This window comes from Sphingobium sp. Leaf26 (assembly GCF_001421665.1).
GTDB lineage: Bacteria > Pseudomonadota > Alphaproteobacteria > Sphingomonadales > Sphingomonadaceae > Sphingobium.
The window spans coordinates 162,590-217,518 of record NZ_LMKV01000029.1 but is presented as its reverse complement, the minus strand read 5'-3'; the positions used below and the strand labels follow the sequence as shown (position 1 = coordinate 217,518).

The 54,929-nt window shown below is 64.3% G+C and carries 55 protein-coding genes and 1 riboswitch (2 of these 56 running past the window's edge); of the genes, 28 read left to right on the top strand and 27 right to left on the bottom strand.

The features are described from left to right. Nucleotides 1-785 carry the 5' portion of a DUF1852 domain-containing protein gene (locus tag ASE85_RS18555; protein WP_082462917.1) on the bottom strand. 307 nt of this gene lie to the left of the window's left edge, so 785 of the gene's 1,092 nt are visible here — the first part of the coding sequence; it begins with the start codon at nt 783-785; the stop codon falls past the left edge of the window. 287 nt (nt 786-1,072) lie between these two features. Continuing rightward, nucleotides 1,073-1,294: riboswitch (cobalamin riboswitch) on the bottom strand. Nucleotides 1,295-1,557: 263 nt separating this feature from the next. Between ASE85_RS18555 and ASE85_RS23425 the strand changes: the two genes are divergently transcribed. Further along, a complete protein-coding gene (locus ASE85_RS23425; RefSeq protein ID WP_162237483.1) occupies nt 1,558-1,707 on the top strand; it encodes a hypothetical protein in 150 nt (49 codons plus the stop codon). A 126-nt stretch (nt 1,708-1,833) separates the two neighbouring features. Here the strand turns inward: ASE85_RS23425 and ASE85_RS18550 are convergent, their stop codons facing one another. Then, nucleotides 1,834-2,019: a PspC domain-containing protein gene (locus ASE85_RS18550; RefSeq protein ID WP_056692012.1), complete on the bottom strand. Its 186-nt coding sequence runs from the start codon at nt 2,017-2,019 to the stop codon at nt 1,834-1,836. Nucleotides 2,020-2,336: 317 nt separating this feature from the next. On the opposite strand from ASE85_RS18550, the gene ASE85_RS18545 reads away from it, so the two are divergent. Both ASE85_RS18545 and ASE85_RS18540 read left to right on the top strand, forming a co-directional pair. After that, a complete protein-coding gene (locus tag ASE85_RS18545) occupies nt 2,337-2,759 on the top strand; it encodes a gamma-glutamylcyclotransferase family protein (RefSeq protein WP_056692010.1) in 423 nt (140 codons plus the stop codon). Between the two features lie 37 nt (nt 2,760-2,796). Then, a complete protein-coding gene (locus ASE85_RS18540) occupies nt 2,797-3,699 on the top strand; it encodes a dienelactone hydrolase family protein (protein WP_056692006.1) in 903 nt (300 codons plus the stop codon). Nucleotides 3,700-3,755: 56 nt separating this feature from the next. Here ASE85_RS18540 and ASE85_RS18535 read toward each other — a convergent pair whose 3' ends face one another. After that, nucleotides 3,756-4,286, bottom strand: a complete 531-nt coding sequence (locus ASE85_RS18535; RefSeq protein ID WP_056692001.1) for a peroxiredoxin — start codon at nt 4,284-4,286, stop codon at nt 3,756-3,758. Next, complete coding sequence (locus ASE85_RS18530) at nt 4,283-4,696, bottom strand: VOC family protein (RefSeq protein WP_056691998.1); 414 nt, start codon at nt 4,694-4,696, stop codon at nt 4,283-4,285. Before ASE85_RS18530 ends, ASE85_RS18535 begins: the two co-directional genes overlap by 4 nt. A gap of 111 nt (nt 4,697-4,807) precedes the next feature. Between ASE85_RS18530 and ASE85_RS18525 the strand changes: the two genes are divergently transcribed. Beyond that, nucleotides 4,808-5,314, top strand: coding sequence for a hypothetical protein (locus ASE85_RS18525; RefSeq protein ID WP_056691996.1), 507 nt, complete (start codon nt 4,808-4,810; stop codon nt 5,312-5,314). A gap of 142 nt (nt 5,315-5,456) precedes the next feature. Here the strand turns inward: ASE85_RS18525 and ASE85_RS18520 are convergent, their stop codons facing one another. The 4 genes from ASE85_RS18520 to dnaN all read right to left on the bottom strand — a co-directional run bounded on the left by ASE85_RS18520 (nt 5,457) and on the right by dnaN (nt 10,662). Further along, nucleotides 5,457-5,777, bottom strand: a complete 321-nt coding sequence (locus ASE85_RS18520; RefSeq protein ID WP_056691994.1) for a hypothetical protein — start codon at nt 5,775-5,777, stop codon at nt 5,457-5,459. A 79-nt stretch (nt 5,778-5,856) separates the two neighbouring features. Continuing rightward, the gene (locus ASE85_RS18515; RefSeq protein WP_056691991.1) at nt 5,857-6,687 is read right to left on the bottom strand and encodes a 23S rRNA (adenine(2030)-N(6))-methyltransferase RlmJ; all 831 of its coding nucleotides are present in this window, start codon (nt 6,685-6,687) and stop codon (nt 5,857-5,859) included. A gap of 161 nt (nt 6,688-6,848) precedes the next feature. Further along, on the bottom strand, nt 6,849-9,464 hold the full coding sequence (locus ASE85_RS18510; protein WP_056691989.1) for an EAL domain-containing protein: 2,616 nt from the start codon (nt 9,462-9,464) through the stop codon (nt 6,849-6,851). Nucleotides 9,465-9,549: 85 nt separating this feature from the next. Further along, the gene (gene dnaN, locus ASE85_RS18505) at nt 9,550-10,662 is read right to left on the bottom strand and encodes a DNA polymerase III subunit beta (protein ID WP_056691987.1); all 1,113 of its coding nucleotides are present in this window, start codon (nt 10,660-10,662) and stop codon (nt 9,550-9,552) included. Between the two features lie 181 nt (nt 10,663-10,843). Between dnaN and ASE85_RS18500 the strand changes: the two genes are divergently transcribed. The 3 genes from ASE85_RS18500 (at nt 10,844) to ASE85_RS18490 (ending at nt 13,187) form a co-directional block, all read left to right on the top strand. Next, complete coding sequence (locus tag ASE85_RS18500; RefSeq protein WP_056691985.1) at nt 10,844-11,344, top strand: hypothetical protein; 501 nt, start codon at nt 10,844-10,846, stop codon at nt 11,342-11,344. 47 nt (nt 11,345-11,391) lie between these two features. Further along, the gene (gene rlmN, locus ASE85_RS18495) at nt 11,392-12,666 is read left to right on the top strand and encodes a 23S rRNA (adenine(2503)-C(2))-methyltransferase RlmN (RefSeq protein ID WP_056692095.1); all 1,275 of its coding nucleotides are present in this window, start codon (nt 11,392-11,394) and stop codon (nt 12,664-12,666) included. Nucleotides 12,667-12,749: 83 nt separating this feature from the next. Beyond that, entirely contained in the window at nt 12,750-13,187 is a 438-nt protein-coding gene (locus ASE85_RS18490) for a hypothetical protein (RefSeq protein ID WP_056691984.1), read from the top strand. A 59-nt stretch (nt 13,188-13,246) separates the two neighbouring features. Here ASE85_RS18490 and ASE85_RS18485 read toward each other — a convergent pair whose 3' ends face one another. Continuing rightward, complete coding sequence (locus ASE85_RS18485) at nt 13,247-13,759, bottom strand: porin family protein (RefSeq protein ID WP_056691978.1); 513 nt, start codon at nt 13,757-13,759, stop codon at nt 13,247-13,249. A gap of 314 nt (nt 13,760-14,073) precedes the next feature. Between ASE85_RS18485 and ASE85_RS18480 the strand changes: the two genes are divergently transcribed. From ASE85_RS18480 to ASE85_RS18450, 7 genes are all read left to right on the top strand, one after another. Then, on the top strand, nt 14,074-14,793 hold the full coding sequence (locus ASE85_RS18480) for a cytochrome b/b6 domain-containing protein (protein ID WP_082462916.1): 720 nt from the start codon (nt 14,074-14,076) through the stop codon (nt 14,791-14,793). Further along, complete coding sequence (locus tag ASE85_RS18475) at nt 14,790-15,536, top strand: molybdopterin-binding protein (protein ID WP_056691976.1); 747 nt, start codon at nt 14,790-14,792, stop codon at nt 15,534-15,536. The genes ASE85_RS18480 and ASE85_RS18475 overlap by 4 nt, the downstream gene beginning before the upstream one ends. A 31-nt stretch (nt 15,537-15,567) precedes the next feature. Continuing rightward, nucleotides 15,568-16,809: an SAM-dependent methyltransferase gene (locus ASE85_RS18470; protein ID WP_056691972.1), complete on the top strand. Its 1,242-nt coding sequence runs from the start codon at nt 15,568-15,570 to the stop codon at nt 16,807-16,809. A 148-nt stretch (nt 16,810-16,957) separates the two neighbouring features. Continuing rightward, on the top strand, nt 16,958-17,278 hold the full coding sequence (locus ASE85_RS18465; RefSeq protein WP_056691969.1) for a hypothetical protein: 321 nt from the start codon (nt 16,958-16,960) through the stop codon (nt 17,276-17,278). A gap of 66 nt (nt 17,279-17,344) precedes the next feature. After that, nucleotides 17,345-17,767 (top strand): DUF350 domain-containing protein, encoded by a 423-nt coding sequence (locus tag ASE85_RS18460; RefSeq protein ID WP_056691966.1) that lies wholly within the window; start codon nt 17,345-17,347, stop codon nt 17,765-17,767. Nucleotides 17,768-17,771: 4 nt separating this feature from the next. Further along, entirely contained in the window at nt 17,772-18,608 is an 837-nt protein-coding gene (locus ASE85_RS18455; protein ID WP_056691963.1) for a S1 family peptidase, read from the top strand. A gap of 53 nt (nt 18,609-18,661) precedes the next feature. After that, entirely contained in the window at nt 18,662-18,937 is a 276-nt protein-coding gene (locus ASE85_RS18450; protein WP_056691958.1) for a DUF3297 family protein, read from the top strand. Between the two features lie 136 nt (nt 18,938-19,073). On the opposite strand, the gene ASE85_RS18445 is transcribed toward ASE85_RS18450, so the two are convergent. From ASE85_RS18445 to ASE85_RS18420, 6 genes are all read right to left on the bottom strand, one after another. Further along, nucleotides 19,074-19,859 carry a CHAP domain-containing protein gene (locus ASE85_RS18445; protein ID WP_056691956.1) on the bottom strand — a complete coding sequence of 262 codons (786 nt, stop codon included), beginning with the start codon at nt 19,857-19,859 and terminating at the stop codon, nt 19,074-19,076. 124 nt (nt 19,860-19,983) lie between these two features. Further along, entirely contained in the window at nt 19,984-20,514 is a 531-nt protein-coding gene (locus ASE85_RS18440; RefSeq protein ID WP_056691953.1) for a CHAP domain-containing protein, read from the bottom strand. Nucleotides 20,515-20,621: 107 nt separating this feature from the next. Beyond that, nucleotides 20,622-21,692, bottom strand: coding sequence for a DNA replication/repair protein RecF (gene recF, locus ASE85_RS18435; RefSeq protein ID WP_056691950.1), 1,071 nt, complete (start codon nt 21,690-21,692; stop codon nt 20,622-20,624). A gap of 152 nt (nt 21,693-21,844) precedes the next feature. Further along, entirely contained in the window at nt 21,845-22,270 is a 426-nt protein-coding gene (locus ASE85_RS18430) for a response regulator (protein ID WP_235523610.1), read from the bottom strand. A 72-nt stretch (nt 22,271-22,342) separates the two neighbouring features. Continuing rightward, nucleotides 22,343-25,168, bottom strand: coding sequence for a TonB-dependent receptor (locus tag ASE85_RS18425; protein WP_443018546.1), 2,826 nt, complete (start codon nt 25,166-25,168; stop codon nt 22,343-22,345). A gap of 116 nt (nt 25,169-25,284) precedes the next feature. Then, nucleotides 25,285-25,953 carry a 2OG-Fe(II) oxygenase gene (locus ASE85_RS18420; RefSeq protein WP_056691948.1) on the bottom strand — a complete coding sequence of 223 codons (669 nt, stop codon included), beginning with the start codon at nt 25,951-25,953 and terminating at the stop codon, nt 25,285-25,287. 92 nt (nt 25,954-26,045) lie between these two features. Here ASE85_RS18420 and pip point away from each other — a divergent pair, with 92 nt between their 5' ends. Further along, nucleotides 26,046-26,993: a prolyl aminopeptidase gene (gene pip, locus ASE85_RS18415; RefSeq protein WP_056691945.1), complete on the top strand. Its 948-nt coding sequence runs from the start codon at nt 26,046-26,048 to the stop codon at nt 26,991-26,993. Between the two features lie 170 nt (nt 26,994-27,163). Here the strand turns inward: pip and ASE85_RS18410 are convergent, their stop codons facing one another. From ASE85_RS18410 to ASE85_RS18400, 3 genes are all read right to left on the bottom strand, one after another. Next, entirely contained in the window at nt 27,164-27,706 is a 543-nt protein-coding gene (locus tag ASE85_RS18410) for a SixA phosphatase family protein (RefSeq protein WP_056691941.1), read from the bottom strand. After that, nucleotides 27,703-30,456 (bottom strand): ATP-dependent DNA helicase, encoded by a 2,754-nt coding sequence (locus tag ASE85_RS18405; RefSeq protein WP_056691939.1) that lies wholly within the window; start codon nt 30,454-30,456, stop codon nt 27,703-27,705. Before ASE85_RS18405 ends, ASE85_RS18410 begins: the two co-directional genes overlap by 4 nt. 67 nt (nt 30,457-30,523) lie before the next feature. Continuing rightward, nucleotides 30,524-30,901 (bottom strand): PilZ domain-containing protein, encoded by a 378-nt coding sequence (locus ASE85_RS18400; protein WP_056691936.1) that lies wholly within the window; start codon nt 30,899-30,901, stop codon nt 30,524-30,526. 130 nt (nt 30,902-31,031) lie between these two features. Between ASE85_RS18400 and ASE85_RS18395 the strand changes: the two genes are divergently transcribed. Next, entirely contained in the window at nt 31,032-32,627 is a 1,596-nt protein-coding gene (locus ASE85_RS18395) for a lysine--tRNA ligase (protein ID WP_056691933.1), read from the top strand. A gap of 208 nt (nt 32,628-32,835) precedes the next feature. Here the strand turns inward: ASE85_RS18395 and ASE85_RS18390 are convergent, their stop codons facing one another. The 3 genes from ASE85_RS18390 to ASE85_RS18380 form a co-directional block, all read right to left on the bottom strand. Further along, nucleotides 32,836-33,306, bottom strand: coding sequence for an RcnB family protein (locus ASE85_RS18390; protein WP_056691928.1), 471 nt, complete (start codon nt 33,304-33,306; stop codon nt 32,836-32,838). 143 nt (nt 33,307-33,449) lie between these two features. After that, nucleotides 33,450-34,124 (bottom strand): prolyl hydroxylase family protein, encoded by a 675-nt coding sequence (locus ASE85_RS18385; RefSeq protein ID WP_056691924.1) that lies wholly within the window; start codon nt 34,122-34,124, stop codon nt 33,450-33,452. 96 nt (nt 34,125-34,220) lie between these two features. Beyond that, nucleotides 34,221-35,195, bottom strand: a complete 975-nt coding sequence (locus ASE85_RS18380; protein ID WP_056691921.1) for an RcnB family protein — start codon at nt 35,193-35,195, stop codon at nt 34,221-34,223. Nucleotides 35,196-35,442: 247 nt separating this feature from the next. Here ASE85_RS18380 and ASE85_RS18375 point away from each other — a divergent pair, with 247 nt between their 5' ends. The 3 genes from ASE85_RS18375 (at nt 35,443) to ASE85_RS18365 (ending at nt 39,610) form a co-directional block, all read left to right on the top strand. Then, complete coding sequence (locus ASE85_RS18375; RefSeq protein WP_056691915.1) at nt 35,443-35,988, top strand: biliverdin-producing heme oxygenase; 546 nt, start codon at nt 35,443-35,445, stop codon at nt 35,986-35,988. Next, nucleotides 35,981-38,545 (top strand): HWE histidine kinase domain-containing protein, encoded by a 2,565-nt coding sequence (locus ASE85_RS18370; RefSeq protein WP_056692079.1) that lies wholly within the window; start codon nt 35,981-35,983, stop codon nt 38,543-38,545. The genes ASE85_RS18375 and ASE85_RS18370 overlap by 8 nt, the downstream gene beginning before the upstream one ends. 255 nt (nt 38,546-38,800) lie before the next feature. Beyond that, nucleotides 38,801-39,610, top strand: a complete 810-nt coding sequence (locus tag ASE85_RS18365) for a DODA-type extradiol aromatic ring-opening family dioxygenase (RefSeq protein ID WP_056691912.1) — start codon at nt 38,801-38,803, stop codon at nt 39,608-39,610. On the opposite strand, the gene ASE85_RS18360 is transcribed toward ASE85_RS18365, so the two are convergent. The 3 genes from ASE85_RS18360 to ASE85_RS18350 all read right to left on the bottom strand — a co-directional run bounded on the left by ASE85_RS18360 (nt 39,595) and on the right by ASE85_RS18350 (nt 41,983). Next, nucleotides 39,595-40,152, bottom strand: coding sequence for a (2Fe-2S)-binding protein (locus ASE85_RS18360; RefSeq protein WP_056691909.1), 558 nt, complete (start codon nt 40,150-40,152; stop codon nt 39,595-39,597). The two genes, ASE85_RS18365 and ASE85_RS18360, sit on opposite strands and share 16 nt — an antisense overlap. Continuing rightward, a complete protein-coding gene (locus ASE85_RS18355) occupies nt 40,149-40,628 on the bottom strand; it encodes a DUF2721 domain-containing protein (protein WP_200928399.1) in 480 nt (159 codons plus the stop codon). The genes ASE85_RS18360 and ASE85_RS18355 overlap by 4 nt, the downstream gene beginning before the upstream one ends. A gap of 146 nt (nt 40,629-40,774) precedes the next feature. Then, complete coding sequence (locus ASE85_RS18350) at nt 40,775-41,983, bottom strand: LL-diaminopimelate aminotransferase (protein WP_056691898.1); 1,209 nt, start codon at nt 41,981-41,983, stop codon at nt 40,775-40,777. A 143-nt stretch (nt 41,984-42,126) separates the two neighbouring features. Between ASE85_RS18350 and ASE85_RS18345 the strand changes: the two genes are divergently transcribed. The 8 genes from ASE85_RS18345 to ASE85_RS18310 all read left to right on the top strand — a co-directional run bounded on the left by ASE85_RS18345 (nt 42,127) and on the right by ASE85_RS18310 (nt 51,599). Continuing rightward, the gene (locus tag ASE85_RS18345) at nt 42,127-43,866 is read left to right on the top strand and encodes a PHA/PHB synthase family protein (protein ID WP_056691894.1); all 1,740 of its coding nucleotides are present in this window, start codon (nt 42,127-42,129) and stop codon (nt 43,864-43,866) included. Nucleotides 43,867-44,017: 151 nt separating this feature from the next. Then, nucleotides 44,018-44,821, top strand: coding sequence for a phasin family protein (locus ASE85_RS18340; protein ID WP_056692076.1), 804 nt, complete (start codon nt 44,018-44,020; stop codon nt 44,819-44,821). Between the two features lie 222 nt (nt 44,822-45,043). Beyond that, nucleotides 45,044-45,454, top strand: coding sequence for an ATP-dependent Clp protease adapter ClpS (clpS, locus tag ASE85_RS18335; RefSeq protein ID WP_056691889.1), 411 nt, complete (start codon nt 45,044-45,046; stop codon nt 45,452-45,454). A gap of 135 nt (nt 45,455-45,589) precedes the next feature. After that, nucleotides 45,590-46,201: a hypothetical protein gene (locus ASE85_RS18330; protein ID WP_056691887.1), complete on the top strand. Its 612-nt coding sequence runs from the start codon at nt 45,590-45,592 to the stop codon at nt 46,199-46,201. 112 nt (nt 46,202-46,313) lie between these two features. Beyond that, nucleotides 46,314-47,822: a glycerol-3-phosphate dehydrogenase gene (locus ASE85_RS18325; protein WP_056691883.1), complete on the top strand. Its 1,509-nt coding sequence runs from the start codon at nt 46,314-46,316 to the stop codon at nt 47,820-47,822. Next, nucleotides 47,819-49,282 (top strand): glycerol kinase, encoded by a 1,464-nt coding sequence (locus ASE85_RS18320; RefSeq protein ID WP_056691880.1) that lies wholly within the window; start codon nt 47,819-47,821, stop codon nt 49,280-49,282. The genes ASE85_RS18325 and ASE85_RS18320 overlap by 4 nt, the downstream gene beginning before the upstream one ends. 69 nt (nt 49,283-49,351) lie before the next feature. Next, the gene (locus tag ASE85_RS18315; RefSeq protein ID WP_056691876.1) at nt 49,352-51,133 is read left to right on the top strand and encodes a sensor domain-containing diguanylate cyclase; all 1,782 of its coding nucleotides are present in this window, start codon (nt 49,352-49,354) and stop codon (nt 51,131-51,133) included. An 88-nt stretch (nt 51,134-51,221) separates the two neighbouring features. Beyond that, entirely contained in the window at nt 51,222-51,599 is a 378-nt protein-coding gene (locus ASE85_RS18310; RefSeq protein WP_056691869.1) for a MerC domain-containing protein, read from the top strand. Between the two features lie 139 nt (nt 51,600-51,738). Here the strand turns inward: ASE85_RS18310 and glpX are convergent, their stop codons facing one another. Beyond that, nucleotides 51,739-52,725, bottom strand: a complete 987-nt coding sequence (gene glpX / locus ASE85_RS18305) for a class II fructose-bisphosphatase (RefSeq protein WP_056691866.1) — start codon at nt 52,723-52,725, stop codon at nt 51,739-51,741. A gap of 122 nt (nt 52,726-52,847) precedes the next feature. Here glpX and ASE85_RS18300 point away from each other — a divergent pair, with 122 nt between their 5' ends. Next, on the top strand, nt 52,848-53,297 hold the full coding sequence (locus tag ASE85_RS18300) for a hypothetical protein (RefSeq protein WP_235523609.1): 450 nt from the start codon (nt 52,848-52,850) through the stop codon (nt 53,295-53,297). A 6-nt stretch (nt 53,298-53,303) separates the two neighbouring features. On the opposite strand, the gene ASE85_RS18295 is transcribed toward ASE85_RS18300, so the two are convergent. Together ASE85_RS18295 and ASE85_RS18290 are read right to left on the bottom strand one after the other, a co-directional pair. Beyond that, complete coding sequence (locus tag ASE85_RS18295; protein WP_056691864.1) at nt 53,304-54,608, bottom strand: homoserine dehydrogenase; 1,305 nt, start codon at nt 54,606-54,608, stop codon at nt 53,304-53,306. A gap of 100 nt (nt 54,609-54,708) precedes the next feature. Next, nucleotides 54,709-54,929 carry the end of a hypothetical protein gene (locus tag ASE85_RS18290; RefSeq protein WP_200928402.1) on the bottom strand. The gene runs 652 nt beyond the window's last position, so only the last 221 of its 873 coding nucleotides appear in the window; the start codon falls outside the window, past its right edge; it ends in the stop codon at nt 54,709-54,711.

Genomic DNA, 54,929 nt, shown 5'->3' with positions numbered 1-54,929 from the left:
AAGGCCATGGGTGCCACGCTGCCGCGCGGCATGAAATAGCGTGGCTTCAGGCCCATCTTGCCGAAATATTCATCGGTCGAGGAATATTCACTCTGCCGATATTCGATCCCCAATATGGGGTGTCGGTTTTCCGTGCGATGATAGGTCCTGCTGCTCGATACGCTCAGGCAGATGACGGGAGGCTTGCTGAAATTCTCCTTGTACGCAGGCGAGGTCAGGAAATGTCGGAACAGATTGCCGTGCAGATCGCCGAAGCTGTCCGGCGTCGCGAATGCGGCTCGTCCCTCGTTATGGTCTGCCAGCAGCACGCTGAAGTCATAATCGCGCACGTAGGAGGAGAAATTGTTCCCGACGATGCCGTCGATGCGCGTATCGGTTTTCCGGTCGATGATGCTCGTCTTGAGAATCTCGATCATCGGGAAGGCGGCGCGAGCGCCGGCGGCGGCAATATGGATCTCGACTGAAATGATGTCGAGTTGGACACCGTAGCGATCTCCATCGGGATTGTCCCAATCCGCCAGATCGTTGAAGCGGTTGTCGATCATTTTCAGGGCGTTGCGCAGGTTTTCCTGACGATGCTCGCCTCTGGCCAGATTGGCGAAGTTCGTCGTGATCCGCGTATTGTCGAAGGGCTGATACTCTTCGTCGAAGCGAATGCTCCTGATGGAGAATGTGAGATCGTCGTTCGTCAGGGCCGACTGTCCTGAAGGCCGCCGGATCGCGGAGGCCGGCGTCGCGGCGGAGGCGATGCGTGGCAGGGTGGGATTGGGGCGTGTTGCAGGCATGCAAGATTTCCTTCGGCCTGGCGCGAACGCCGGCCGTTATATGGTTCGGAATGGGTCTGGGGTTGCCGCGCGTCGCGTCAGGCGGGGCTCAGCCCGGCGACACGGCGCGCGGACGCATTCGTTGATGGGCGAACGAACTGGATAGAATTGCAAACATCGACCGATCACCTGCTTTGGCCTGGCGGCAGGGTCGAAGGAAGAACGCGCAAGGGCAGGGTGGCCCGGACGGCACATAGACTGCGGGCCACGCTTCAAGCGCGATCCACCGGAGGAACCCCCGTCCGAGGAACGTTATGGCGCCGAAGGCAGGTTTCCTGGCTTGCGGGTCATCGCGGTGGTTCCGGCCTTCCCGAGCCTTGTGCGAAGCTCAGTGACACGAAATGGAACCGCCACTCGCCGCTTACAGTTGCGGGGGCAGCGCCGGATTCTGCCCGTAAAGGCACCACCGGCTTCCCGTCTTAGCCCCGCCGTCATGCCTGAGGCGGGGAACCTTGACAGGCTCTTTCAACAGCAAGGGCAGGCCATTGTCAATGACAATATAAAGATATCTTTATATGACATGGGGCTGCTCGGTTTTGCGCCGGTCGCCGGTGCCAGTAGGTCGAACGCCTCGACGAGCAGGCCGGCCATGTTGCCGTCGACATTACCCGCCGGCCCGATCATATGCCAACGGACGAAGAAGGGCGAAAATTGTGGCTTGGGAGCAACATCCCTGTTGCTCTGTTGCGTTTGATGCAATCGGTATGCCGCGCTTTGCGATTGTTACAATAATATGACGGGCGTAGTGGCCTGCTTCCCCGAAGACCGGGGATTGATTTTTGTAAATATGGAGCAAAATATGCGTCAGATGTTTCAGGGTACCGTGCTGGCCGTTGCGGTCGGCGTTCAGATGCTGACCTTCTATTCGGTGCTTTATGCCTGATCGCGGCTTGACTGCGATCTTCATCTCGACGGATCGGGATATCAAAAGGCCGCTCCTGGGATAATCCAGGGCGGCCTTTTACTTTATATCGACTTGGGATCATCCCGATATGTCGAACGGCTCGCCTCAACCTTCCGCCAGCCAGCCGGCGAGCAGATAGGCCACGACGCCGATCGGACCGAGCGCGCACAGCGTCAGCAGCACCAGCGCGACACGGATCAGCGTGACATCGAGGCCGGTGCGGTTCGAAACGCCGGCGCACACGCCCATGATCTTGCCATTGCGACGGTCGAGGGTGAAACTGTTGTTCATGACAGGGGTCTTTCCGTTATAGGGTCTGAAGGGGGCGATCAGGCGATCGGCGCGACGGGCACGGCGGCGCTGACGAACAGGCCGGCAACGATGAACGCGCTGACGAGGGTGAAAGCGGCGTTCTGGATCTTGGCGATGGACATGATGGATACTCCCTGCTGTGTGACCGGCTATCCGGCCCTGATGTCCACAGGGATAGCAGATGCCGTGCCAATTTGATTTTTGCCCCGAAATGCGTGGGTTTCTCGCATGTGACTCGCTGGGCATATTGTCAAAAATTCTCGCTGTTGGCGAAATGCGCCGTATGTTGGTGAAATATGCCTGACACTCTTTCCGATCCCGCCTGTCTCTTTGTCTATGGCACGCTGCGTGCGGCTTTCGATGGCGCTATGGCCCGATGGCTGCGGGCGAATGCCCGGCTGCTGGGACCGGCCACCATCGGCGGCTATCTATATCGTGTGGCCGATTATCCGGGGTTGGTGCCGGGGTCGGAGGGGCTGGTGCTGGGCGACCTGTTCGCATTGAATGACGCGGCTTCCACGCTCGCCCGGCTGGACGCCTATGAGGAAATGACGGCCGATCATCCGCCACCCCATGAATATCGCCGCGTGCGATGGAGGGTGCAGGTGGCGGATGAGGCGGTCGAGGCGTGGGTCTATATCTATGCCCATGATGTGGCCGGGCTGGAACGGATCGTCGGTGGCGACTTCCTGGCTTGCGCGCGGCCCACGGGCAGCTAGTCTGCGCGCCGGGGGACTGGCAGAAGGAATAGCGCCGATGACGACCGACCGGAGCGATGAAGAGCAGCGTTTGCCCGAAGACCGGAACTGGGTACGCAGCACCGGCCTCCAGCGCCGCCATGTGTTGGCCGGCGGCGCCTTCGCGGCGGGCTTTGCCGCCGCTTGCCGCCCGGTCGCCAGCAGCGCGGTGCAGACATCGGGCGAAGGATTGACCGAAGAGGCGGTGTCCATTGCCGCCAATGACGGCTTCGCTCTGCCGGCCTTCGTCGCGCGGCCCTCAGGTGGCAAGGCGGCGCCGGTGATCGTCGTCGTCCATGAGATTTTCGGCGTACATGAATGGATTCGCGATATCTGCCGCCGCTTCGCCAAGGCGGGCTATTATGCCATCGCGCCGGACCTGTTTGCGCGCCATGGCGATGCGACCAAGGTTGCGGACTTCAAGCAGCTTGTCGGGACGATCGTGTCGAAGGCGCCCGATGTTCAGGTGCTGGCCGATATCGACACCGTCTATGACTGGGCCGGCAGCCATGGCGGCGACGGTAAGAAGCGCGGCATTACCGGCTTTTGCTGGGGCGGGCGGATCGTGTGGCTCTATGCCGCGCACAGTGCCAAGCTGAATGCCGGGGTGGCCTTTTACGGCCGGCTGGTGAGCGACAAGACCGAATTGCAGCCGCTGAGCGCGATCGAGGAAGTGCCGAAACTCAAGGCGCCGGTACTGGGTCAATATGGCGCACTGGACAAGGGTATTCCGGTGACGGACGTGGACGCGATGCGCGCCGCGCTGACCAAGGCCGGCAAATCGCCGCCCGATGCCATCACCGTCCACGCCGGGGCGGAACATGGCTTCATGGCCGATTATCGTCCCAGCTATCATGAAGCCGCCGCCAAGGCCGCCTGGGACGCGACGCTTGGCTGGTTCGGAACTTATGTGAAGGGGTAAAAGGCCCTGACCTTCGTTCGTCCTTCGACTTCGCTCAGGACGAACGGATATGGTGCCTACTTCCCCTTCATCGCCTGCACGGCGGCCAGCGTGCTCTTCACATGGCCGGCATAGTTCATCTCGCTATGGACGAAGGCGACGCGGCCTGACGGCGCGATGACATAGGAGGTGCGGTCGGTCATGCCCGGCCGCATCTTCAAGGCGACGTCATAGCCCGACACGATGGCGGGGCCAGCCGAGGCGACGGCGAACTTGCCCGCACATTCCTTGGTCGAGAAGGCGACGAGATCATCGACCGGGTCGGCCGACATGCCGATGACGGTGGCGCCGGCCGCCTTGAACTTGTCGATATTCTCCGCAAATTCACGCGCTTCGGCCGAGCAGCCCGGCGTGAACGCCTTGGGGAAGAAATAGAGGACGACAGGGCCGCGTTTCAACTGGTGCGACAGGGTCAAAGTGAAGGTCTTGCCCGCCTGCGCGCCGCGGGTGGTGAAATCGGGCGCCTTGGTGCCGATGGCGAGCGCGGCCATGGCATTGCCGGACATCAGTGTGGCGGCGGCGGCGAGGAGAAGGGAGAGGCGCTTCATGACGGGGTTCCTTGCGGCGTTTCGGGGCGATGGTCGGGCTGTTCCCACAATTCGATCGCATTACCCTCCGGATCGTGAATGCGGGCAAAACGGCCAAGGACGGGATCGTCCCATTCCGGCTTGGTGATGATCGCGATGTCGGCGCTCCGCAAGTGGGCCAGAAGGGAATCGAGATCGGACACGCGGAAATTCAACATGAACGCCTTGTCGGCGGCGAAATAGTCGCTGTCTGCCTTGAACGGGGCAAAGACCATCGGCCCGCCCTGGGGTTGCCAGATCCATTCATCGGGCGGATCGGCGGGATCGACCACGCAGCCGCCGCCGACATTCAGGTGCATGCGATACCAGGCGGCCAGCGCATCGGGATCGCGCGCGCGGAAGAACAGGCCCCCCATTCCCAGCACCGGCATGGCATCGACTCCTCTCATGGACCGGTGGCAACCTAGCATGGTGGCGGGCCAAGGGAAGGGCGACCGGAACCGTTAGCGGGAACCGGTCGGTGATTGGCCGGTTTGTTTTCCATGCGAACTTCATCCTCCGCCCTGCTGATGTTGCCGTTGCTGCTGATCGTCCCCGCCTGCAACCGCACGCCGGACAAGCAGGAAGACCAGCCGGGCGTCGTCACCAATATATTGGACCAGACGCTGCCCAACATGGCCGAGCCGCCCGTCAACGGCATCACACCGGTCGAAACCGTGCCGGACGTGCAGACGCCACCGCCCGTCGCCGCGCCGGACGGGCTGGTCCCGGCCGCGATGCAGGGGCGCTGGGCGGGCGCGGCCGAGCGATGCGGTGACAAGGCGGCGGCACTGGAACTGACCGTCATGCCGGACCAGTTGCTTTTTCACGAAAGCGTCGGCACGGTCCAAAGCGTGATCCAGGACAAGGATGACCGCGCGGCGGTGGAGGCCGCCTTCACCGGCGAGGGCCAGAGTTGGACCCGCACCCTGGCGCTGAGCCTGTCGAAGGACGGCAAGGCATTGACCATCGTCAACGACGGCACGGCGGTCACACGCAAGCGCTGCTGAAACGCCGTCGAAGCGAGGATCTGAAACGACCGTTTCGGGTCGCGACGACGCGACGGGGCCAAGTTTACAATGTCGCTCGATTTTTGCGCCGTAAACGTCCGCGAGGCGCTTGGGCAAGGCTCTCGTAATGCCTTCTCGATTCCTAGTCGCCGTTGGCGTCGACCATGAAAACCGTGGGTTTGCCGCGCGACGCAGGGTCCCATCCTGCCGATAATGCTGCCCGCACCCCTCGCGAAGCAATCGCATCGTTGATGTGCAAACGCCCTTTCGGCAATCCTCTCATCAGGCGCTTGGGTGCCGGAAATTCCAGCACGGCTTCGCGGGGCATGTCTTTCTCACGCAGGGAGACAGTCATGCCCTTCCAACCATCGGAAGAGGATAATTGAGGCTCGCTCAGGAGTTCCCAATCATATTTGAAACCGTCGATCTCGACAGTGCCGCTGCGGCCGGGTGCTTGAAACATGGCATGTCCTTAGCATGTCAGCAGCGGCACTTCATCCCCGGTATCGCAGGGCTTTCCGACCCCTTCATGAGGGTCTGTCTCAATCGCCCAACCAATCGGATATGATCTCGCCCTCATGCCCTTCGGGCGCTAACGCCGCGCGCAAGGCTTCCAGCCGTGGCGGCAGCGTCTGCGTGAAAGCGTAAGGCGGGTTGATGATAAAGAGGCCCGCGCCGTTATAGATGCCGGGTTGCTCGCTATCATATAGCCAATGTTCCACCCGCAGAAATTTAGGGATGCCGAGCCTGCGCAACTGCCCCGTCCACTGCCGATGCGTGGCGCGGTCTTTCAGCGGAAACCAGATCACCGTCACGCCATGCGCCCATTTGCGGTGAGCGGCGGCGAGGGTGGCGGTGATGCGCGCGCGTTCGTCGGTCTGCTCATAGGGTGGGTCGACCACCACCACGCCCCGCGCGGTGCGGGGCGGCACCATAGCCAGCCAAAGTTCGTAGGCGTCGCGTTCATGCACGGCCGCGCCGGTGTCGCGCATAACGCCGCGCAGGGTATAGGCGTCTTCCGGGTGTTTTTCGTTGAGGATCAGGACATCCTGCGGCCGCGAAAGCTGCGCCAGAAACCGCGGTGAGCCGGGGTAGAGCTGCGGTTCGCCCCCCATATTCACCGCCTGTACGGCGGCGCGATAGTCGTCCAGCAACGGGTTCGGGTCGGCAAAGGCCCGCAGCACGCCCCCCATGGCCTCGCCGGTGCGTTGCGCATCGCTGCCGCCAAGGTCGTACAGCCCGCAGCCGGCATGGGTATCGATCAGCGTCAGCGGGCCGGGCTTATGCTGCAAGGCCTGCACCAAAGCGATCAACAGGCTGTGCTTTACGACATCGGCGCTATTGCCCGCATGGAAGGAATGGCGATAATTCATTGTGATTCAAAATCCTGACGATCCGTCTCTAGGATATGCCGGACCTTCTGCAAAGCGAAGCTATGGCAGCGTGACCTTGCACCACCCGGCGTCAGATATTGCCGCTGGTCTCGCCAAAAGCAGATGGCGCCTTCCCATCCCAATCAGGCCCTGCTCGGCTTTTACCCTGCCATGGTGCGCGGCGGGTTGCGCAGGGTACTGATGTCCACCGATCCGGCGAATTCCACGCCCATCCGGTCATCCTTCGACCATTTGCTGGTCGCGTTGACGAACTGGTTTTCGGCCAGTTCGATCGCGAACAATGTGCCCGTCGGCACGTTCCACAGCCCCTCGATCAGCGCGCCGGTGGCAGAGATGTTGCGGACGCGCCCGGTATAGACATGGCCGTCATGATGGACCGCGATGGTGCGCAGCATGGTCTTGCGTTCGGGGCGGCTGGACTGGAAGCCATTGGCGCTGGCCGCCGTACCGACGCGCTGCTGGGTAGCCATCACATCGGCCATGGGCATCGGCCGGCCATAGATATAGCCCTGGATATGGCTGCACCCCAGTTGGCGGATCAGCGCCAGTTCGTCCTGCGTCTCCGCGCCTTCGGCGGTGGTGTCCATGCCCAGCGCCTCGGCCAGACTCACGATCGCCTTGATGATCGCGCTGTTGCGGTTGCCTTTGATCGCGGCGCCGCGCACGAAACTCTGGTCGATCTTGATCTTGTCGAACGGTGCCTTCTTCAAATAGCCGAGCGACGAATAGCCGGTGCCGAAATCGTCCAGCGCCAGCCGGACGCCGATCGCCTTCAACCGGTTGAACATCGCGTCCGTGCCGTCATCGTCGTTCAGGAAGACGCTTTCGGTAATTTCCAGTTCAAGCCGCTCTGCCGCCAGTTGCGACGATGCAAGCGCGCTCATCACCGTCGCGGGGAAGCCGGGATTGGCGAACTGGGTCGGCGAGACATTGACCGCGACCCGGATGCCGTCCTGCCATTCGGCGGCGTCGCGACAGGCGGTGCGCATCACCCATTCGCCGATCTGGGCGATCAGGCCGCTATCCTCCGCAATCGGGATGAAGAGCGTCGGCGAGATCGGCCCGCGCACCGGATGGTTCCAGCGCAGCAATGCTTCATAGCCGGTAATCTGCTCGGTCTTGGACGACACGACCGGCTGGTAGACGAGGTGCAGGCCGTCGGCGGTCAGCGCGCGGCGCAGATCCTCCTCCAACTGGCGGCGATTTTCCGCGTCGGCGTGCATGTCCGACGAATAGAAGCGATGAACGCCGCGGCCGTCGCCCTTGGCGGCATAGAGCGCCAGGTCGGCGTTGCGGATCAGTGCGTCGGCGGTCACGCCGTCCTGCGGGCAGGCGGACAGGCCGATCGACACACCGATGACCACGGCATTGCCTTCGACCATATAGGGTTGCGACACGGCGCTGATGATCGCCTGCGCCAGATGGGCGAGCACGGTCTGGTCGTGGCGGCCGGGCAGCAATATCTTGAACTCGTCGCCGCCCTGGCGACCGACCAGCCCCTTTTCGCCGACCACGCGCTGCAACCGCTGGCTGACCTGACGCAGCAGCGCGTCGCCGGCGGGATGGCCCAGCGTGTCGTTGACGATCTTGAACCGATCGAGGTCCAGCATCATCAGCGTACATTCGCCCGGCTTGCCATGGCGGTCGGCCACAGCCTGCTCCAGCGATCGCAGCATCTGGATGCGGTTGGCAAGGCCCGTGAGCGAATCGAACTGGGCAAGGCGCGTCACCTCCGCCTGATTGCGGCGGGTTTCGGTCAGGTCCGTGCCCGACCCGCGAAAGCCATGGAACTGGCCAAATTCGTTGAACACCGGTTGGCCGGAAATGGACCACCAGCGTTCCTCTTCCTTCGCCATCGCGGCGCAGACCGCAATGTCGGAAAAGCCGGTGCGGGCGGACAGGTGAAAGCCAAGCGTACGCTCGCCATCGCCCTGCTTCTTGTCGCCGGGCCGGACGATCTCGGTGATCGGCTTGCCGATCAGCGTCTCCGTCGCCAGCGACAGGGACTGCGCCAGCGTGTCGCTGATATAGGTGAGGCAGCCCTGACGGTCGGTTTCCCAGAACCAGCCGCGCCCGGTCCGCTCATGCTCCTGCAACAGCCGGTCGGAACGCTGGGCGCGCAGATCCTGCTGGTGCCTGGCGATCGCCTGGTCGCGGTCGGCCGTCGCCTGGCGCAGGGTCGCGACCAGCATGACGATGACGCAACTGAACAACAGGCCGACCTGCGCCAGGCCGGCCTTTTCCACCACGGACACCAGCAAGGCGCCAAGGAAATAGCTGATGCCGAGCAGGCGCCGGTCGCCGAAAATGCAGACCGCGAGCAGCGCGACCGCCAGTTCGGGCACCGCCGCCAGGAACAGTGCGTCGGTCGCCGCCTTGGCTTCATAGCCCAGCCACAGGCTGAAGGTCAGGCCCGACAGGAACACCATCGGCAACATCATCCAGTTCTGGACATGCGGCATGAGGCCGCGGAACCTGCTGCGGCGCGGCAGCAGCATCAGCGTGCCGTCGATCATCAGCATGGCGATCATCAGCGCGACCTGGAGCGGCTCGCCGGAATAGAAAGGCAGGTTCAGCAACGCGATGACGCTGAACTTGGCCAGCAGGATCAACGGCCACAGCCGCGCGATGTGGAAGAATGTGCCCGAAATCCAGGATGCGGACACCTCGGTCCCGCCCTCCGACAGGCCGAGAGCGACCATCAAAGTCATCGAACGGGATGGATTATCGTTCAGGGATGCACGCAGCAGGGACATGTGTCACCCGTAACGCAAACTCCTTGCCAGAGGATTACCTCCGGTCCGCTTTGGCGCAGGCTGAGAACCTGCACCAAAGGTCAGGTCAGACGCGCATCGGCATCAGCACGTAGAGCGCCGGGCTGGTATCGCTTTCGCGGATCAGCGTGGGCGCAGCGGCGTCCGCCAGATGCAGTTCGACCAGGTCGCTGTCGATCTGGCCCAGAATGTCCAGCAGATAGCGGGCGTTGAAGCCGATATCGAAGCCCTCGCCCTGAAACGCGCCGGGCACTTCTTCGGCCGCCGTACCATTTTCGGGGCTGGTGACGGACAGGGTGATCTTGTCCTTGTCCAGGCTCATCTTGACGGCGCGGGTCTTTTCCGTGGCGATGGTGGCGACGCGGTCGACGCCATCCTCGAAGCTGCGCGGGTCGATCTTGAGCAGCTTGTCGTTCGCGGTCGGGATGACGCGGCTGTAATCGGGGAAGGTGCCGTCGATCAGCTTGCTGGTCAGGATCGCGCTGCCCAGGCCGAAGCGGATCTTGCTGGCCGACAGGGCAATGCCGACCGAACCGTCGACTTCGTCCAGCAGCTTGCGCAATTCGCCGATACATTTGCGCGGGATGATGATGCCGGGCATCCCTTCGGCGCCATCGGGACGGGTCACGGTGACGCGGGCCAGGCGATGGCCGTCGGTTGCGGCGGCCTTCAGCACCGGCTGGTCGTCGTCGGTGACGTGGAAATAGATACCATTCAGATAATAGCGCGTTTCTTCGGTCGAGATGGCGAAGCGCGTCTTGTCGATGATCTGCTTGAGCGTCTCGGCCGGCAGTTCGAACGTCGTGGGCAGTTCGCCCTCGGCGATCACCGGGAAATCGTCGCGCGGCAGTGTCGACAGGTTGAACCGGGCGCGGCCGGCCTGGATCAGCATCTTGCCCTCGGCCGCTTGCAGCGACACCTGGCTGCCTTCGGGCAGCTTGCGGGCGATGTCGAACAGGGTGTGGGCGGAAATGGTGGTCGCGCCGGCCTGTTCCACCTGCGCCGACACGCTTTCGACGATCTGGAGGTCGAGGTCGGTCGCCATCAGCTTGATCGCGCCATCGGCCGACGCCTCGATCAGCACGTTGGACAGGATGGGAATGGTATTCCTGCGCTCGACCACCGACTGGACGTGGCTCAGGCTCTTGAGGAGCGTTGCGCGTTCGATGGTGGCCTTCATGTCCCTGTTCTGTCCGTTCTTTTTAAGCCGATAGCCGGGGGTTCGGTCGAATCCCGGCGACAATGATGGATGCTCCTTCATAGCCGCTGTAACGCCTCCTGCAAGCGTCGCATGCGTGCTTTTGGCCTGTTGGTCGTCCGCCGGGGTTGCAAAAGGGGACGGCTTGGGCTTTGCGTCGACCATGCGTCCCACAACCCCTAGCGCCCTGGCGTTGCTGCCCCTCCTGCTGCTTGTGGCGCCACCGGCCATGGCCCGCGATTCATTGGGCATTTTCGAAAGCTGGGGCGCCTTTCGCGATCCCGCGACACCGCGCTGCTATGCCATAACCCAGCCGGTCGCGCGCCGTGGCCAACAGTCGAAGGGCTTCGCCTCGGTCGGCACATGGCCGCGCCAGAGGGTGCGCGGACAGGTGCATGTGCGCCTGAGCCGGGCGCGGGCGGAAAAATCCCCGGTGATCCTGACCGTGGGCGAACGCCGCTTCACATTGGTCGCCGGGCAGATCGACGCATGGGCACCCGACGCGCGCGGCGACGCGCAGATCGTCGCGGCGATGCGCTCCGCCAGCAGCATGAGCGTCGCAGGCGTCGGCGCGGACGGGCGCGGCTTTGCCGACAGCTATGCGCTGCGCGGCGCCGCCACTGCGATCGACGCGGCCGCGCTGGGCTGCTCGAAACTGCGCTGATCCAACCTATCTTTAAAAATCCGCGCAAATCGACTATGTGCGCGGCCATGCAATCAGCCGCCAGCCCGCTCATGCCGATTCCCGGCCCCATCGACCCTGTGCCCGTGCCGCGCGCGGTGACCCCGCGGGAGGATGGGCGCATCGACCTGATGGGCCTGTCGCGCCCGCAGATCAAAGGCGCGCTGGAGGAGGCCGGCCTTGACGTGAAGGCCGCCAAGCTGCGCTCCAAGCAACTGTTCCACTGGCTCTATCATCGCGGCGAAACCGATTTCGAGGCGATGACCGACCTTGCCAAGCCGATGCGCGGCTGGATGGCCGAACGCTTCGTCGTTGGCCGCCCGCAGGTGGTGGAGGCGCAGGTGTCGACCGACGGCACGCGCAAATGGCTGCTCCGCTCCGACGACGGGCAGGATTATGAAATGGTCTTCATCCCCGATGCGGACCGTGGCACGCTCTGCGTGTCCAGCCAGGTCGGTTGCACCCTCAATTGCAGCTTTTGCCACACCGGCACGATGCGGCTGGTGCGCAACCTGACGCCGGGCGAAATCGTGGGGCAGGTGATGCTGGCCCGCGACGCGCTGGGCGAATGGCCCAAGGGCAATATGGGTTCGGCAGCGATCGGGGCCAACGACGCGGACGAGGATGAGGACGCCCCGCAATATTCGCCCGACGGGCGGATGCTGACCAACATCGTGATGATGGGCATGGGCGAGCCGCTTTATAATTTCGAGCATGTGCGCGACGCGCTGAAGGTCGTGATGGATGGCGATGGCCTTGCCCTGTCGCGCCGCCGCATCACCCTGTCCACCTCCGGCGTCATCCCGATGATGGCGCGGGCGAGCGAGGAGATCGGCGTCAATCTGGCCGTGTCGCTCCATGCCGTGACCAAGGAAGTGCGCGACGAACTGGTCCCGCTCAACCGCAAATATGGCATCGAGGAATTGCTCCAGGCCTGCGCCGACTATCCCAAGGCCAGCAATGCCCGGCGTATCACCTTCGAATATGTGATGATCCGCGACAAGAATGACAGCGACGAGGACGCGCGCGAACTTGTCCGCCTGATCCGCAAGTACAAGCTGCCGGCCAAGGTCAACCTGATCCCGTTCAACCCCTGGCCCGGCACCGACTATGAATGTTCGACGCCGGAGCGCGTCCGTGCGTTCAGCAGCATCGTGTTCGAAGGCGGCATCAGCGCGCCGGTCCGCACGCCGCGCGGCCGCGACATCATGGCTGCCTGCGGCCAGCTCAAGTCGGCGAGCGAGAAGAAGAGCAAGGCCGAAATGAAGCGCCTGGCCGAAGAGAAGCAAGCCGCACTCGGATAATCCGGGGGCGACAGCATGCGCCGCACGCGCAGGACGACAAGCCCCGCCCGCAACGGCGGGGCTTTTCATTAGGGGGAAAGAGGATGACCGATGACGAGATGAAGGCGCTGGCGGACGGATTTTGCGCCTGCACCCTGCCCAAGGCGCGGTGGACGCATCAGGCGCATTTTTCGACCGCACTCTGGCTGATCCTGAAACGCCCGGACATCCAGCCCGAACGCGACATGCCCGGCCTCATCCGCCGCTATAATGAAAGCGCAGGTGGCGTGAACAGCGGCAGCAGCGGCTATCATGAAACCATCACCCAGGCGTCGCTGCACATGACGCGCGCCCTGCTGGCCGGCCTGCCCGCCGACATCGCCCCGGCCGATGCGCTGGCGGCGCTGATGGCCTCACCACTGGGGGACAAGGACTGGCTCTTAACTTACTGGTCGCGCGATCGGCTGATGTCCGCGCCGGCCCGGCTGGGGTGGGTGGAACCGGATCTGCAATCGCTGCCTGCCCGACTTGTACCGGCATAAGAAAAGGGCGGCCCTTTGCAGGACCGCCCTTCCTTGGAATCTGATCGTTTTGAGAGGGATCAGAAACGGAAGCCGACGCCGACCAGGCCGACGTCGCGACCGCCGATATTGGCTTCATACTCGCTGCGCTGATATTCAGCCGAGATGTAGGTGGTCGGGGTCACCGAATATTCCAGACCGCCGCCATAACGCACGCCTTCGAACGACGCGCCGCCATTGCCCAGATCGATGCGGGTGTTGGCATAGCCGACCTTGCCGAAGGCCAGAACCTGCGGGGTCAGGGTGTAGCCGAGACGGACCGAAGCGGCCAGGTCGCGGCTGACTTCCGCACCAGCGCCGGCGCTGGTGGTGGTGTCGCTGAACGACACTTCAGGACCGAAGGTCACGCCAGGGGTGACGGCGATGTCGTAACCGGCGGTCACGCCATAGGTGAAGCCGTCACGGCCGTCGAACTTGTCATAGCCCGCAGTGATGCCCGCGCGCGGCCCGGTGAAGGGCGCAGCGTCCTGAGCAAAGGCAGGGGCCGAAACAACGGTGGCAGCAGCAACGGCTGCGAAAATCACAGTCTTCATAAAGTCCTCGATATTTATCTTGTCGCCGAGACTTAGAAATTCATCTGGCGTTCAGGTTCGATGCAAAGATATTATGAACTTATTCTCATAATAACTCCTGCGACTCTTCTCTCCATTATCCGGAGATCAAGAGCGCGATCCGCATCATGACCGCGCAATTGCCATCTAGGATCGCAAGTTTGAGTTGCAAAGGGGGTCAATCTTTATTTCAATCAATTTCAGCACTTGTGTTGCAAAACGGTTACATTGGGCACTTTGCCCCATCATCGATGATCGACGGTGGACCTCGGCGGAAAATCGGATAGGATCACCGCATGGTCAGCATGATCGACAGCGCAGACAGGATGGCCCAGCGCCATCGCCTCTCCACCCGCCTTTGGCACGGGCTGAACGCGCTGCTGCTTTACATCCTCTTCACCAGCGGCCTGGGCATCTTCAACGCGCATCCCCGCCTCTATTGGGGGCAATATGGCGCCAATTTCGACCATGGCTGGCTGGTGCTGGATCGCTTTCCGGGATGGATCACCCTGCCGGGCCATTACAGCCTGGCCCTGTCACGCCACTGGCATCTCGCCGCCGCGCCGATCTTCGCCTTCGCGCTCCTCGCCTATATGCTCTGGAGCCTCGCCAACCGGCACATCGGTCGCGACCTCGCCTTCCGCCGCGAGGAACTCACGCCGCGCCACCTCTGGCAGGACATCAGCGACCATGCCCGGCTGCGCTTTCCTAAGGGGGAGGCGGCCTTGCGCTACGGCCTGCTGCAAAAGGCCAGCTATGTCGGTATGATCTTCGTGGCGCTGCCGCTCATCATCCTGACCGGCCTGACCATGTCCCCCGGCATGAATGCGGCCTGGCCCTGGCTGGTCGATCTGTTCGGCGGGCGGCAATCGGCGCGGTCGATCCACTTCATCACCGCCTTTGCGCTCGTCGCCTTTGTCGTCGTCCATATCCTCATGGTGCTGCTCAGCGGACCGGTGAATCAGGTGCGGGCGATCATCACCGGCCGCTATCGCCTGCCGCGGGACCGGCCATGATCCTGACCCGCCGCACCCTGTTGCTGGGCGCCACCGCGACGCTGGCCGGCTGCGACCGGCTGGCACGCGACGAGGGCTTTCGCGAGGCGCTCTTTTCCGCCGAGAATTTCCACAAATGGGCGCAGCGCGGGTTGATGGCGCCCGACGCGCTGGCGCGGGAGTTCCGCCCCGACCAGATTTCTCCGATCTTCCGCGCCAATGGTACCGCCAATCCCAACACGCCCGCCTACAAGGCGCTGTGGCGCGGCGGCTTTGCCGACTGGCGGCTACAGGTGTCGGGGCTGGTCACGCGCGACCTGTCGCTCTCGCTGGCGCAGTTGCGCCGCCTGCCGCATCGCGAGCAGATCACCCGCCATGACTGCGTCGAGGGATGGAGCGCGATCGGCAAGTGGCGCGGCGTGCCGCTGAAGACGATTCTCGACGGCGCGGGGCTGAAAAGCCGGGCGCGCTACATCGTCTTTCGCTGCGCCGACGATATGGGCGGCGGGCGGCCCTATTATGAAAGTATCGACCTGACCGATGCCTTTCACCCCCAGACCATCCTGGCCTTTGCGCTGAACGACCGGCCACTCTCCGTGGCCAATGGCGCACCGCTGCGGTTGCGTGTCGAAAGACAATTGGGTTACAAACAAGCCAAATATCTCATGGGGATAGAGGCGGTGGACAGCCTGACCGCAATCGGCAAGGGTAAGGGCGGATTTTGGGAAGACCATGCCGATTATGACTGGTATGCCGGCGTTTGACGCCTGCGTAACGACATGACATGGTGGCGACATGAAACTGTTTGAAGTGGTTCTCAAGCGGCTCGTCACGCGCGGCCGTGTGACCGTCCATTACGCCAACGGCAAGACCATCACGGTCGGTCAGGCCGATCCCGAATTTCCCGATCTTGCCCTGCGGTTCAAGGATGGCCGGGTGCCATTCGACATCGTGAAAGACCCGCGCCTGGGCATGGCCGAAGCGTGGATCGACGGCCGGGTCGGGATAGAGGGCGGCGGCATCATGGAATTCATATCCATGATTCGGGCCAACAATCCGTGGGAACAGGGCAAGTCGATCGAATCGAAGAGCCTGCTCAAGCGCGGCATCGGCGTGGCGCGCCAGAGATTGTGGCGCGCCAATCACCGCGCCCGATCGAAGGCCAATGTCGCCCATCATTACGACCTGTCCGGCGCGCTCTACGCCCTGTTTCTCGACCGCGACCGCCAATATAGCTGCGCCTATTATCCCGATGTGGACAATGAGGCCGGGATCAGCCTGGAACAGGCGCAGGAGGACAAGAAGGCGCATATCGCCGCCAAATTATATCTGAAGCCGGGCATGAAGGTGCTGGACATCGGCTGTGGCTGGGGCGGCATGGCGCTCTATCTCCACCGCACCTGCGGCGTCGACGTGACCGGCATCACCCTGTCGGAGGAGCAGTTGAAGGTCGCGCGGCAGCGGGCGATCGACGCCGGGGTCTCCGACCATGTCCGGTTCGAACTGATCGACTATCGCGACATGACCGGGCCGTTCGACCGGATCGTATCGGTCGGCATGTTCGAACATGTCGGCACGCCCGATTACCGCACTTTCTTCGACACATGCCGTCAGTTGCTGACGCCTGACGGCGTGATGCTGGTTCATACGATCGGCCGCATGGGCGGGGCGGGCACCACCGACGCCTTCACCACCAAATATATCTTCCCCGGCGGCTATATTCCCGCTTTGTCGGAAATGGTCGCCGGGAGCGAGGGCACGCGGCTGATCGTGACGGACGTGGAGGTGCTGCGCGTCCATTATGGCCTCACCATTCGCGAATGGTACAAGCGGACCATGGCGCGCAAGGCCGATATCGTGGCGCTGTACGACGAGCGCTTCTTCCGCCTCTGGACCTTCTACCTCGCCGGGGCGGCGACCGTGTTCGAACATGGCGGCATGGTCAATTTCCAGATCCAGTACGCCCGCGACCGCCGCGCCCTGCCCATCACCCGCGACTATATGCAGGAGGCGGAAGCGGCCCTGAGGGGGCGGTAGAAACGGTTGGGCGTGACGCCCTGTCATTTCGCCGTTCCAGGCTGAACCGTCGCTGACACTATCATTCCCGGATGGTTCAGTCGGCCCGGTCCATTCTCGCCTTCATGCTCCCACCCCCTCAAGGGCGGGATCTATGAGGAGAGAATCGATGAAGCTGTTTTGGAAAGGCGCGGCGGCGCTGAGCCTCGCCATCACTGGCCTTGGCGCGGCGGCCATGCCGGCGCAGGCGCAATATTATGGCGGCAATGGCTGGCGCGGCGACCGCGATCGCCATTGGGACCGGCGCGGCGACCACCGGCGCTGGGACAATCGCCGTGGGGACGACCGCCGCCACTGGCGCGGGAATCGGGGATGGCGCGGCGATCGCGGCTATTACCGCTCCAACGCCGGCTATCGGACCCGTTGCTGGACCGAATGGCGCTATGACTATTATCGCGACCGCAACGTCCGCGTGCGCATCTGTCGCTGACACTTATATTTCGACCACAGCCCGCCCCGATTGAACCTTGGGGCGGGTTGCGGCATTTCTGACGGCATGAGTGATCCCATGCCCGTCATCCAGAGCCTCTTGTCGGGCCTTCCCATCTTCCTGCTGCATCTGGGCACCGCCACCCTCGTCTGGCTGGCGGCGCTGGCGCTGTATATGTGGATCACCCCGCATGACGAGTTCGCACTGATCCGCGCGGGCAATGAGGCCGCCGCCATCTCGCTGGGCGGCGCGGCGATCGGTCTGGCCGTGCCGCTTGGCTTTTGCCTCGCCGGGTCGGTCAATGTCTGGGACATCGTCATCTGGGGCAGCGTCACGCTGGTGCTGCAACTCGTCGCCTTCCGCCTCGTGGATTTCCTGCTTGGTACGCTGTCCGCGCGGATCGAGGCGAATGAACGCTCGGCGGCGATCTTCCTTGCCATGATGAAGGCCGCGATCGCCTGCTTGACCGCTGCGGCGGTGGCGGGCTGATCCGATGGCGGGTGGCAAGGGCTGCGGCTGCCTGCCCTTCGCGCTGGGCGCGCTGCTGCTCGTCGCCTGGTTCGGACAGGATGTGCGCGTGCCGCCGCTGGAGGTGGAGCAATATGATCCGCGCTCGCCGCGCCGGCCCATGCCCGGCTGGGGTGATGAACAGTTCGTGATCGAGGACAGCCCCAACGGCCCGGCCGATTCGATGGGCACCGCCTTCGCCGTCGATCGCGACGGCGCCTGGCTGACCGCGCAGCATGTCACCCATGGCTGCACGCGCGTCGGGCTGGAGGATGGCCGCTTCGCCCGGCCGGTGTCGCGCATGCTGGAGAGCCGGGAGGCGGATGCGGCGCTGGTGCGCGACGGTCTGCCCAGCGAGGCCGCGCTGCCCCTGTCGGGCCGTGTGCCGCAGCCGGGCACGCCGGGCTATCATATGGGCTTCCCGGCGGGTCAGCCCACGCTGGTCCTGTCCGAACTGATCGGCGAAGCCAGCGCCCGGCGCGGCCGCACCGACCTGACCCAGCCGGTGCTGGCCTGGGCCGAAAAGGGGCGCATCCCCACCGGCGACGGCACCCTGTCCGGCATCAGCGGCGGCCCGGTCTTTGCCGAGGATGGCCGCGTCGTTGGCGTCAACAGCGCCTCCACCGACCGGCGCGGCCGCATCCTGACCACCGCGCCCGATGCCGTCGCCCGCCTCACGCGAGCCAGCGGCGCAGTGGATGACCGGCCGGTCGCCTATCCCTTCGCCGGCATCGCCGACGCGGAAAGCCGCTTTGCCGGCTGGCTGGACGAAGGGGTGATCCGTCGCATCTATTGCGATGTGGACGAAAAGCGCGGCGGTTGACGCCCTATAGGCTCGGACGCTAGGCGCAGCACAGCTTTTCAAGGAATCTCATCATGAGCGACACGCCCCCCAACCACCTCTCCACCAATCCCAAAAGCCCCCATTTCGACATGGAGGTGCTTCAGCGCGGCATCGGCATCCGTTTCAAGGGCCGTGAGCGCAAGGATGTGGAGGAATATAATATGTCCGAAGGCTGGATTCGCGTCGCCGCCGGCAAGAGCCGCGACCGGTATGGCAATCCGCTGACGATCAAGCTGACCGGCGAAGTCGAAGCCTGGTTCGAGAACCCGGCCGAGGGCAGCGAAGACAAGCCCGCCGACGCGGAGTGACAAAAAAGGGCGCCAGCGACGGCGCCCTTTTTTATTTGCCCCATATTCAAACGACCGTTCGTCCTGAGTAGCCGCTGAGCCTGTCGGAGCGGCGTATCGAAGGATCGCGCGAAGGCTTGGATACCGGCATGCCTGCTCAGTTCATCGCCGTTTCGCGCCGGACATCGGCGATGATCGCGCTCAGCGTCCGCTGCGACGGATCGGCGTCGGCATATTCCACGACGAACGGATCGGCCTCCAGACGAGGGGTGCGATCGCGCGACGCTTTTGGGGGCTTGCTCGCCTTGACCGGCATGGGCGCCGCCGTCGCCATCCGCGTCGGGGTCGTCATAACGGCGCGCGTCGGCTCCGGCACTGCGCGCGGCTGACGCATCATCGCCGGCAATGCCCGCTCGTCCCACATGTCCGAATCGACCCTGGCGAACCGCACGATGCTGCCCATCGTCGGGTCCGGCGTGAAATCATGCAGCTTCGCCTTCGCCGGATAGATGAAGCCATAGGTCGGGTTGGTCCGCGCGCCCATCTGGCCCGTCGGGCTGTGCCACACGCGCACCTGGCTCCAGTCGCCTGCCGCCGACACGTCGATCGCCAGCACATCTTCCTCGATCGCGCCGGGCACCGACCAGTTGGCATGACGGATCAGCACGCGGCGATCATCCAATATCTTGCTGACGACCGCGACATGGCCCAGCGTCATCGGACCATTGGGCCTGAACGCCAGCACCGCACCTTTTTTCGGCTTGGTGCCCCGTCTATACTGCCCGTCCGCCTGGTCCCACCAGGTCAGCGCGTCGCCCCTGATCGCCACGCCCGACACGATCCGGGCGTAGGGTACACATTGCAGCGCCGCCGATCCCCAGGAGGGTGCGGTCGCCAGTCCGGACAACAGCAGGGCTGCGGTCCAGCGCATCGCTCGAAACATCTATGCGATCCCGAAATTTTAGAATCGCCCCACCGGGATCGACCCTAGAACCGGCTTCCTTTGAAAAAGGTTAAGCCAGCGTCAGGGATGGCGGTCAGAAAATAATATGGGAAGAGAGGCTGGCTCAGAAGGCCGAGCGGACGGCCGCGCCGCCGGTCATGTCGGCCGAAGCGATCTGCACCGGCTGGTCGACGCCCTTGGCAGCGCTGGCGTAGATGAAGCCGCGCGCGGCATTGGAGCGCAGGCCCAGATTGCCGATCGGGCCGTACCATACCCGCACGTCGGACCAGTCATTATTGGCCGAGACGTCGATGGCGCGGACATTGCGCTCGATGCCGCCGCGATAGGACCAGTTGGCGTGGGTCAGCAGCACTTCGCGGTCATTGACGACCTTGCTGACCATGGCGACATGGCCGACCGGCATGGAGCGGCTGGCCGAAAAGGCGAGCACCGCGCCGACGCGGGGTTCATGGCCACGGTCGTAGCGACCTTCGGCCTGACCCCACCAGGTGTTGGCATTGCCGTGGATGTCGATACCGGAAACCTGCCGGGCAAAGGGTGCGCATTGCAGCGTGCCGGCGGTGGCGGGAACAGCGAGGAGAGTCGAAAGCGCAAGAACAGATGCCGCGAAAAACGCGCGAAAACCAGCGAACATGCGATTGCGACCCCGACTTGTTTTTAGGCTTGAACCCCGATGCCGGTCTTAGGCCAGAGCAAGGATGGAGCGACAAGCGCCGGGCGATGAATCGTTTCGCCGATGCGTTATGCTGCGGAACGAAAAATCTGGCCGGCCGTTATGATGAGCCGGGTCGCGTCAGATAATGCATTGAAAAGACTGGATTCGGTGCCCGTCATCCACACCTGGCCCCCGCTATCCTGCAAACGTTGGAACAATGCGGCGCGTCGCAACGGGTCGAGATGCGCCGCCACTTCATCAAGCAGCAGCACGGGCGGCTGGCCCCGGTCCGCCGCGACCAGCGCGGCATGGGCCAGCAGGATCGACAGCAGCAACGCCTTTTGCTCCCCGGTGGAACAGAGCGCGGCCGCCTGCCCCTTGGCGATATGGGTGACGGACAGGTCGTGCCGATGCGGCCCGGTGAGCGTGCGCCCCGCCGCCGCATCGCGCCGCCGCTCCCGCCCCAGCCGCTGCGCCAGCGGTTCGTCGCCCGCCTCATCCCCCTCGATCGCGATCAGCGGCCGGGCGAAGGGTTCGTCGGGCTGGTCGGCCAGCGCATCGTTCAGGCGCGCCACCAGATCGGCCCGCGCCGCCGCCAGCGCCGTGCCATGCTCGCCCATCTGCGCCTCCAGCGCGCCGAGCCAGGCCGGATCGGCCCGGCGCATGTCCGCCAGCAACCGGTTGCGCGCACGCATCGCCGCATCATAGCGGGCGCTATGCACGGCATGGCCGGGATGCAGCGCCAACGTCAGCCGGTCCAGAAACCGCCGCCGCCCGCCCGGACTGTCCAGAAACAGCCGGTCCATCGCCGGCGTCAGCCACACGATCGACAGATGATCGGCCAGCGCATTGGCCGACGAGGCCATGCCGCCGATCCGCACCTGCCGCCGGTCGGGGCTGGCGGCGGTGACGCCGGTACCCAGCATTGCGCCGTCCACTTCCGCCGCGATGCCGAAGCCGCCGCCGCCATCCTGCCGCGCCATGGCGGACAACGCCGCCCCGCGCAGGCCGCGCCCCGGCGCCAGCATCGACACGGCCTCCAATATATTGGTCTTCCCCGCGCCATTGTCGCCGGTCAGCAGGATGAAGGGATGATCGGGCAGGATCAGCGCATCCGCATGATTGCGGAAATCGCTCAGGGTCAAACGGCCGATCATCGCGCGGCTGTAGCGGCGCGACGCGGGCGAGGGAAGAGTCGCATTGGGGAGGGGCCAAGAGTGTCCGCTTCTGGTCGTGGCGCCGCCTTTGCCAAGCAGAAGGGGAGAGGCAGTATCCTGCCTCTCCCCTTCTGCTCCGCAATGCCGTTGGATCAGGCGGCGATCGCCACCGGTTCCGCATCCACCGTTACCAGCCCACGACCCAGATCGCGGATCAGGCCGATGAAGCGGGTGGCTTCCCGCACGATCATCGCCTTGTTGAAACAGGCGGCCGCGCCCCGGTCCATCGCTTCGGCGACGATCGGCGCGCCTTCGCGCATCAGGCTGGACAGCATGATGACCGGACAGGGTTCCATGTCCATGATCTCGTCCAATATCATAAGGCCGTCCTTGCCCGGCATGGCGATGTCCAGCGTCACGACGTCGGGCTTTTCCAGCCGGATCATGTCGATCGCTTCTTCGCCATTACGGGCTATGCCAATCACTTCGATGCGGCGGTCGCGCTCCAGCAGCGTTTCGATCATCGCGCGGATGGTCAGTGAATCATCGACCACCACAATTCTGACAGGCTTCATCATCTCGGTTCCCCAACCATTATGGCCATCATAACGGCCGGGGAACGAACAGCTTTAGCCGTGCCTAACGCGCATTTAACTACGCGGACGATTGGCCGCGAAATTGGGGGAGAACAGCTTGCGGAAGCTGATCGACACGGTGCGACCCAGTGGGTCCAGATAGCCCGGCTGATAGCGCAGCGGCGTCGTGCCGGTCGCGTCGGTCACCTCGCGGCGCTGGTTGAAGATATTGTCGATATTGAAGGATATGCGCGCGCCCCGCAGGAAGGGGATCCTGCGCTCCAGCCCCTGCACCTGTCCCAGATTGGCGAAGAGGCGCAGGTTCGCGGTGGCGAGGCTGCCGAAGTTCAGCCGCGATGCACCGCCCGCCGTGCCGGTCAGCGCGCCGTCCACATGGGTGCCGCTTTCCCAGTCGATGCCCAGCCGCGCGCCGATGCCGTTGTTCATATAACCGATCCGCGCCTCGACCTCATGCCGGGGCTGGCCGCCCGACGATCCGGTGGCGTCGCCGTCCAGCAGGTCGAGTTGCGGCACGCCCGGCGCGATCTGGATGCTCTCGGTCAGATGCCAGGTGTGATAGAGGCTGAAGGTCATCCGCCCGCCGCCCTGGCCGCCGCCCCGGCCGCCGCCGCCAAATCCGCCGCCGCGAGGCCCGCCGCCGCCCGGTCCATTCGAACCCGGTCCCGCGCCGCCCTCGCCGCGCCGTCGCTCACCGCCTTCTCCCCCTGCGCCGGACGGCGGGCCGCCCTCGCCACGGGGCTGGCGATTGCCGAACAGCGCCTGCAATTCGGGCGGACGGTCCTCCGGCTTGCCGCCGGACGCGCGCCAGGCTTCCATCAGCTTCTGGATATGCGACTTGATCGGGATCGACAGGTCCACGCCCCAACGTAGCTGTTCGCTTTGCGACGACAGGAAATTGATAGGCCGGGCATCGACCTGCAACAGATTGCCGTCGGCATCGCGCAGGAAGCGTTGCGGATAGGCTGCCTCCAGCGCGGGCGTGGGCGTCGGGAAAGCGGCGATCGGGTTGCGCGTGCGGCTGTTGAGGTAGGTGGCCGTCATCGTCAGGTTCGGCTTTTCGAACGGCTTGATCCGCGCGCTCAGGCGAAACTGGTCGCGCACGCTTTCCCTGAGCGCCGCATTGCCGCCCGACAATTGGGTGACGAATACGGTCTGCCCGGTCGCATAGTCGAACACCGACACGTTGGGCGTGGATATCAGCGGATCGGTGATGTTCGCCCCGGTCGGCGCGGCGCGATCCTGATTGGCGGAGGCAAGGATTTGCACCGCGTCCACCGGCTTCCAGCGCAGGCCATAGCCCAGCGTCGAAAGGGTGCCGAAGTCCGAATAATGTTGCGCGGCGGCGTTCAGGTTGACCGCGACGTCGCCCACCGCGCCGAGCACGCCGCGCGAGCGGCTGGTGATCGGCAGGTCCAGACTGATCTGCCCGCTGCCGATTTCCCGGCTATAATCGCTGCCGCTCTCCACGCCGGAGCGGACCGAGCGGCTGGTAAAGCCATTGGCCGACGCGCCTATGCTCATCGACGTGGTGACGCCGCCGGCGGGCAGTTCGAACAAGGTGCCGCTGATCAGCAGGTCGCCCTGCAACGCCTGGCTTTTGGCGCGGGCGCGGTCGGTCAGGCGGGTGGCGATCAGCGCGGGAGCGAAGCTGCCATAGGGATTGACGCTGGCGTCGCCGGCATCCAGCGCCGCCTGAATCGCGTCAGTGGATATGCCGCGATCGGTACGGGTCCGCGTGATCGACAGGTCGCCATTGCCGGTGAAGGACCATTGCCAGCCGCGGCCCAATTGTCCGTTCAGGGTCAGGCCGATATGGCCGGTCGTGCCCCTGATCTGCTGCTGCAACGCGCCGCCCTGCGCGAGATAGCGATAGAGGGTGGCGTCGTTGGCGAAGGGGGAGAAAGCGCTGCCTGCCGGCAGGTCGAAGGCGGCGGAGGACAGGCCCTGCAAACTGTCATTGTCCGATAGTTCCAGCCGCCCGTTCAACGTCGCCGATATGCCGCCCAGCGCACGGGCGAGGGTGGCGTTGGCGGAAAAGCTCTCCGTTTCCGGGCTGAGCGTGCGATAGCGGGTCAGGTCGCTGACGCTGGTGATGTTGGCGCCCGCGACGAAATCGCTCAGCGACGGCGCGCCGGACGCCGCGCTGCCGGGGACGCCGGCTACCGTAACTGTCTGGCCGGCCAGCGCGGACAGTGCAGGGTCGATCTCGCCATCGGTGCCGGTGCCCACGATGTTGCCGTTCAGCGCATAGGGGCGATTGGGTGCGGTCGCGGTGATGCCGCGCTCGCTTTCCAGCAGCGCGGCGGCGCGGCTATATTGCAGGTTCAGCGTGAAGCGATTGTCGCCCTGGATGCGCAGCAGGCCCGCTTCCACCTTGCCATTTTCACGCCCGCCCTGCGTCGTGGTGCCGACGCGGCCTTCCGCCGTCTCCGCGCGAAAACGCTGGCGCAGGACGATGTTCACCACCTTCTGGGTCGGCGCATAGCCATAGGACAGCGCGACCTGTTCGGGCAATATGTCGACGCGCGCCACCGCTTCGGACGGGATGTCCTGAATCTCGGAGAAACTGGAAATGCGTTTGCCGTTCAGCAGGATGACCGGCGTACCGTTGGTCTGAGGCGCCAGTTCGGTGATGAGTTCGGAAATGGAGGTGACGCCCAGCGCCCGCACATCCGCGCCGGACAATTGCTGTTCCGGCTGGACATTGCCGATCACCGAACCGCGCTGCGGCTGGCCGGTGACGATGATCTCCTCGCCATCGTCGACCGGGGCCGCTTGAGCAGCTTGCGTTTCCTCCTGCGCCATCAGCGCACCGGGCGCGACGCCGGTCATGAGCGCGATACTGATGATGGACGCAGAAAGACGCACGAAAACCCCCATGTAATTCTTTGATCTGACCGATGGACTAGCAGGCGCTTGTCGCAAAATTCTGGCAACAACCAGCGATATGTGTCGCAAGATGTAACCATGCGGGCTGAACGGGGGCTGGCCGGGGTTCAGGGGGCGTCGTGAAAAATGATGCCCAATGTGTGCCGCACGCCTGACAGGAGGCGGCTGACGCCGTGCCGCATCTGCACGCGATAGACGGCGCGCGTACCCATGACCGGTCGGTCGCGCACCGGAAAGATGACGGCGTCACCCTGCATCAGCGGTACGACCTCGGCGCGCGACTGCATGCGTGGCCGCTGCTCGGTCAGGACGAAGGCCCCGCCGGTAAAATCGTGCTCCGGCCGGGACAGCAGGATCGCGACCTGTAGCGGGAAGATATGCGGGCCATAGACATCCTGATGCAGCGCATTCCAGTCGCCGGTTTCGTATCGCAGCAGCAGCGGCGTCGCTTTGTCCCGTCCCGCCAACGCGCAGCGCGCCAGATAATCGGCGTGGCGTGCCGGATAGATGCCATCCGTGCCCAATGTTTCGGCCCAGCCATTGGCATGACGTGCCAGCGCGGGATAGAGTCGCTCCCGCAGCATCGCCACCGGATCGGGCAGGGGATAGGCGAAATAGCGATAGCGCCCGCTGCCGAAGCCATGGCGCGCCATCACCACCTCCTTGCGGAAGGCGGCTGGGTTGTCCCATAGCGCGATAAGGGCGGCGCACTGGTCGGGCGACAGCAAGGCAGGCAGGCGCACGGCGCCATGGCGGTCAAGGTCGGTCAGGTCCATGGGGCCAGCATGGCGGTAACCCGCGTCCGGGGCATCCCGCGCCTTGCGTTCAAAGGCTTTCCTTCCACGCCGCCGCTTTATAGGGTGGCGCCATGCGCACGCTTTATCCCCCGATCGAACCTCATGCCTCCGGCCATCTCGATGTCGGCGACAGCCATCATATCTATTGGGAGCGGGCCGGTACGCCGGGTGCCAAACCCGCCGTGTTCCTGCATGGCGGACCGGGCGGCGGCATATCGCCCGATCATCGCCGGCTTTTCGATCCTGCCCGCTACGACGTACTGCTGTTCGACCAGCGTGGCTGCGGCCAGTCGACGCCACATGCCAATCTGGAGGCGAACACGACCTGGGATCTGGTCGCCGATATCGAGCGGCTGCGGACGATGATGGGCGTGGACCAATGGCTGGTCTTCGGCGGGAGCTGGGGATCGACGCTGGCGCTCGCCTATGCGCAGACGCATGTGGATCGCGTGACGGAACTGGTGCTGCGCGGCATCTTCACGATTCGGCAAAGCGAGATCGACTGGTATTATCAGGAAGGCGCCAGCCGCATCTATCCCGACAAATGGGAGCGGTTCGTCGCGCCGATCCCGGAAAGCGAACGGGGCGATCTGGTCGATGCCTATCGCCGCCGTCTGACCGGGGATGATCGCGCGGCGCAAATCGCCGCCGCCCGCGCCTGGAGCGTGTGGGAAGGGGAGACGATCCGCCTGCTGCCCGATCCCGCTTTATCGGCGACCCATGATGCGGATGATTTCGCACTGGCCTTCGCCCGGATCGAAAATCATTATTTCGTTCACGGCGGCTGGCTGGAGGATGGCCAGTTGCTCCGCGACGCCGGCAAGCTCGCCGATATTCCCGGCGTCATCGTGCAGGGGCGCTACGACATGGCCTGCCCGGCGGAAACCGCCTGGGCGCTGCACCGCGCTTGGCCGAAGGCCCGCTTCGAAATGATCGAGGGCGCGGGCCACGCCTATAACGAGCCGGGCATCATGGACGCGCTCATCCGCGCGACGGATGGGTTTGCGGGGCAGGCGTAAATGGTTGGGTGAATTTATATTATACCACAACCGTTCGTGCTGAGTGGGTCTGAGCGCAGTCGAAGACCCGCATCGAAGCATCAGGCTCGCAATATCCGTCGATACGCCATGTCGACTTCGCTCATTGGCTACTCAGGACGAACGGTTTAGTACGAGATCGATGAGGATGTTTAGCGCGATTCAGGCCCCAGCGCGGGGTCCAGGTCGCGCGGGCGGGTGAAGCTGGCGAGGGTCGCGATATTCTCCCGCGCGTCGTTCCACCGGTCGATGGGCAGGTCCAGCACGGCAATGCTGGCCGTGGGAAACTTGATCTCCACATCCTCGCGCAGCGGACTGATGCCGTCGTCGGGAACGAGGTCCAGGATCAGTTCCTCCAGCCCCGGATTATGCCCGGCCAGCAGCGCGCTGTCGGCGCTGTCGGGCAGGTCGCGGATGACGTCGAACAAAGTGGGTGCGGAGGCGAGGTAGATACGCCGGTCCCAGCGCGCGTCCAGCGTCTCGCCATAGCCCGCGAAGAAGGTTTCCAGCGTCTGCACCACCCGCACGGCAGGCGAAGCGACCAGCATGTCGAAGCGTATGGCGCGCTGCGCGGCGAACCGGCCCATCAGCAGGGCGGCCTTTTCCCCCCGACCGTTGAGCGGCCGGTCGAAATCCCGCGCGACCGGATCGTCCCAATCCGACTTGGCGTGGCGCAACAGGGTCAACCGCTTCATTGTGTCTCCTGTTGGGGAAGGCCGGATTCGCGCCCCTGATGCCCCAAAGCGGGCGCTGCGCCAAGGGCCTGTTCGCGCGCTTGCACGCTGACCGCGATGATCGCCTCGTCCAGTGTCAGCCGACGGATCGGCGTGCCGGGCGGGAAGGCGCTGAGCAACCGGCTGGGCATGGCGGCGGACAGGATGACGAAACTGCCCTTGTCCTCGGCCCGGCGGATGAGCCGTCCGAACGCCTGTGCCAGCCGCGCCCGGATCAGTCGGTCGTCATAGGCGCTGCCGCCCCCGGCCAGCCGTCGCGCCGCATGCAGCACGGTGGGTTTCGACCATGGCACGCCCTCCATCACCACCAGCCGCAGCGAATGGCCCGGCACGTCCACGCCGTCGCGCAACGCATCGGTGCCCAGCAGCGAGGCGCGTGGATCGTCGCGGAAGATGTCGACCAGCGTTCCGGTATCCATGGGATCGACATGCTGGGCGTAGAGCGGCAGTCCGGCGCGCGCCAGCCGGTCGGCGATCCGCGCATGCACCGCGCGCAACCGGCGGATCGCGGTGAACAGCCCCAGCGTACCCCCGCCCGCCGCCTCGATCAGCCGGCCATAGGCGCCGGACAGCGCCGCAATATCGCCGCGCTTGATGTCGGTGACGATCAGCACTTCGGCCCGGCCGGGATAGTCGAACGGGCTGGTCGCCTCGAACCGTTCCGCGCCATGGGGCAGATGGGCAGCGCCACTGCGCGCCTCCGCATTGCTCCAGTCGCCGCCGCCTTTCAGCGTGGCGGACGTCAGCAGCACGCCCTGTGCGGGCTTCAGTACCGTCTCAGCCAGCGGTCGCGTGGGGTCCAGCCAGTGGCGATGGATGCCGATGTCATATTCGCGCCCCTCGATCCGGTCGACCGTCATCCAGTCGACATAGTCCGGGTCGGCCGGCCCGCCGATCCGCGCCAGCAAGGCCAGCCAAGCCGCGATCAGGTCGCGCCGCCAGCTCAGCGAGGCGATCGCCCCTTCCACCCGCGCCCGCGCCGCGCCGTCCAGCCAGTCGGGCGCATCCTCGATCACCGCTTCCAGCCGCCGGGCGAGCCGCACCAGCGGCTTGATGAGCGCATCCAGCGCCAGCGCCGCCTCCTGCGCCGCCTCGACCAGCGCGCCGTCCGGTTCGGCCAGCTCGGTTTCCAGCCCATAGCCGGCATCCGCCTCGCCCGCTGCTTCTGCGCGGGTGTAGACGGTGCCGCGCACCGCCGCGAGCAGCGCCTCCAGCGGCCCGAACGGCTCGCCGGCGACGATGCGCTTCAACCAGTCGTCGGCGGGCAACGCCTGCGCCGCGTCGATCGCCGCGCGGATCGCCTGACCGCCTTCCTCGTCATAGCTGGCAAGGTCGGACAGGCGCGCGGCCAGACCCCGGCGTCGCCCGCGCGATCCGCCTTCCGGCCCCATGATCCAGCGCCGCAGCTCGATCGCCTCCTGCCCCGACAAAGCGACGGAGAAGGTCGAATCCGCCGCGTCGAACAGATGATGCCCCTCGTCGAACACGATGCGCTGCGGCCTTTGCCCGGTTTCGCGTCCGCGCGCGGCGTTGATCATCACCAGCGCGTGATTGGCGATGACGATATCGGCGTCGGCGGACGCCCGCGCCGACCGCTCGATGAAGCATTTGCGATAATGCGGGCAGCCGGCATAGATGCACTCGCCGCGCCGGTCGGTCAGCGCGGTGGAGCCGTTGCGGCGGAACAGCGTCGGCAACCATCCGGGCAGGTCGCCGCCCACCATGTCGCCATCCTTGCTGAACGCGGCCCAGCGCGCCACCAGTTGCGCCAATATCGCCGCGCGGCCGGTAAAGCCGCCCTGCAACGCATCTTCCAGATTGAGCAGGCAGAGATAATTTTCCCGCCCCTTGCGCACCACCACCCGCTTCGCCGCCACAGCCGCATCAGGAAACAGACGCAGCGATTCGCGGTCGAGTTGGCGTTGCAATGCCTTTGTATAGGTCGAAACCCAAACCGTGCCCTGCGCTTCGCTGGCCCAGAGAGAGGCGGGGGCCAGATAGCCCAATGTCTTGCCGATGCCGGTGCCCGCTTCGGCCAGCAGCATATTGGGCTGGTCGCGATGCTTGCGCGGGGTGAAGGTCATGCGGGCGGCGGCGGCATAGGCGCGTTGTCCGGGGCGCGGTTCGGCACCCTTGCCGGTCAGCGCGTCCAGCCGGGCCAGCACCTGATCCTCCTTCAGGCTGACGGTACGCGGGGTGGGGCGGGGCTGCGCCTCCTCCCATTCGGGCAATTTGGTGAACAGCCAGCGTTCTGCCTCACGCGGGCGGGCGATGCGCGGCGCGACCAGCGGCGACCAGGGCCAGCGCAGCCGGTGCAGGGCCTGCGCGGCGGTCCATCCGCCCTCGCGTTCCGTCCAGTCCGGTGCTTCCAGCCGGTCGAGCAGCATCGCCGCGCCCTGTTGCAGCAGCGCGGGAATATCGCCCTCATTCGCCGGCGCGGGCAGGCCCAACGCTTCCGCCAGCCCCTTGGGCGTAGGCACCAGAAAGCGTGCGGGATGCAGGAAGGCCCAGAGTTCGAGCAGGTCGAGGCCGTTGAGTTCAGGATAGCCCAGCCGTTGTCCGGTCAGCGGGGCGTTGAGCAGCAGCACCGGCGTTTCGGCGCTGCGGGCGATCGCCTGCCCCTTGGCCAGTGCCTGGGTACGGTCGCCTTCGCGCAACCAGATGCCGCCATGGCTGGCGTGGAGCGCGGGTAGGGTGGCGGGGTCGATCACTGGCCCGTGTCTAGGCGAGCAGGAACAAAAGGAAAACTGAAATATGGTTCTCGCGCTGTCGGCCCGGTCAGCCGGTGCGCCGACCAAAACCGCCGCCGCCGGCATGGCCGCCACCAAATCCGGTGTTCACGGCACGGGGCTGGAAAGCGACCGGCGCGCGCTTGGCGGCGCGGGCCATTTCAAGGCGCTCGTAAAGCGGGCCTTCGTTCAGTTCATAGGGGAAGCGGATGCCCATGCGGTCCTCTTCGGACCAGCGGACCGTGCCGAACACGGTATAGCCGTCCAGATCGATCTGGCATTGCGACCGGGCGGGCAAGGTGCAGCCCACGACCTGCGCGCCGCCTTCGCTCAGATCGACGATCACGCCGTCCAGGCTGTCCAGCACCGTCGTCACGACGATGGGAATGTCCACGGCAATGCGCTCGCGGCTGCGCTGTATCTGCATATCGCCTCCAATAATCCTATTATCGGTACGCAAGGTTAACGAAAACTGAAACTGCGAACGATTGTCAAAACGCTTCACGCGGCCGAATAGCGTTTTCTTTCGCTTTAGCAGGGTTTAGGGGGCGTGAATCATGACAATGTCCGATATCCTCCGCACCGCCGCAACCGCATCCAAGGCCTGGCCTTATGAAGAAGCCCGCAAGCTTCTGAAACGTTATGGACTGAACGGGAAAGAGGGCGCCGCGCCGGACAAGGGGCATATCCTGTTCGAAACCGGCTATGGCCCGTCGGGCCTGCCGCATATCGGCACGTTCAACGAAGTGCTGCGCACCACCATGGTGCGCAACGCCTTCCATGCGCTGTCGGATATTCCTACGCGACTGGTGGCGTTCAGCGACGATCTGGACGGGTTCCGCAAGGTTCCCGACAATGTGCCCAACCAGGCGATGCTCAGCGAATATCTGGGCAAGCCGCTGACGCAGGTGCCCGATCCATTCGAAAAGTTCGAAAGCTTCGCCCATCATAATAACGCGATGCTGCGCGATTTCCTCGACAGCTTCGGCTTCGACTATGAGTTCGTGTCGGCGACCGAGCAATATCAGGCCGGCGCCTTCGATGAAGCGCTGCGTCAGGTGCTGCGCCGCTATCAGGCGATCATGGACATCATGCTGCCGACCCTGCGGAAGGAACGTGCGGCGACCTATTCGCCCGTCCTGCCGATTTCCCCAAAGAGCGGTATCGTGTTGCAGGTGCCGATCGAGGTGATCGACGCCGAAGCAGGGATCGTCCGATTCGTGGATGAAGGGGAAACGATCGAACAGTCGATCCTGGGCGGGGCGGCCAAGCTGCAATGGAAGGTCGACTGGGCGATGCGCTGGTATGCGCTGGGCGTCGATTATGAAATGGCGGGCAAGGATCTGATCGATTCGGTGACGCAATCGTCCAAGATCTGCCGCGCGCTCGGCGGACGCCCGCCGGAAGGTTTCAATTATGAGATGTTCCTGGACGAAAAGGGCGAGAAAATCTCCAAGTCCAAGGGCAATGGCCTCAGCCTGGAGCAGTGGCTGACCTATGGCCCGCAGGAAAGCCTCGCCTTCTACGCCTATCGCGAACCCAAGAAGGCCAAGCAACTGCACATGGGCGTCATCCCGCGCGCGGTGGACGAATATTGGCAGTTCCGCACCAACTATCCCAAGCAGGCGGTCGAGCAGCAATTGGGCAACCCGGTTCATCACATCCATGACGGCAAGTTGCCCCACGGCGAACTGCCGGTGACCTTCGGCTTGCTGCTGAATCTGGTCGGCGTGATGGGCGATGCCAGCCGCGAACAGGTATGGGGCTATCTCCAGAACTATGTCCCCGGCGCCAGCCCGGAAACCTATCCCGAACTGGACGCGCTGATCGGCCATGCGCTCGCCTATCACCGCGATTGCGTCGCGCCGACGCTCAAGCGCCGGCCACCGCACGCGAACGAGGCGGCGGCGCTGGTCAAACTCGATGCGGAACTGGCTGCGCTGCCGGCCGGCGCTACGGCGGAGGATATCCAGAATATCGTCTATGCCATCGGCAAGGATGAAGCGTTCGGCTTTGCCGAACTGCGCGACTGGTTCAAGGCCCTCTACCAGACCTTGCTGGGTGCCGATCAGGGACCACGCATGGGCAGCTTCATCGCGTTGTACGGCGTGGACAACAGCCGCAAGCTGATCGCGGAATCGCTCGCTTCCTGATCTGGATCAATAAGCGGGCGGAACATATTGCCGGGACGGGCGTTTGCGCATCGGTCCACCCCCCTTTCGGACTGGTGATGCGCTTCGCGCGCTTCATCGGCCGCGTGCGCCCGGAAACGGGCGGCGCGGCCAAGTCGGGGGAATAGACATGAAACGGCCCCTGACCTTTCTGTCAGGGGCCGTTTTTTTATCTTCTGATTCTGATATGTTACCAGAAGAAAGCGCGGTGGGCGGTAATCACGCGGCCGGTGCGCACGTTGACCAGCAGCACGTCGTTATAGTGGCGCACCCAACGCTGGTTCATGCCCGGACGGGGCAGGCGATAGCGGTTGGTGTCGTTGATATAATAGCGCGAGTTATAATAGGCCGGGCGAAGCTGTGCACCGGCATTCCACTGGTTGTAGCGGAAGGGCGCGCGCCAGTTGCCGCCGCGATAGACGGCGCGATGGCTGCGGCGATAGTCGCGCCAGTCTTCGCGCACTTCCTGACGGGCTTCGCGAACGTCGCGGCGAGCCTCCCGCACATCGCGGCGATCGCCATGGCGTTGCGCCTGGCGCAGGTCGCGCTGTTCCTCACGCAGATTGCGTTCGCCGCGACGGACTTCGCCATAGGACTGGGCCGACGCGACGCTGGGGACGACGGTGGCGGCCAGCAGGCCCAGGATGATGAACTTACGCATGTCTCTATCTCCCATATTCCGGGGCGACCAACCTCTCGGCTCTGTCGCCTGTAAGGAGAGATATGGCCCCCGCCGACTGAACGGCCGGAGAATGGATCAGTCAGATTCCAGTCATTTATGTCGCAAAGTGTAACCGCGCATGGTCAACCCCATGGCCGTTCGCGAAACCATTTGGTGACGACATATTTCGTGCCCTGTTCCACCGGCCGGGCGGCGTGCAGGCTCTTGCGGTTGGGCGACCCGTCACGATCCATATTGTTCCATATCAGGATCATGCCCTCGACCGGCGGCACCATGAATTCGCACTGCGGAAAATGCGTCTCGCCCCCGGCCTCGACCGGCGACAGATAGATCATCGCGGTCCAGGTCCGCTGCCCGCCGCTGGTCCGCATCTGCGGCCAATAGCTCGCCGTGACAGGGAAATAGTCGCAATGCACCTTATATTCCTGCCCCGGCGCATAGCGCTGCCCCTGCAATGTTTCGCCATGGCCCGTGGGCAGGCCGGTCATCGCGCAGATACGGTCGCTCACCGCCATGACCAGATCCTCCCACGGGTTGAGGTTGCAGCTATGGCTGGTGCGATAATCGGCATTGGCGCTGCCGGAAAACAGCGTCGACGGCTTGGCGTCGGCGTCGATCAGCGCGCGCAGCCCGGCGCATTCCTCCGCGCTCAGGAAATGCTGGCGACCATAGATTTCCAGATCGGGCGCGTCGATCCGATGTACCATCGGATTGCGGTCCAGCCGCCTGCGCACATCATCGCCGATCCCGGCCCGCAGTGGCGACGCGGTGCCGCCATCATCTTGTCCTTCGCTCATGACCGCGTCCTGCCACAGCCATGCCCGTCATGAAAAGACCCCGGCATGTTTCCATGCCGGGGTGAGTCTTTCCTGAAGGCCAGTCCAGGAAGGGCGTTACCAGAAGAAATTATTGATCACATCGACCACATAGCCGTCGCGCACGTCGACCAGCAGCGCGTCGTCATAATAGCGGATCCAGCGCAGCGAGCCGTAGGCCGGCGGCAAGCGATAGCTGTAGGGATCGTCCAGCCAGTAACTGTTCGAATAGAGCAGGCTGTTCAGGAAGATGCCGACCGAAAAGCTGCGATAACCATAGTTCCAGCCGCGAGGGGCATAATAGCGGCCCATGCGATAGCGGTCGCCATAGCGGTTGCGATAGCTGTTCCAGTCATAGCGCCGGTCCTGACGCCAGCCATTGTCCCAGCGCCGCTGATTGGCCCAGCGGCTGCGATCGTCGAAGCGCCGGCCATTATTCCAGTTGTTCCGGTCATTCCCGGTCCAGCCGCGATTGTCGTTCCACCGTGGATTGTCACGGCGCTCCGTGCGCCAATCCCGCGCAGTATCCCGGCGATCGTCGCGCCGATCATTGCGCCAGTCCTGCCGCCCATCCTGCCGCCCATCCTGCCGACCGTTGCGCCGATCATCGCGGCCATCGCGCCGGTCGTCCGGGCGATTGTTGCGCCAATCGGGCCGGTTCTCCTGCCGTTGCTGCTGGTCGCGCCAGTTCTGCGCCCGCTGCTGCCGGTCGCGCGCGACATTCTCCAACCCGCGATTGGGCTGGTTGCGGTCGCCGCGCCATTGATCGGAGCGTTGCTGCGGCCGATTGTCCGGCCGGACCTCCGGGCGTGGCGGCGCCATGGGCGACGCGGGGCGTTCGGCAGGGCGCTGCTGCCAGCGCTGGGGTGAGGCATCGCCGCGCGGCTGGTTCATGCGATTGCCGCGCGACACGGCCACACCGGCTTCGGCGCGGGCGGCGCGATCGCCACCACGCTCTCTGCGTTGCTCCGGGTTGCTTTGGGCATAGGCCGGGGCGATACCGCTCAGCAGCGTCGCACCCATCAGCCCCGCCAGCATCATCTTCCTCAACATCGTCGTGACTTTCCTGGATCGGGGACACTACGCCCCCTCATGATCCGTCTTCTAGGACAGGCGCGATGTCGAGATGCTGAACCCGTCATGCAGCGATTTGAAAGAATCGGCACTGTAGGTTAAAGAGGAGTCGTTCGAGCAGCTACTGTACGTCGGTGCGGTTCGCATATGCGACAAACCGCCGCTGTCGATCGAAAAGCTGATCCAGATCAGTGCGTCACCGTGAAACTGCCTATAGGACTGCCGAGTGACGAAATCTCCCGATGCTGGCCGTGACACGCCCACTGTCCGTCAGACCCTACGCGAGGCGACGACGGACAGTCATCGCCGTGTCGATGCCATCTATGCCGATTTCGCGCTCGATTCGCCAACCGACTATCGCGCTTTCCTGACCGCGCATGCCCGCGCTCTTGCTGGTCTGGAGGCGGCCGCGCAGCCCGATGCACCACGTCTGCCCTTGCTGGCGCAGGATCTTGCCGCGCTCGGCCAGCCCATGCCCGCGCCGTTGCCGCTGGAGGCCAATGCGGCCGATGGATTCCACTGGGGGCTGCGCTATGCGCTGGAGGGATCGCGGCTTGGCGGGGCCATGCTCTCGCGACAGGTCGGCCCCGACCTGCCCAGAGCTTATCTCTCCGCCGCCCATGGCAAGGGAGAATGGATAGCCTTCCAGCGCGCGCTCGACAGCGCTGCGGCGGAAGGCGGCGAAGGCTGGCTGGACGACGCCGTGCAGGGCGCGCAGGCCGCCTTCGCCCTGTTTGCCGATGCCGGGCAGCAGGCGTCTGCCCATGGCTGATCGGGAAGATCAGGCCCCTGCCTTCGCGGTCGACCTCGACAATTGCGATCAAGAACCCATTCATGTGCCGGGCACGGTCCAGCCGTTCGGTTTCCTGATCGCGCTGACCGCCGACTGGCTGGTGTCGCGGGTTTCGGCCAACAGTGCGCAGTTCATCGGCCTGACCCCGCAGGATATGCTGGGCAGGCCGATCGCCGATCTGCTGGATGGGGAGGCGATCCATGCCCTGCGCAACCGCATCACCCTGCTGCGCGGTCCCGATTCGGTCGAGCGGCTCTTTTCCATCCCGCTGATCGCCGGCGGTCCCGCTTTCGACGTCGCGGTCCACTTCTCCGGCCCGCTGGCGGTGGTGGAGGCGGAACCCGCCAGCCATGACGAGATGGAAGCGAGCAGCACCGTCCGCTCAATGGTCGCGCGATTGGCCCAGACCGATACCATGTCCGCTTTCCTGCGCGACGGCGCGCGGCAGGTGCGGGCGCTGACCGGCTTCGATCGCGTCATGGTCTATCGCTTTGCCGAGGCCGGCGATGGCGAAGTCGTCGCCGAAGCGCTCAAGCCCGGCATCGACAGTTTCTTCGGCCTTCATTATCCTGCCTCCGACATTCCGGCGCAGGCGCGCACGCTCTATCTGCGCAACATCTTCCGCGTGATCGCCGATGTGAAGGCTGCGCCGGTGCCGGTCGTCCCGACGCTCGACCCCACCGGCGCGGCGCTCGACATGTCGCTCTGCCTCACCCGCGCGGTGTCGCCCATCCATATCGAATATCTCGGCAATATGGGCGTTGGCGCGTCCCTTTCCATCTCGATCGTCGTAGAGGGGAAATTATGGGGCCTGTTCGCCTGCCACCATTATGCGCCGCGCCTGCCGACCTTCGCGCAGCGCAGCGCGGCCGAACTGTTCGGCCAGATCTTCTCGATGATGCTGGAAAGCCGCGAGCGGGCCGAAACCGCCACTTATGAAGGCAAGGCGCGGCAGGTGGCCGACCGGCTGCTGTCGGCGGTGGCGCAGGATCATGACCTGCTGACCAACGCCCGCTGGCTGGGGGACATCATCTTCGACACGATTCCCGCCGATGGCGTGGGCGTCTATATCGACGGGCAGATGACCTTTTCCGGACTGGCTCCGGATGCGTCCGCCTTTTCCGCGATCGTGTCGATGATGAACCGCGTCGCGGCAAGCCAGGTGTACACGACCGACACCCTGTCGTCGGTCCTGCCCGAAGCCGCCGCCTATGCCGATCGCGTATCGGGCGTGCTGGCGATCCCGCTGTCCCGTCGGCCGCGCGACTATGTCGTGCTGTTTCGCGCCGAGCAGCTACGCTCGGTGCGGTGGGCAGGCAATCCGGAAAAGGACATCGAATATGGGCCGAACGGCCCGCGTCTGACTCCGCGCAAAAGTTTTGAATCCTGGTCGCAACTGGTGAAGGGCGTGGCGCTGCCCTTTACCCCGGCCGAACGGCGAGTCGCCGAAGCGCTGCGCACCGCCCTGCTCGAAGTCATATTGCGCATGTCCGATTCCGCCGATGCGGAACGGCAGCGGGCAAACGAAAAGCAGGAATTGCTGATCGCGGAACTCAACCACCGCGTCCGCAACATCCTTTCGCTCATTCGCGGCCTGTTGTCGCAGACGCGCGACAGCGCCCGATCGGTCGATGAATTTATCGGCACGCTGGAAAGCCGCGTCCAGGCGCTGGCCCGCGCCCATGACCAGATCACCGCCGATCGCTGGAGCCCGGCGCGCCTCTATGACCTGATCGAGGTCGAATCGGGCGCCTATCTGGGCGAACGCAGCGACCGGGTGCGCTTGTCCGGCCCCAATGTGCTGCTGACGCCCGGCTGCTTCACCGTGCTGGCGCTGGTGATCCATGAAATGCTGACCAACGCCGCCAAATATGGCGCTTTGTCGGATAGCGGCACGGTGACGATCGACTGGCACGTGGATGAAGATGGCAGCCTGCTGATCGACTGGACCGAAAGCAGCGGCCCGCCGGTCGTGGCGCCGACCCGGCGTGGCTTTGGCTCCACCGTTATCGAACGGTCGATTCCCTATGATCTGGGCGGCCATGCCGACATCCACTATCGGCTGGCGGGGATAGAGGCGCATTTCTGCATCCCGTCCGTTCATGTCGTGTCGGTCCTGCCCGACATGACTATCAGCGATCGCGCCAAGCCGGTCGCGCCGGTCGCGCCCGGCCTGCTCAAGGGGCGCACCGTCCTGCTGGTCGAGGATAATATGATCATCGCCATGGATGGCGAGGATGCGCTGCGCGATCTGGGCGCCGACGTCGTCACCGCCGCGAGCGTCGGTCGCGCGCATGAAGCGATCGCGATCCAGCCGGTCGATCTGGCCGTGTTGGACTTCAATCTGGGGCCTGAAACCAGTCTGCCGATTGCCGATATGCTCGCCAAGCGCGGCATCCCCTTCATCTTCGCCACCGGTTATGGCGACGGGCTGGAACTGCCCGCGCGGTTCGAGGCGATCACGCTGGTCAAGAAACCCTATAGCGGCGCGACTTTGGCGCAGGCGCTGGCCCCGCTGATCGAGGTCGTGGGCTGAACCCCAGGCGCACAGCCTTGGCGAACGGCGAAACGGACAGTTTCCACATCACCAATTGCAGCCTGGCCGGTCTGCGCCGATCTATCGGTCATGCCGACTATCCTGTCCTACATCGCGTTGCGGCGCTATGATGGCCAGAGGGTGAGCGGCGGGCAGGGCCACTTTCCAATAGGATCGCGGTCAAGCAACATAATGTCGAAACGTGCGGGAAATGTGCGAAGTTAAGCCCGCCTGATCCTACTGGCGGACATCAGCATGACCCAGCCCACTTTCTTCATTCCCCATGGCGGCGGCCCCTGTTTCTTCATGGACCCGTCCGACCCGGACCGTCCCCACAGCGACCCGATGTGGCATCCGATGCAGGAATATCTCGCGGGCCTGATCGCCGGCCTGCCCGAACGGCCCCGCGCCATCCTGCTGGTGTCGGGCCATTGGGAAGAAGCCGCCTTCACCGTCCATGGCGGGGAAGGCCCGCCGCTGTTCTTCGACTATCATGGCTTTCCGCCGCACACCTACCAACTGCGCTGGGACGCGCCGGGCGCGCCTGACCTTGCCCATCGCGCCGCCGATCTGCTTCACGATGCCGGCTTTGCCACGCGCGAGGAAACGGCGCGCGGATGGGACCATGGTGTCTTCATCCCGATGAAGGTGGCGTTGCCCGATGCCGACATCCCGATCGCGCAATTGTCGCTGCGCCATGATCTCGATTCCGCTGCCCATATCGCGGCCGGCCGGGCGCTGGCGCCGCTGCGCGATGAAGGCGTGCTGATCATCGGCTCCGGCATGAGCTTCCACAATTTGCGGGTCCGCGGGCCGCAGGCGATTGCGCCTTCGACCGCGTGGGACGATGCCCTGATCAAGGCCGTCACCGACCCCGATCCGCAAGCCCGCGCCATCCGCGTTGCAGCATGGGATCAATTGCCCCACGCCCGTTTCGCCCATCCGCGCGAAGAGCATCTGTTGCCGCTGATGGTGGCGCTGGGGGCAGGGGGCGACGATGCCGCCACCTGTACCCATCGCAGTTCGGTCATGGGCTGGTCCGTGTCGGGCTACCGCTTCGGCTGAGTGGCCGGGCGCCCCAGTGCCGGCACCGTGCGTGCCGCATCTTCCGGGGTGATGCCGGGCGGTGGCGCGGCGTTGCCGCCCTGCTCCTCGCCCCGCATGATCCGCCCGGCCCGCCTGATCGCGCCGCGCAGCCGGGGATAGATGCCGCAGCGGCATATATTGGTGATCGCGCCGTCAATCTCCTCGTCCGACGGATCGTTCGTCCGGCGCAGCAACACGGACGCCGCCATGATGACGCCGGGGATGCAGTAACCGCATTGCGACACATTGTCGGCGGCGAAAGCCTGTTGCAGCGGATGGCCGCGATCGGGCGAGAGCGCCTCGATCGTGGTGACGAAACGCCCTTCGGTGTTGCCGATCGTGACTTGGCAGGATCGCACTGCTTCCCCGTCGATATCCACGGTGCACGCGCCACAATCGCCGGTGCCGCATCCATATTTGGTGCCGGTCAGGTTGGACGCATCGCGCAGCGCCCAGAGCAGGGGGGTCTGTGGGTCCATGCGATACTGGATCGGCCGGTCGTTGACGGTGAAGCGGGTCATGCCGCCTCTTCCTCCTCGACCTTGTGGAACAACACTTCGTTGCGAATATGGATGATCCGCGACGCCAACCGGATTTCCTGGATGAAGGTGGCGAAGGCCCCCGCCTGCAACAACATCGCCAGGCTGAACAGGATCGCGATCGGCGTGCCCAGATGGGCATCGAACAAATTGCCCGCGAACAGCAGGATGACGACCAGGCATACGGCGCAGGCCGACGCCACCGACAGGAAGATGGCGCTGTTGACCACGCTCATCCGCCGGTCGAGTACGCGGATTTCCGCGACCATCCGGTCATGCTCCTTCCCGCGCGTGGACAGCACCAGCCTTTCGACGTCGCGCGCCCGGTCGATGATCCGCGACAGGCGGCTGACGCAGACGTTCAGGAACGCGCCGATGCCCGCCAACAGGAACACCGGGGCCAGTGCCAGTTGAATGGTCTGCGCGACTTGGCTGACCTGGGGCAGGGCGGGGATCATCGTCATGCTCCTGTAACGACCTCTCCTGTCAGGATGGTTCCCCGGCGAACGCCTGGGTCCAGTTCCAGCGTTCGGGCTGGACCCCAGCGTTCGCCGGGGAACGGCCATAGGCCTGATTTGGGCGGCTGGTGATCCAGCCGCCCAAATCAGGCCGCCCCCTTGGCCGGGGTGTTGACGCCCATGGATTTGAGATACTGCTTGATATTGCGGGCGGCCTGACGCAGCCGCTGCTCATTCTCGACCATGGCGATGCGGACGAACCCTTCGCCATCCTCGCCATAGCCCACGCCCGGCGCGACCGCGACCTTGGCATGGGTGAGGAGCTGCTTGGAGAACTCAAGGCTCCCCATGTCTTTCAGGGCCGGCGGCAGCGGTGCCCAGCAGAACATGGAGGCGCGGGCCGGCGGAATGTCCCAGCCGGCGCGGCCGAAACTCTCCACCAGCACGTCGCGGCGCTTGTGATACAATTCGCGGTTCTTCTCCACAATGTCCTGCGGCCCGTTGAGCGCCGCGCAGGCGGCTGCCTGAATCGGCGTGAACGCGCCATAGTCCAGATAGGATTTCACCCGCGTCATCGCCGCGATCAGCTTCTGGTTGCCCACGGCAAAGCCCATGCGCCACCCGGCCATGGAGTAGGTCTTGGACAGCGAGGTGAACTCGATCGCCACATCCTTCGCGCCCGGCACCTGAAGGATGGAAGGGGTCGGGTTGCCGTCATAATAAAGTTCGGAATAGGCCAGGTCGGACAAGATCCAGACCTTGTTTTCCTTCGCCCAGGCGACGAGGCGTTCGTAAAAGGCCAGGTCGACCGTCTCGGCCGTCGGGTTGGACGGATAGTTCACCACCAGGATCGACGGACGCGGCACGGTGAAGGCCATGGCGCGGTCGAGCGACTTGAAATAATTCTCGTCCGGCGTCGTCGGCACGGAGCGAATGGTCGCCCCGGCGATGATGAAACCGAAAGTATGGATCGGATAGCTGGGATTGGGAGCCAGCACGACGTCGCCCGGCTCGGTGATCGCAGTGGCCAGGCTCGCAAGCCCCTCCTTCGATCCCATGGTGACGACGACTTCCTTGTCGGGGTCGACCTCCACGCCGAAACGTCGGGCATAATAGTTCGCCTGCGCTTTGCGAAGGCCGGGGATGCCGCGCGACTGGCTATAGCCGTGCGCGCTCGGCTTTTGCGCGACTTCGATCAGTTTCGCGATGACATGGTCAGGCGGCGGCAGGTCGGGATTGCCCATGCCAAGGTCGATAATGTCCTCGCCCGCGGCCCGCGCGGCGGCCCGCATGCCGTTCACTTCGGCGATGACATAGGGCGGCAGACGCTTCATGCGGTAAAATTCTTCGGACATTATAGGGGCTTTCCTGAAAGCTCTCTGTAGGGAATAGTGCGCGGCACGCCGTGGGCGTGTCACAATCTGGCTATAACCCGCCCGATTGCGACGCGCCAGCGAAAGCCGCGCCAAGAAATGATGCCATGAGGAGCAAGGTGGCCATGGATAAAGCCGATGTCATGGAACCGCATCTGCCCTCGCTGCAACTGATGCAGCAGTGGACACAGACGATCGGCCGCGCCCAGCAAATGATGCTGGAACAGGCGGCGGGTGCGACCGGCCGGACCTTGCCCTTCGACCCGGAAACCGTGTCGCGCATTCAGACCAGCTTCGCCGATGAAGGGCTGGCGATGTGGCAGCGGTTCTTGGATTCAGGCGGTCTGCTGCGCGACCATCCCGATCCCGCACCGGCCGGCAGCCCGGCGGCAGCGCGCGACCGGCGCTTTTCCGATCCGGCCTGGACCGAGCATCCCTTCTACGACCTGATCCGGCAAAGCTATCTGCTCGTATCGGACTATCTGACGCGCCTGACCGATGCGGTCGACGGCGTCGATCCCAAGGTGAAGCAGAAGCTGCGTTTTACGACCACTGGCGTGCTGGATGCGTTGTCGCCCTCCAACTTCCCGCTGACCAACCCGATCGTCATGCGCAAGACGATCGAGAGCGGCGGCGAAAATCTGGTCAAGGGCCTCAAGCATATGCTGGCCGATCTGGAAAAGGGGCAATTGACCCATACCGATGGCACCCAGTTCGAGCTGGGCCGCAACATCGCCGCGACGCCGGGCAAGGTCATCCACGAAACCCCGCTCTATCAACTGATCCATTATGTCCCCTCGACGGAAACGGTGCTGGAAACGCCGCTCATCATCTTCCCGCCCTGGATCAACCGCTTCTATATCCTCGACCTTTCGCCGGAGAAAAGCTTCGTCAAATGGGCGGTGGATCAGGGGATCAGCGTCTTTCTGGTGTCGTGGAAGTCGGCCGATGCCTCGATGAAGGATCTGGCGTGGGACGATTATATCCTGCGCGGACAGGTCGACGCGATCGACACGGTGCGCGATCTGCTGAAGGTGGAAAGCGTCCATACCATCGGCTATTGCGTGGCAGGTACGACGTTGGCCGCGACACTGGCTTTGCTGGCGGCGCGGGGGCAGGGGGACAAGGTGGCCAGCGCCACCTTCTTCACAGCGCAGGTCGATTTCAGCCAGGCCGGCGACCTCACCCTGTTCGTCGATGATGAGCAGATGAAGATGGTGGAGAAACTCTCGTCCAAGGGGTTCCTTGATGGGCGCTACATGGCCGCGACCTTCAACCTGCTGCGCGGGCGCGACCTGATCTGGAACTATGTCGTCAACAATTATCTGCTGGGCATGGATTATCCGCCCTTCGACCTGCTTTACTGGAATGGCGACACGACCAACCTGCCGGCGCGCTGGCACCAATCCTATCTGACCCAGCTCTATCGCGACAATCTGCTGGTGGTGCCGGGTGCGATCAGCGTGGACGGCACCCCGATCGACCTGACCAAGGTGATGACGCCGGCCTATGTGCAGGCCGGACGGGAGGATCATATCGCACCGCTGGAAAGCGTGTGGAAACTTACGGAGAATCTGTGCGGACCGATCCGGTTTCTGCTTGCAGGGTCGGGCCATATCGCCGGCGTGGTCAATCCGCCGGCAGCGAATAAATATCAATATTGGGCCTCGGCCGAGCCGCAGGCGACGCTGGAAGCGTTTCTGGAGGCAGCGACTGAAACCAAAGGCAGTTGGTGGCCGGACTGGCGCGCCTGGATCGAGAAATGTGATTCGCGGCAGGTGCCTGCGAAGGGCGCGCGGCAGCCGGGCAAGGGCCATCTGAAAGCGATCGAGGATGCGCCGGGCCGTTACGTCAAGGCGCGATAGAGGAACGATGGCACGCCGATTTCCGGGCTTTTCGGCTAGATGCGAGAGAAAGCGGGCGGGCCGCTCATGTCAATTTTGTTGCACTGCACAATAACTATTGCGGATGCAGTGCAAAAGGCTTATTGTGCAGTGCAACAAACGGAGGATGGTCATGGCTGTTTCACCAAAGACCTCGAAGAGCAGCCCGCTTGCCAAAGCGGCATCGACGACCTTGTCGGCGAGCGAGGCGCTCAAGGCGGCTGAATCGGCGATCGGAAGCGCGCCGGTGAAGAAGCCCGTGCCCAAAAAGCCGGCGGCGGTTTCGGCGGCGGTCAAGCCGATCGATACCAACCCGCAGAAGGAACCGACGCCGACCCCCGTGCCGACGCCGACGCCTACTCCGGCCCCCACGCCGACGCCGACCCCTTCGTCGACACTCGAAATCACAGAGAGCCTGACCGAAAAGGCCGAGCCAATCGCGACCCAGCCGCTGCCCGCAGAAGGAACCAAGAGCATGACCGACGTCATTGAAACCGGAAAGAAGTTCGCCGAAGACACCAAGGCCAAGTTTGAAACGGCCTATGCCGATTTCAACGAAAAGGCGAAGGGCCATGTCGAAAAGTCGACCAAGGCCATCGAAGAGCTGAGCGACATCGCTAAGGGCAATGTCGAAGCGCTGGTTGAATCGGGCAAGATCGCTGCCAAGGGCATCGAAACGCTCGGCCAGGAAGCCGTCGACTACAGCAAGAAGAACTTCGAAAAGGCGACCGCCTCGTTCAAGAGCTTCTCGACCGTCAAGACGCCGACCGAATTCTTCCAGCTCCAGAGCCAGATGTTGTCGAGCAGCTTCGACGAGTTCACGAAGGAAGCCGCCAAGCACAGCGAAGCGATGATGAAGCTGGCCGGCGAAGTTGCCCAGCCGCTGACCGCCCGCGTGACGCTGATGACCGACAAGGTGAAGTCGCTGGCCGCCTGATCGGCCAAGCTTTTCCAAGCCTGGAGCATTTTCGAAGCAGGCGGGATAGCCTGCTGGCTCGGAAAATGCGGTAAACAAAAGACAATGGGAGCATGATCGGAATGACCGGATTATGCTCAGGTCTGAAAGGGGCGTCGCTTTCCGGATGGAGGGCGGCGCCCCTTTCGCGTTAACGTTGAATTATTGGCGTCAGCGGTTGGATCGACCGCCCCACCCCTTGCCATGGAGCGGGAAATCGCCATATCCTCGATCATCATGACCAGCTTTACTCCATCCCATGCAGGCCCCGTCACCATGGCCGGCCAGGATCCGGACGATCAGGGTGAAGGCCCCGGCGGCCCCAGCGTCGGTATCGCCACCCGCACTCGTACCCGCACCAAGAAGCCTTCGCTCTACAAGGTGCTGATGCTGAACGACGATTATACGCCGATGGAGTTCGTCGTCCATGTGCTGCAAAGCTTCTTCCGCATGGATATGGAGGAGGCCACACGGGTAATGCTGCACGTACATCAACGCGGGGTCGGCGTATGCGGCGTCTTCAGCTATGAGGTGGCTGAAACGAAGGTTAATCAGGTGATGGATTTCGCCCGGCAGAACCAACATCCGCTGCAATGCACGCTGGAAAAAGCCTGACTCACGCTACCCCGTCAACTGCGTATTGGTGACTGTAGCGCTTATATTTCAATAAATTACATCATTGAAATACAAGGTTTTTTCAGACCTTGTCGGCATGATGGCCCCTGCTGAAACGAAACGGGGGCTTCAATCATGACCAGCATCAATAGTTATAATATGAATATGCCGCCATCGCCCCGCGCGATGATGGACCGGAAGATCGGCGCCGCCGTGGAGTCGGGGTCGCTGTCGGAAGTCGACGGCGATGCCCTGGAAACCGCGCTGGATTCGATCGACAGCGCACTCTCGTCATCCGCCAGCGAAAGCAACTCGCGGCTCGCTCCGTCCGCGATGAAAGATCGGATTGATTCGCTGATCGACGATCAGGTGTCGGCGGGTACTTTGACCGAAGATCAGGCGGCGGCGTTGCAGAGCTTCTTTGCGCAAGGGCCGGGCAGGGCAACCACGACGGCCGACGCCAGCGGCGACGAGCAGGGCTTCAGCATCGGTGGCATAGGCGGGGTAGGTGGCCCCGGCGCCATGCGTGGTCCGCCGCCGGGTCCGCCGCCATCGGGATCGAGTGACGAAAGCGAAGGCAGCAGCACGACCAGCAGTACCGACGCAGCCAGCGCGACGGACCAGCTGGATTCGATCATTGCCTTCCTTGAAAATCTGCGGAGCAGCCTGTCGCAGTCGTTGTACGGCAGCGCGACGAGCAGTACCGACAGCAGCAACAGCGGGCTGGTGATCGACAGCCTGGCTTGACCCTCTTCGTCCGGGGACTGACGAAGGCCCGGCGGAGCATGCGATGGCATGCGCCGCCGGGTTTTACATTTGCCGGTTCCCTAGTCCGCTGCCGCCGCCTACATCATGGGGTGTGAGCGATACGCCAGCAGCCGACATCTACGACCTGGCCGTCATCGGCGGCGGGATAAACGGCTGCGGCATTGCCCGCGACGCCGCCGGCCGCAGAGCGCGCGTGCTGCTGCTGGAGCAGGGCGATCTGGCCAGCGGCACCTCCTCCGCTTCGACCAAGCTGATCCATGGCGGACTGCGCTATCTGGAGCATCATGCTTTCGGGCTGGTGCGCGAATCGCTGATCGAACGGGAGCGGCTCTGGGGAATCGCCCCGCACATCATCCATCCGATGCGCTTCGTCCTGCCCTGGACAAAAGGCCTGCGCCCGCGCTGGATGTTACGGATGGGCCTGTTTCTCTATGACCATATTGGCGGTCGTCGCGCCTTGCCCGCGACCCATGCGATCGACCTGCGCCGTCATGCGGCGGGCAAAGCGTTGAAGCCCGCTTTCGGGCCGGCCTATTGCTATTCGGATGGTTGGGTCGATGACGCCCGGCTGGTCCTGCTCAATGCGCGCGATGCCGCCGATCGGGGCGCGGATGTCCATACCCGCACGGCCGTCGTGCGGCTGGAACGGGCCGAGGGCCTCTGGCATATCCAGACGCGAACGACACAGGGTAAAGTGCAGAGACTCCATGCCCGTGCGGTCGTCAACGCCGCTGGTCCCGCCGTGCTGGACCTGCTGGAACGCGCTCGTCGGCCGACCGATCGCCATATGCGGCTGGTTCGCGGGTCGCATATTGTCGTGCCGCGCCTGTTCGATCATGGCCATGCCTATTTCTTCCAGTTGCCTGATAGCCGGATTTTCTTTGCTATCCCCTATGAATACGACTTCACCTTGATCGGCACCACCGATCGGGATCATCGAGGCGGGCTGGACCGGGTCGAGCCGAGCGATGAAGAGGTCGCCTATTTGTGCGAGGCGGCCAATCGCTATTTCGCGCGTCGGATCGCTCCGGCCGATGTCGTCTGGTCCTATGCCGGGGTGCGCCCGCTGGTCGATGACGGTTCGGGGCGGCCGGAGGCGGCGACGCGGGGCTATCGGCTGGATATCGACGGCACGCCGGGAGACGCGCCGTTGCTCAGCATCTTCGGCGGCAAGATCACCACCTATCGCCATCTCGCGGCGGAGGCGGTGGAGATGCTCAAGCCCTATCTGCCTGTCCTGCAAGGCGGCGACTGGACCGCCGGTGCGCCATTGCCCGGCGGAGACTTCCCTATGACCGGCCTGGCGGCGCTGACTGCCGATCTGGCCCGCGACTACCCCTTTCTGGCGCCTATCACAGTCGATCGGATCGCGCGAGCATATGGTACGCGGGCGCGGGTCTGGCTGGGCGACGCCAGCGATGCGGCCGGGCTGGGACTGGCTTTCGGTCATGGGCTGAGCGAGGCGGAGGTCCGCCACATGATGACCCGCGAATGGGCGCAGACCAGCGAGGACATCCTCTGGCGGCGGAGCAAGCTTGGCCTGCGGCTGGACCATGCGCAGGTGGAGCGGCTGGAGCAATGGTTGGAGGAGAGGGCATGAGCGAGCGGCATCTGCTGGTGCTGGATGCGGGGACGACGTCGACGAGGGCGATGCTGTTCGCGCCCGATGGTACCCGCGTCGCGACGGCGCAGGCGGACCTGACCCAATTTTATCCACAGCCCGGTTGGATCGAACATGATGCAGCGGAAATCTGGACGCTTACGCTGGATTGCGCGCTACAGATGGTGGCGCAAGCGGGCGGCGCCGACCGGATCGCCGCGATCGGCATCACCAATCAACGCGAGACGGTCGTGGCTTGGGACCGGCAGAGCGGCGATCCGCTGGGCCGGGCGATCGTCTGGCAGGACCGGCGCACGGCCAATCAATGTATGGGGCTGCGGGACGGCGGGCATGAGCCGCTGGTTCAGCAGCGTACCGGCCTGATCCTCGATCCCTATTTTTCCGCGACGAAGATGCGTTGGATGATCGACCATTGTCCGGAGGTCGCGGCGGCCGGCGACCGATTGGCCTTTGGGACGGTGGAAAGCTGGCTGGTGTGGAAACTGACCGGCGGCCTGCACATCAGCGACGCCAGCAATGCCAGTCGCACCCAGTTGATGGCGCTGGATGGGGCGGGATGGGACGCGGAACTCTGCGCCTTGTTCGGCGTCCCACTGACGACCTTGCCGGCCATCGTCGACAATGCCGGCGATTTCGGCGCGACCCTGCCGGACCTGCTGGGTGGATCGATCCGAATCTGCGGTCTGGCTGGCGATCAGCAGGCGGCAACCATCGGGCAGGGTTGCCTGGCGCCGGGCGTGGTCAAGGCGACGCTTGGCACCGGCGCTTTCGTGCTCGCGTCGCTGGGTGAGCGATTGCCTGCCTCCGCCAACCGGTTGCTGGGAACGGTCCTGTGCCAGGTCGCCGGCCGCCGCCATTATGCGCTGGAAGGCTCCATCTTCGTTGCCGGCAGCCTGATTCAGTGGCTGCGCGACAGTCTGGGCCTGATCGCGGCCGCGGCGGATACGGATGCGATCGCCCGGTCCGTGCCGGACAATGGCGGCGTGGTCCTGCTGCCGGCCCTGTCAGGCCTCGGCGCACCCCATTGGCGGCCGGAGGCCACCGGGATCATCGGCGGCCTCACCCATGGCACTAGCCGCGCCCATATCATCCGCGCCGCGCTCGAATCGATGGCGCATCAAGTGCATGATCTGGCCGCTGCCTTTACCGCTGATGGCGCGCCCTGGCACATGCTGCGCATCGACGGCGGCATGAGCGCCAACGACTGGATCGCGCAGGATATGGCGGATATGCTCGACCTGTCCGTTGAACGCCCTGCCGATGTCGAGACGACGGCGCGGGGGGCGGCGATGCTGGCTGGCTTGGGCTGCGGCTTATTCCCGTCGCTGGAGGCGGCGACCGACATGGCTTCGCCTCGGACGCGATTCGTACCGACCATGGCGGACGATGTCAGGGCAGGGCGCTTGGCGGAATGGCGCACCTTGCTGGCCCGGCCGTGACGACATCGTCATGATGGCGTAACGCCCGAGAGCAAATATTAAGAATGACGGCGTAGCAGTAGCTGCACCATGCCGCGTACCGTCCCTCGCCATATCCCATCCTGGATCACCCCGGTTGCCACCGGCTGCGTCTATTTCGTGGTCGCGTCGCTGGCATTGGTCATGTCGCGGTTCGAAGGTGGGCTGGCCTTCATCTGGGCCGCCAATGCCTTCCTCATGGCCGAATTGCTGACGTCGCGCACCGCGCATTGGCCGCGTGCGATCATCGCCTGCGGCATCGCCAGCGCGGCGGCGACCGCCTGGGTTGGCATGGGGCCGGCCGCAGCGCTGCCGATGGCGGCGATCAATATCCTCGAATCGCTGATCGTGGCGGTCATCTGCCGCTGGTTCGTGGCGGACAGGCTGGTCACGGGGGCGATTCGCCCTCTGGTCGTATTCGTCATTGCGCTGTGCGGCGCGGCCAACATCATCGCCGGCCTGTGCGCGGCCTGGGTCGCCTCGACGCTGACATCCGTCTCCTTCGCTCATTCCTTCACCCAATGGTATACTGGTCATGTGCTGGGTGGCCTGATCTGTGCGCCGATCCTGATCATGGCCTTTCAGGGCGAGTTTCGCCGTTGGCTGGACGAAGCATCGACGCGGTCGAGGATAGAGGCGGTGCTGCTGCTGGCCCTGTTCGCGCTGACGACTGTTCATGTCTTCCATTGGGCGCGCTATCCGCTGCTCTTCGCGCCGCTCCTGCCGCTGGTGCTGATCGCCTTCCGCGTCGGCCATATGGGGTCGGCCCTGGCGATCATCCTGCTGGCTGTGATTGGCGGGCAGGCGACCATGATGGGCATCGGCCCGCTGGCCTGGGTTGCCGAAGACACGGGCGAACGCATCCAGTTCTTCCAATTCTATCTCGCCCTCAGCTTCCTGCTGTGCATGCCCGTCGCGGTCGAACTGGCGGCGCGCAAGCGGCTGTTCCAGATGCTGCAACAGAGCGAGGCGCGCTATCGGGCGATGGCCGAATATAGCGGCGACCTGGTGCTGAACATCAGCGCGGATGGAGTGATTCAATATGCTTCTCCGTCCGCGACCGAGCAGATCGGCTACGCGCCGGAACTGCTGGTCGGGCAGGAGGCTGCCAATCTGGTCGATCCGGAGGACCGGGCGGTCGTCATCGCCGCCTATCGCCGCGCGCTGGCCCAGCCCGGTTCCGTCCACAAGGTGGAGTTTCGCCCGCTGGTGCTGACCGACGGGCTGGAATGGTGTGAAATGGTGAGTCGCGCCATGATAGATGAACGCGGGTTGCCCAGCGGTGTCGTCAGCATGATCCGCGACATGTCCCGACACAAGGCGCGCCAGCGCGCGCTGCAACAGGTGGCAGCGCGCGATTCGCTGACCGGTGCCGACAGCCGCCGTGCCTTTCTCGACAAGCTGGACCGCGAGATCGAGCGCGCCGCCATGGGGGCACGCTCGTCTCTGCTTCTGATCGACATCGACCATTTCAAGTCGGTCAACGACCGCTTCGGCCATGGTGCAGGCGACCGGGTGCTGACGGCCTTTGTCGAACGGCTGCGTACAGGATTGCGCGCCGCCGACGCCATCGGCCGTCTGGGCGGTGAGGAATTTGCCATCCTGCTGGAGAATAGCGACATCGATCGGTCCAGCATAATGTGCGAGCGGCTCCGCGCGCTGCTGGCCGAACCGATCCTGGTCGAAGCTTCGGTTGCGATCTCCATCACCTTCAGCGCCGGGCTGGTCGAATTGGACGGTATGTCCGATCGCTCCGCGATGCTAGAGGTGGCGGACAAGGCGCTCTATCGCGCCAAGCATAGCGGCCGGAACTGCCTGCGCCGCGCCGCGTGATCGTGACAATGATTCGCGCTCTATCGCGACGGAAAAATCAGGATGTTATGTTGTAACTTATGATTGGTTGCCCTATGTAGCGGCGACAATGAAACTGACTTTGCGCCATGCCCTGATGAGCGGTCGTATCGATCGGATCGCGATCGCGCTGTCGGGCCTGTGTGTTGCCCATTGTTTCGCCACTGCGGTGATATTGGGCCTGCTTGCTTCAGCGGGCGGCATCTTCGAAAGCCCGCTCTTCCACGAAGCCGGGCTGGTGCTGGCGATCCTGCTGGGAGCGGTCGCGCTCGGCCATGGTGCGCTGGTCCATGGCTATATGATGCCGGCGGCGATCGGATCGCTGGGCCTGGGCGTCATGGCGGGCGCGCTCACCATGGACCATGGCATGCAGGAAAGCATCTATACGCTGATCGGTGTCGGCATATTGGCGCTCGGCCACGACCTTAATCACCGCGCCGGCCGCTAGGGCATTTTGAAATCATCCGGAACAGATGACGGCTCGAAAATTGCTGAAGACGAAAGACTCCCGGAGCATGATGCGGTTCACTCTAATCGCATCATGCTCTATGTCATTGGAGGGAGCCGGACAGCTCCCCCAAATCATCTCAACTCTGGTTCCTGTGATCGAACCGATGCTCGCCCTTCACCCAGCGCACGGTGCCGGTGCTGGCGCGCATCACCACGCTTTCGGTGGTCAGCTTGCCGCCGGGCAGACGCTTGACCCCGTCCAGTAGCGACCCGTCGGTCACGCCGGTCGCGGCGAAGATGCAGTCGCCCTTTGCCAGTTCATTCAGGTCGTAAATCTTGTCGAGGTCGGTGATGCCCCATTTGCGGGCACGCGCCTTTTCATCCTCATTGCGGAACAGCAGCTTGCCCTTGAACTGGCCGCCGACGCAGCGCAGCGCGGCGCAGGCCAGCACGCCCTCCGGCGCTCCGCCCGATCCCATATAGATGTCGATCGTGGTATCGGGATCAGTCGTGGCGATCACCCCGGCCACATCACCGTCCGGGATCAGCATGATGCCGCAGCCGATCGCGCGCAATTCGCCAATCAGTCGTTCATGGCGAGGTCGGTCAAGCACGCAGACGATGATCTCGTGCGGATCGACGCCCTTGGCCTTCGCAACCGCCCCGACATTCTCCCGCACCGATTTTTTCAGGTCGATCGTGCCATCGGGATAGCCGGGGCCGATCGCCAGTTTTTCCATATAGACATCGGGGGCGTTGAGCAGGCCGCCCTCCTCTGAAATAGCCAGTACGGCAAGCGCGTTCGGTCCGGCCTTGGCGGTGATGGTGGTGCCTTCCAGCGGGTCGAGCGCGATGTCGATCCGGGGACCGGTGCCAATCGCATTGCCGACCTTTTCGCCGATATAGAGCATCGGTGCCTCGTCCCGTTCGCCTTCGCCAATGACGACCGTGCCATCCATGTAGAGATCGTTGAAGGCGAGGCGCATCGCCTCCACGGCGGCAGCGTCGGCCGCCTTTTCGTCGCCCCGGCCGATCAGCTTCGACGCGGCGATCGCGGCCGCTTCGGTAACGCGGACCATTTCGAGCACCAGGACGCGATCGAGTATCGAGCTTCCCTGAACCATAAACTTCCTCTGCCTTGTCTTATGGGTCGAGGCGATAGGAGTTTGCCTCCTGCTTGTCGAGCGAGGAAGGCCCCGCGGCCGATCCATTTCCACAACGGGGCGGGGTCATGATGCAGCCATGATTGGCTGCTTTCCTGCCGGCGATGAAGCGCTTCCTTCTTGTCGCCTTGATGGCGGCCTCGCCGCTGGCCGCACAGGAGGCGGACGGGGACAGGCTGATGGCGGCCTATCGGGACAAGACCCAAGTGGTTCGTCCCTGCGACCGCAGCGGCGACGCGATCGTGGTGTGCGGCACGCGCGCGGAACGGAATGCGAAGCAGCGCCTGCCCTTGCCACGCATTTCCGAAGAAAGAGCGGGGGCGCCGCGCGGCGAAGCGCCCCGTGCCTCGGCCGCAGCGCCCAGGCAAGGCAGTTGCGGCGTGGTGGGCGGGCAGGGGACGGGCTGTACCGGTGGTCTGCCGGTTTTCCAGGCGGCAGATGCCCTGGTGAAAGTCTTGACGGCGATTGCAGATCCCGGCGCTGACCTGTCGCCACCGCCACTTGATCGCATCAAGGGCGCCGGGCAGCAGTAGGCCAGTTCAGTCGAGGATGTGCATGACCATCGGCAAGTCGAGCAGGCTGTCCGACCCGGCCAGCCGCTCCAGCGTTTCGCGCACGCAGCGTTCTTCGCCGGCATGGGTCACGATCGCGACCAGAACGCCGTCTTCCTGATGGGAACCGCGCTGGATCATGCTTTCGATCGATACGCCGGCATCGCGAGTGGCAGCGGCGATTTCCGCCAATACGCCGGGGCGGTCCTGTACCTTGAAGCGCAGATAAGTGCGGCCGATGCGTTGACCAGCATCGGCGGTATTTTGGGGCGTCAGGGCAGCGACCGGCATGGCGAAGGCATCGCCATATTCGTCGCGCGCCACGTCGATCAGGTCGGCGACCACGGCCGATGCGGTCGGGCCATCGCCGGCGCCACGCCCCTGGAAGAAGAGGCGGCCGACGAAATTACCTTCCGCCACCACCGCGTTCAGCGATCCGTCGACATGGGCGAGCGGATGATCGAGCGGAACCAGCATTGGATGGACACGCTGGAACAAGCCCTCCGGCCCGTTCTGCGCCATGCCGACCAGGCGGATACGATAGCCGAGCGCCGCGGCCTCGCCGATATCGGCAGCGATGATGTGGCGGATGCCGGTGGTCACGACCGCCTCGAAATCCAGTTCGGTGCCGAACGCCAGGCTGGCAAGGATGGTCAGCTTGTGCGCAGCATCGACACCATCGATATCGAAACTGGGGTCGGCCTCGGCATAGCCCAGCTCCTGCGCTTCCTTCAAAACCTCGTCGAAGCCCCGACCTTCCTTTTCCATCGTGGTCAGGATGTAATTACAGGTGCCGTTCAATATGCCGTAGACACGGCTGATCTCGTTCGCGGCGGCGCCTTCGCGCATGCCCTTGATGACCGGGATGCCGCCTGCCACTGCGGCTTCATATTTGAGCGCGATGCCGCCCTGCTCGGCGAGGCGGGCGAGATCAAGGCCGTGATGCGCCAGCATCGCCTTGTTGGCGGTGACGAAGGGCTTGCCGACGGTCAGGCACTGGCGCGCCAACGTCAGCGCGGGGCCGTCCGCGCCGCCGATGAGTTCGACCACGACATCCACATCGTCGCGGGTGGCGAGCGTCGTCATGTCATCCACCCATTCATAGGGCGACAGGTCGACACCGCGATCCTTGCTCCGGTCGCGCGCGGAAATGGCGACGATCTGGATCGGGCAACCGGCGCGGCGGGCAATCAGGTCGCCATTGGTTTCGAGCAGCCGAATCACCCCGCCGCCCACCGTGCCGAGGCCGACAAGCGCGACGCGCAGCGGGGCATGGCGGTGCAGATTGGTCATGGCGGTGTGTCTTCCTTCCGGCTGATGAACGCCGCGCTGATAGCCGTACCGGCGTATCTGTCCAAAGGAAAAGCAGGTGGTGGGGACGCGCCAGCCCGAATCAAGCGGGCGGCCGCGTCCGCCCGCACGACCCGAGCGCGGCGATCACGACGGCATAGTCGGCGCGGGCGGCTTCCGCATCCTGCACGGACAGGGTGCGGACCGACCGGGCTGGCAGGGAGCCAGGCAGGCTGCACGCCATGCGATACCAGAGCAGGCTACCGGGTTCGGGCGGGCGAGCGGCTTCATCCATGATCTCCCCCAAGGCGACCGCCCAGTGCG

Excerpts from the sequence above, each read along its gene's own strand:
- ASE85_RS23425 (WP_162237483.1), top strand. The coding sequence starts at position 1,558 with ATGACGGGCGTAGTGGCCTGCTTCCCCGAAGACCGGGGATTGATTTTT.
- ASE85_RS18550 (WP_056692012.1), bottom strand. The coding sequence starts at position 2,019 with ATGAACAACAGTTTCACCCTCGACCGTCGCAATGGCAAGATCATGGGC.
- ASE85_RS18545 (WP_056692010.1), top strand. The coding sequence starts at position 2,337 with ATGCCTGACACTCTTTCCGATCCCGCCTGTCTCTTTGTCTATGGCACG.
- ASE85_RS18540 (WP_056692006.1), top strand. The coding sequence starts at position 2,797 with ATGACGACCGACCGGAGCGATGAAGAGCAGCGTTTGCCCGAAGACCGG.
- ASE85_RS18535 (WP_056692001.1), bottom strand. The coding sequence starts at position 4,286 with ATGAAGCGCCTCTCCCTTCTCCTCGCCGCCGCCGCCACACTGATGTCC.
- ASE85_RS18530 (WP_056691998.1), bottom strand. The coding sequence starts at position 4,696 with ATGCCGGTGCTGGGAATGGGGGGCCTGTTCTTCCGCGCGCGCGATCCC.
- ASE85_RS18525 (WP_056691996.1), top strand. The coding sequence starts at position 4,808 with ATGCGAACTTCATCCTCCGCCCTGCTGATGTTGCCGTTGCTGCTGATC.
- ASE85_RS18520 (WP_056691994.1), bottom strand. The coding sequence starts at position 5,777 with ATGTTTCAAGCACCCGGCCGCAGCGGCACTGTCGAGATCGACGGTTTC.
- ASE85_RS18515 (WP_056691991.1), bottom strand. The coding sequence starts at position 6,687 with ATGAATTATCGCCATTCCTTCCATGCGGGCAATAGCGCCGATGTCGTA.
- ASE85_RS18510 (WP_056691989.1), bottom strand. The coding sequence starts at position 9,464 with ATGTCCCTGCTGCGTGCATCCCTGAACGATAATCCATCCCGTTCGATG.
- dnaN (WP_056691987.1), bottom strand. The coding sequence starts at position 10,662 with ATGAAGGCCACCATCGAACGCGCAACGCTCCTCAAGAGCCTGAGCCAC.
- ASE85_RS18500 (WP_056691985.1), top strand. The coding sequence starts at position 10,844 with ATGCGTCCCACAACCCCTAGCGCCCTGGCGTTGCTGCCCCTCCTGCTG.
- rlmN (WP_056692095.1), top strand. The coding sequence starts at position 11,392 with ATGCAATCAGCCGCCAGCCCGCTCATGCCGATTCCCGGCCCCATCGAC.
- ASE85_RS18490 (WP_056691984.1), top strand. The coding sequence starts at position 12,750 with ATGACCGATGACGAGATGAAGGCGCTGGCGGACGGATTTTGCGCCTGC.
- ASE85_RS18485 (WP_056691978.1), bottom strand. The coding sequence starts at position 13,759 with ATGAAGACTGTGATTTTCGCAGCCGTTGCTGCTGCCACCGTTGTTTCG.
- ASE85_RS18480 (WP_082462916.1), top strand. The coding sequence starts at position 14,074 with ATGGTCAGCATGATCGACAGCGCAGACAGGATGGCCCAGCGCCATCGC.
- ASE85_RS18475 (WP_056691976.1), top strand. The coding sequence starts at position 14,790 with ATGATCCTGACCCGCCGCACCCTGTTGCTGGGCGCCACCGCGACGCTG.
- ASE85_RS18470 (WP_056691972.1), top strand. The coding sequence starts at position 15,568 with ATGAAACTGTTTGAAGTGGTTCTCAAGCGGCTCGTCACGCGCGGCCGT.
- ASE85_RS18465 (WP_056691969.1), top strand. The coding sequence starts at position 16,958 with ATGAAGCTGTTTTGGAAAGGCGCGGCGGCGCTGAGCCTCGCCATCACT.
- ASE85_RS18460 (WP_056691966.1), top strand. The coding sequence starts at position 17,345 with ATGAGTGATCCCATGCCCGTCATCCAGAGCCTCTTGTCGGGCCTTCCC.
- ASE85_RS18455 (WP_056691963.1), top strand. The coding sequence starts at position 17,772 with ATGGCGGGTGGCAAGGGCTGCGGCTGCCTGCCCTTCGCGCTGGGCGCG.
- ASE85_RS18450 (WP_056691958.1), top strand. The coding sequence starts at position 18,662 with ATGAGCGACACGCCCCCCAACCACCTCTCCACCAATCCCAAAAGCCCC.
- ASE85_RS18445 (WP_056691956.1), bottom strand. The coding sequence starts at position 19,859 with ATGTTTCGAGCGATGCGCTGGACCGCAGCCCTGCTGTTGTCCGGACTG.
- ASE85_RS18440 (WP_056691953.1), bottom strand. The coding sequence starts at position 20,514 with ATGTTCGCTGGTTTTCGCGCGTTTTTCGCGGCATCTGTTCTTGCGCTT.
- recF (WP_056691950.1), bottom strand. The coding sequence starts at position 21,692 with ATGATCGGCCGTTTGACCCTGAGCGATTTCCGCAATCATGCGGATGCG.
- ASE85_RS18430 (WP_235523610.1), bottom strand. The coding sequence starts at position 22,270 with ATGATGAAGCCTGTCAGAATTGTGGTGGTCGATGATTCACTGACCATC.
- ASE85_RS18425 (WP_443018546.1), bottom strand. The coding sequence starts at position 25,168 with ATGGGGGTTTTCGTGCGTCTTTCTGCGTCCATCATCAGTATCGCGCTC.
- ASE85_RS18420 (WP_056691948.1), bottom strand. The coding sequence starts at position 25,953 with ATGGACCTGACCGACCTTGACCGCCATGGCGCCGTGCGCCTGCCTGCC.
- pip (WP_056691945.1), top strand. The coding sequence starts at position 26,046 with ATGCGCACGCTTTATCCCCCGATCGAACCTCATGCCTCCGGCCATCTC.
- ASE85_RS18410 (WP_056691941.1), bottom strand. The coding sequence starts at position 27,706 with ATGAAGCGGTTGACCCTGTTGCGCCACGCCAAGTCGGATTGGGACGAT.
- ASE85_RS18400 (WP_056691936.1), bottom strand. The coding sequence starts at position 30,901 with ATGCAGATACAGCGCAGCCGCGAGCGCATTGCCGTGGACATTCCCATC.
- ASE85_RS18395 (WP_056691933.1), top strand. The coding sequence starts at position 31,032 with ATGACAATGTCCGATATCCTCCGCACCGCCGCAACCGCATCCAAGGCC.
- ASE85_RS18390 (WP_056691928.1), bottom strand. The coding sequence starts at position 33,306 with ATGCGTAAGTTCATCATCCTGGGCCTGCTGGCCGCCACCGTCGTCCCC.
- ASE85_RS18385 (WP_056691924.1), bottom strand. The coding sequence starts at position 34,124 with ATGAGCGAAGGACAAGATGATGGCGGCACCGCGTCGCCACTGCGGGCC.
- ASE85_RS18380 (WP_056691921.1), bottom strand. The coding sequence starts at position 35,195 with ATGTTGAGGAAGATGATGCTGGCGGGGCTGATGGGTGCGACGCTGCTG.
- ASE85_RS18370 (WP_056692079.1), top strand. The coding sequence starts at position 35,981 with ATGGCTGATCGGGAAGATCAGGCCCCTGCCTTCGCGGTCGACCTCGAC.
- ASE85_RS18365 (WP_056691912.1), top strand. The coding sequence starts at position 38,801 with ATGACCCAGCCCACTTTCTTCATTCCCCATGGCGGCGGCCCCTGTTTC.
- ASE85_RS18360 (WP_056691909.1), bottom strand. The coding sequence starts at position 40,152 with ATGACCCGCTTCACCGTCAACGACCGGCCGATCCAGTATCGCATGGAC.
- ASE85_RS18355 (WP_200928399.1), bottom strand. The coding sequence starts at position 40,628 with ATGATCCCCGCCCTGCCCCAGGTCAGCCAAGTCGCGCAGACCATTCAA.
- ASE85_RS18350 (WP_056691898.1), bottom strand. The coding sequence starts at position 41,983 with ATGTCCGAAGAATTTTACCGCATGAAGCGTCTGCCGCCCTATGTCATC.
- ASE85_RS18345 (WP_056691894.1), top strand. The coding sequence starts at position 42,127 with ATGGATAAAGCCGATGTCATGGAACCGCATCTGCCCTCGCTGCAACTG.
- ASE85_RS18340 (WP_056692076.1), top strand. The coding sequence starts at position 44,018 with ATGGCTGTTTCACCAAAGACCTCGAAGAGCAGCCCGCTTGCCAAAGCG.
- clpS (WP_056691889.1), top strand. The coding sequence starts at position 45,044 with ATGGAGCGGGAAATCGCCATATCCTCGATCATCATGACCAGCTTTACT.
- ASE85_RS18330 (WP_056691887.1), top strand. The coding sequence starts at position 45,590 with ATGACCAGCATCAATAGTTATAATATGAATATGCCGCCATCGCCCCGC.
- ASE85_RS18320 (WP_056691880.1), top strand. The coding sequence starts at position 47,819 with ATGAGCGAGCGGCATCTGCTGGTGCTGGATGCGGGGACGACGTCGACG.
- ASE85_RS18315 (WP_056691876.1), top strand. The coding sequence starts at position 49,352 with ATGCCGCGTACCGTCCCTCGCCATATCCCATCCTGGATCACCCCGGTT.
- ASE85_RS18310 (WP_056691869.1), top strand. The coding sequence starts at position 51,222 with ATGAAACTGACTTTGCGCCATGCCCTGATGAGCGGTCGTATCGATCGG.
- glpX (WP_056691866.1), bottom strand. The coding sequence starts at position 52,725 with ATGGTTCAGGGAAGCTCGATACTCGATCGCGTCCTGGTGCTCGAAATG.
- ASE85_RS18295 (WP_056691864.1), bottom strand. The coding sequence starts at position 54,608 with ATGACCAATCTGCACCGCCATGCCCCGCTGCGCGTCGCGCTTGTCGGC.